Genomic DNA, 56,226 nt, shown 5'->3' with positions numbered 1-56,226 from the left:
CTCGGCGACGGCCGTGCCCAGCGGGTCCCAGCCGGGGTCCTGCCCCTGCGTTCCGGTGAGGACGGCGGACCACGGCTCGTACTCGGACGGCCACAGGGCGTCGGCGGTCGGCCGGATCTGGAAGATCACGGCGTTGAGCCGGCGGCGGACGGCCGTGTCCAGGTGCGCGATCAGCTCGGCGCGCTGCTCGGCGGCGCTCAGCCCCGCCCGCGAGGGCCAGTCCCGGTTCGCCACCGTGGCCAGCCACATGCCCCGCAGCTCCCGCCGCACCGGCACCGAGGCGACGGCGTCCGACGCCGCCAGGGTGGTCAGCGCGAGGGCCGCCCCGAGCGTGAAACCGCGCCGCGAAATACGTGAAATACGTCCCATAGGTTCCCCCCAACCTCCTGTGACACCGTGGAGCCCGCATGAACAGCCGTTAACCCGGGCTCCACCCCACTCATGTCTACGGGGTAACGTGCGGATCCGGAAGCCCCCGGAGAGACACTGTGCCTCTGGCGGTCATGGTCTCCGGAAGAAGAGCGAAAGGCACGAGGTGACGGACCCCTTGAGTGACATCCAACGCGTCGGCGTGGTGGGCTGCGGCCAGATGGGCGCCGGAATCGCGGAGGTCTGCGCCCGTGCGGGACTCGACGTGAAGGTGGCGGAGACCACCGGCGAGGCCCTGGAGTACGGGCGCACGCGGCTGCTCAGCTCCCTCTCCAAGGCAGCCTCGCGCGGCAAGATCACCGAGGAGGAGCTGGCCGAGACGCAGGAGCGCCTCACCTTCACCACGGACCTCGGCGAGTTCTCCGACCGCGACCTCGTCATCGAGGCGGTCGTCGAGAACGAGCAGGTGAAGACGGAGATCTTCCAGGTCCTCGACCAGGTCGTGACCCGGTCCGACGCGATCCTCGCGTCGAACACCTCCTCCATCCCGCTGGTGAAGCTGGCCGTGGCGACGTCCCGCCCGGACCACGTGGTCGGCATCCACTTCTTCAACCCGGCGCCGGTGCAGAAGCTCGTCGAGCTGATCCCGGCGCTCACCACGTCCGAGGGCACGATCAGCCGCGCCCAGGCCATGGTGGAGAAGATCCTCGGCAAGCACGCGATCCGCGCCCAGGACCGCTCGGGCTTCGTGGTGAACGCGCTGCTCGTGCCGTACCTGCTCTCCTCGATCCGGATGTTCGAGTCGGGCATCGCGAGCCGCGAGGACATCGACAACGGCATGGAGCTGGGCTGCGCCCACCCGATGGGCCCGCTGAAGCTCTCCGACCTGATCGGCCTCGACACCATCGTCTCCATCGCGGACTCGATGTACGACGAGTACAAGGAGCCGCTGTACGCCGCTCCCCCGCTGCTGCAGCGGATGGTCGACGCGGGCCGGCTCGGCCGCAAGAGCGGCTCGGGGTTCTACACCTACGCCTGACCACGCTGCGTAGCGCCCGAGTGGGCCCGGTGTTCTTCGGAGCACCGGGCCCACTGCGTTCGCACGGGGAGTGCGCGACTGACCCGCATATGCCGTTCGCACACGCTCCCGCCGCGTCCACCAGGCGAGTTGACTTCCGGTGCGTACATCAGTGACGACACGACTGATGTCACGATCGAGAAAGGAGCCAACTCGTGACGACCGACCCGGATAATCCCGTGGTCCCCGAAGAACTCGCAGAGTTACGACGGGTCTTCGAGGTCCAACTGGCCCGCATCGACGGTCAACTGGCCCTGCACACACACCGCGACGACCAGACCGCCAAGGATCAGGACGATCTCAGCACCCGGCTCAGCGCGCTCGAGAACACCCGCTGGCCGCTGCCCACGGTGGCCGCGCTGACCTCGGTCGGCGCATTGGCCATCGCGGTGTGGCAGGCCCTCGGTCATTAGCCCCCGAAGGGCGCTAGCCGAGGCTTTGGTGGTGCAGGAGAAGTAGTGCGGCCGCCATGTTGGCGGCCGGGACCTCTCCGCGAGCGATCATGTCGGGGACGAGTTTGAGCGGGACCCATTCCCTGCGGTCCGACTCGAAGTCGTCCTGGGGGTGGCCGATGTACGTTCCCTCGTCGGTCCAGTAGATGTGGTGCCGGGCGTCCGTGAGGCCGTTGGACGGTTCGACGCTCATCAGGTGCCGCAGCGGTCCCGGCCGCCAGCCGGTCTCCTCCTCCAATTCCCTTGCCGCCGCGTACGCGATGTCCTCCCCGTCCTCGACGACACCCGCGGCGAGTTCCCAGCCCCAGCTGTCGGTGATGAAGCGGTGCCGCCACAGCAGGAGCACTTCGTGCGCCTCGTTGACGATCGTGGCGACGGCCACGGGCCGCAGCCGTATCACGAAGTGGTCGAGGTGCCGGCCGTCCGGCAGAGCGACGTCTGCCAGGTTGACGCTGAACCATCGGTTTGCATACACAGTTTGTTCGTTCTGTTTCGTCCACTGCACGGTTCTGCCACCTTCCGCCGAGTTGATGGCAATATCGCAGCAGTGGCGTTCGCGGGCTCCCCGCGTAAAGGCTCACAGCGGCACGCGCAGCGCTCCGTCGATGAGTTCGGCGGCCTCGGCCGTACCTGCGCAGCCGCTGCGCACGAGATGTTCGCGGACGGCCCGGAGTCTGTCGCGCAGGCGCTGCGACTCCATGCCCCGAGCGGTCTCGGCCATTTCCACGGCGGTGGCCACGGCCTGTTCCGCGTTCCCCTGTCTGAGCTGGATCTGGCTCAGCACGGCGAGTCGGTGCACACGCCCCCGATCGTGCGCCGGAGTGTGCACCGCCTCCTGCGCGTGCTCCTTGGCGGCGGCGTAGTCCCCGAGGCTCAACAGGGCCTCCGCCACCTGTACGTTGACGAATCCGGGCTGCACGTAACCCGTCTCGTCCGGCTCGTGCCCGCGCCGGATGCGATCGGCGGCGGACTCGGCACGGCGGATGCACTCCAGGGCGCTCGTCCCGTCGCCGAGGTGCGCGTACGCCTTCGCCTGCATCGCGTACAGATCGGAGGCGAGCGCGGGCGAGATGTGCCGGCCCGCGGCCCGCAGCGCGGCCTCCGCGAAGGCAACGGCCTGCCGGTGGTCGCGCATGTGCAGCGACTGGTTGACGAGCAGCGCGATGACGTACGCCCCGAGCCCCCTGTCGCCGCTGGCCTTCGCGAGCCGCAGCGCCTGGTGGAAATAGCGCTGCGCGAGCCCGTGCGCGTCCGAGTCGTACGCGCAGATGCCCGCGATGGCCACCAACCCGCCCGTGGCCCGGTGCAGTTGACGCCCGGTGTCGTCGGTGTAGCTGCCGCGAAGCAGCGGCGCCGCCTCGGTGTTGAGGAAGCCGACGATGCGGCTGCGCGTCGCGATGCCGCCCGCCTTGCGGTACATCTGCTCGTAGTGCGCGCGCGCCGAGCGCATCATCTCCAGGTCGGCGACGCTGACCGGATGCCGGCCGCCGCGCGAGACGTCGTTGTCCTCCGGCGGGTTCTCCCACTCCCACACCGGCATCACGGCCGGGGTGCCGGTGACGGCGGGCGCGTCCAGGATGTGCCGGCGCTGCTGCTGGTCGGAGCGCCACAGGGCGGTGGCCCGCTCCACGAATCCGGAGAGCGTGGTCGCGTGCGCGGCGGCGGGCTCGCAGGAGACGCCCAGGCCGATGTCGTCGAGGGTGACGTGCCGCTGCAGCCGCGCCGCGAGGACCTCGCAGATCAGGTCGGGCACCTGGCCGCGCGGCCGCTGGCCCTTCAGCCAGCGGGCGACCGCGGTGTGTTCGTAGCGGAGGGCGAGGCCACGGGCCTTGCCCTCCTGGTTCACATGGGCCGCGAGTCCCGCGTGGGAGATCCCGGCCTCGTCGAGAATCGCGTCGAGCAGAGTGTTGGGCTGCATCGGGAGCCTCCATTGGCTCGGTGCCGCCAGCCTAGTCGAGCGGCGTTCACACGGGGTGTGATCGGAATGCCCAACTCCGTGGCGTGTGCGCTCTGTTGTGGCTGTTTGGGACCCGGTTGACTGAACTGCCTCGCAAGAGGCCGGCCGGGCCGTCGGCTCCCCCTCGTACAGCGCGGCGGCCCGAACCCGCGTCGTCCGCCCGCTCGCCTGCCCGACACACTCCGCGACGGGCGGACGACGCGGTCCCCGGCCTCGTAGGTCGTGAACGGCCGGGAGTTCAACGCACCTTGTGGGCGGTGCGCACGACGGGACCGGTGTGCTGGGCGGGCACCCTGCTCCGGTCGTTGCGCAGCACGAGCAGCGCCGCGTCGTCACCGAGCCGGCCGCCGACGTGGCACAGGAGCCGGCTGTAGACGGCGTGGATGACGGCCTGCGGAATGACGGGCCCGCGGCAGACGGCCGCGTCGAGCGCGGACCGCAGCGGGAAGAACCGGCCGCGCGGATCGCGGGCGTCCTCCAGGCCGTCGGTGTGCAGCAGGAGCCCCTCACCGGGCCTGATCCGCCCGCAGCGCACGGGCGGCAGCTCGGCGGGCAGCGGGAAGGGCCCGAGCGGCGGCATCGGGTCGCCTCCGCTCATCGGCTCCACACTGCGCACGGCGCCGGGGCGCAGCAGATACGGCCACGGGTGTCCGCAGTTGAGCGCGTGCACCGCGCCGTCCCGCCGGATCTCCAGGAGCAGCACCGTCACGAACTCCTCGGCGAGCGGGTTCTCCGGCTCCCCTCCGCCCGCGGAGGGATGCTCGTCGGGGGCGCGCTGGCGCAGATAGCGGGCGTGCGCGCGCTCCAGCCGCCGCAGCAGCGCCCCGAGTTCGTCCTCGTCGTGCGCGGCCTCGCGAAAGCTGCCGAGGACGGCTCCGACGGTGCCGAGCGCCGCGATCCCGTGCCCTCGTACGTCGCCCATGACCACGCGGACGCCGTGGTCGGTGGCGACGACGTCGTACAGGTCGCCGCCGATGCTGGCGCCGCGGTCGGCGGAGAGCTGTCCCGCGGCGAGCGCGAGCCCGTCGAGCCGGGACGGCAGCGGGCGCAGCAGCGCGGACTGCGCGGCGTCGGCGACGGCCCGCGCCTCGCTCAACTCGCGCAGCAGGCTGTGGCGTACGCGCAATATGAGCCCGGTGCCGACGGCGAAGAAGACCGCGCTGGTCGCGATCCGCGCACCCACACCGTCCAGCTGGGCGAGCGGGCAGACGAACTTGTACGTCATGGCGACCGCGCCCCACACGGTCGGCAGGCCCAGCATCAACGTGCGCCGGGCGCGCCGTGGTTCGAGTCCGGTGGGCGCCTTGGTCTTGATACGGATCATGCCGACGGCTCCCTAAGGCCCACTGCAGCGCGCTCGCCGGTCGGCCCGGCGGCCGCAATGATTCTGTCGACCGCCTGCCCGTTCGGGGCAGGGGCATCGAGAATCCTCACCCGAATGAGTGAGGGGTGCACCCGGTCTCCCGGATGCACCCCTCAACTGCGGCTGCGCGCGCTGTCGCGCGCCGGCGTGCTACGCGCCGCGCAGCACCGCGCCCGTGCGCTCGGCGGCCAGCGCCACCGCGGCGTCGCGTGCGGCCGAGGCCTCGTCGGCCTTCAGCGTGCGGTCGCCGGCCCGGAAGCCCAGGGCGTAGGCGAGCGACTTCTTGTCGTCCCCGAGCTGCTCCGCGTTCTCGTACACGTCGAACAGGCGGATGGACTCGAGGAGTTCACCGGCGCCCTCGCGCAGCGCCTGCTCGACCTCGGCGGCCGGGACCGACTTGTCGACGACCAGCGCGACGTCCTGCGTGGCGACGGGGAACGTGGAGATCCGCGGCGCCTCGACGATGCCGCTGCCGGCCTGCTCCAGGAGGTCGAGGTCGAGCTCCATCGCGCAGGTGCGCTCGGGCAGGCTCAGCGCCTTGACGACGCGGGGGTGCAGCTCACCGGCGTGGCCGATCAGCTGGTCGCCCGCGTACAGGGCGGCGCAGCGGCCGGGGTGCCACGGCTCGTGCCGGTCGGCGCGGACCGTGAGCTCCACGTGCGCCTCGCGGGCGAGGGTGCGCGCGGCCTCGACGGCGTCGGCCCAGTCGGCCGGGCGGCCCTTGCCCCACCAGCCGGCCTGCTCGCGGGCGCCCGCGAGGACGACGGCGGCACGGCGCGGCTGCGCGGGCAGCGCGGCGTTCAGACCGGCGATCTCCTCGGCGGTCGGGCGGCGGTCGACGGGGAGGCGGACCGGGGCGGTCTCCTCGCCGGTCGGCCGGAACACCAGGCCGGTCTCGAAGAGCGCCAGGTCGTGGCTGCCGCGGCCGTCGTTGCGGCGCAGGGCGTTCAGCAGGCCCGGCAGCAGCGTCGTGCGGAGCGCGGGCTCCTCGTCGTTGAGCGGGTTGATCAGCTTGACGACCTTGCGGCGGGCGTCGTCCGCCTCCAGGCCGAGCTGGTCGAAGACGCCCTCGCTCAGGAACGGGTAGTTGAGCGCCTCGACGTACCCGGCACCGGCCAGCGCGCGGCCGGCGCGGCGGTGCAGGCGCTGGCGCGCGGTGAGGCCGCGGCCCGCCGGGGGCTTCGGCAGCGTGGAGGGCAGGTTCTCGTAGCCCTCCAGGCGGATGACCTCTTCGGCCAGGTCGTTCGGGTCCGCGAGGTCGGGGCGCCAGGACGGCACGGTGACCGTCAGGGCGTCCTGCCCGTACACGTCGCAGCCGACCTGCTGGAGGCGCCGCACCACGGTCTCGCGGCCGTAGGCCACGCCCGCCACCTTGTCGGGGTGGTCGGCCGGGATCGTGATGGTGTGCGGCCCGGACGGGGCGACGACCTCGGTGACACCGGGCTCGGCGCGGCCGCCCGCGAGCAGCCCGAGGAGGTCGACGGCGCGCTGGGCGGCGGCCGACGCGGCCTGCGGGTCCACGCCGCGCTCGAAGCGCTTGGACGCCTCGGAGGACAGCTTGTGGCGGCGGGCGGTGCGGGCGATGGAGACGGCGTCGAAGTGCGCGGCCTCGATGACGACGTCGGTGGTGCCGGCGTCCTCCGCGTGGTCGGCGATCTCCGTGTTGGCGCCGCCCATCACGCCGGCGAGGCCGATGGGGCCGCGCTCGTCGGTGATGACCAGGTCCTCGGCGTCGAGCTTGCGCTTGGTGCCGTCGAGGGTGGTGAGCTGCTCGCCCTGCTCGGCGCGGCGCACGCCGATCGCGCCCTGCACGAGGGAGCGGTCGTAGGCGTGCAGCGGCTGGCCGAGCTCCATCATCACGTAGTTCGTGACGTCGACGGCGAGCGAGATCGGGCGCATGCCGACCTTCTGCAGGCGGCGCTGCAGCCAGATCGGGGAGCGGGCCTCGGGGGCCAGGCCGCCGACGGTGCGCGCGGTGAAGCGGTCGCAGCCGAGGCGGTCGGTGATCTGCACCGGGTAGCCGTCGGCGTTCGGCGTCGGGACGTCGAGGAGGGCCGGGTCGCGCAGCGGCAGGCCGTAGGCGATGGCGGCCTCGCGGGCGACGCCGCGGATGGACAGGCAGTCGCCGCGGTTGGCGGTGACGGCGATGTCGAGGACCTCGTCGACCAGTTCGAGCAGCTCGATGGCGTCGGTGCCGACCTCGTGCTCGGGCGGCAGCACGATGATGCCGCCGCTGCCGTCGTCGCCCATGCCCAGCTCGTCGCCGGAGCAGATCATGCCGTGCGACGTCTTGCCGTACGTCTTGCGCGCGGCGATCGCGAAGTCGCCGGGCAGCACGGCGCCCGGCAGGACCACGACGACCTTGTCGCCGACGGCGAAGTTCCGGGCGCCGCAGACGATCTCCTGCGGCTCACCGGTGCCGTTGGCCTGACCGACGTCGACCGTGCAGAAGCGGATCGGCTTCTTGAAGCCCTCCAGCTCCTCGATGGTCTTGACCTGACCGACGACGAGGGGGCCCTTGAGGCCTGCGCCGAGCTGCTCGACCGTCTCGACCTCGAGGCCGGCGGACACGAGCTTGGCCTGCACGTCGCGGCCGGTCTCGGAGGCGGGGAGGTCGACGTACTCCCGCAGCCAGGAAAGCGGGATACGCATCAGATCTCCATCCCGAACGGTCGGGTGAAGCGCACGTCACCCTCGACCATGTCTCGCATGTCTTCGACGTTGTGGCGGAACATCAGCATCCGTTCGATGCCGAACCCGAAGGCGAATCCGCTGTACTTCTCGGGGTCCACACCGCAGGCGACGAGCACCTTCGGGTTGACCATGCCGCAGCCGCCCAGCTCGATCCAGCCCTCGGAGGAGCAGGTGCGGCAGGGGCGGTCCGGGTTGCCGACGGACTCGCCGCGGCACACGTAGCAGACCATGTCCATCTCGGCGGACGGCTCGGTGAACGGGAAGAAGTTCGGGCGCAGCCGCGTCTTCATGCCCTGGCCGAAGAGCGCCTGGACCATGTGGTCGAGGGTGCCCTTGAGGTCCGCCATCGTCAGGCCCTCGTCGATGGCGAGCAGCTCGACCTGGTTGAAGACGGGGGTGTGCGTGGCGTCCAGCTCGTCGGAGCGGTACACGCGGCCGGGGCAGATCACGTAGACCGGCGGCTCGCGGTCCAGCATCGAGCGGATCTGCACGGGAGAGGTGTGCGTGCGCAGCACGAGACCGGCCTCGTCCTCACCCCGTGCCTCCTCGGCGCCCTGGACGAAGAAGGTGTCCTGGGTGCCGCGGGCGGGGTGGTCCGGGCCGATGTTCAGCGCGTCGAAGTTGAACCACTCGGCCTCGATCTCCGGGCCCTCGGCGACCTCGTAGCCCATGGCCACGAAGACGTCCTCGATGCGCTCGGAGAGCGTGGTCAGCGGGTGCCGGGCGCCGGCCTGCGCGCGGTCGTAGGGCAGCGTGACGTCCACGGCCTCCTCGACCAGGACGCGCGCATCGCGCTCGGCCTCCAGCTCGGCCTGGCGGGCGGCGAGGCCCCGGCCGACGGCGGCGCGGGCCTGGCCCACGAGCTTGCCCGCGGTGGCCTTGGCCTGCGGCGGCAGCGCGCCGATCTCGCGGTTGGCGAGCGCCAGCGGCGACGTGCCGCCGGTGTGCGCGACCTTGGCCTCCTGAAGCGCCTCGAGCGAGTCCGCGGCGGCGAAGGCGGCGAGCGCCTCCCCCTGCACGCGCTCGATCTCTTCCGGTTTCAGTGCCTCGACCTCGACAGGGTCGTACGACTTGTTCGGTGCCGACATCTCTTCCCGTGCTTCCGATTGGCGTGGCTGATGGTCCCGCAGACGCGTTCGACGGCCGTCGAGTGGCGGGGACGCAAACGTGCCAAAGGACGAGTCTAACGGGGGTGGGGTGGGTGTTCCGCCCGTGGTGCCTGCGCTCGTCCGCTGGGGATCAGCTGGTGAGATACGCCGGCGTCGCCACGGGCAACGTAAATCGAAACTCGGCGCCGCCGCCGGGCGCCCGGCCGACGGTGATCGTCCCGCCGTGGGCCTCCACGATGCCCTTGACGATGTAGAGCCCGAGGCCCGTCCCGCCGCGCTTGCTGCCCCGCCAGAAGCGGGTGAAGACGCGGTTCATGGACTCCTCCGGGATGCCGGGGCCCTCGTCGGACACGGTGACCGATGTGCCGGTGGGCGTGGTGGGCTCTACGTCAATGGTGACGGTTCCCTCACCGTGGCGCACGGCGTTTTCCAGCAAGTTGCTCAGCACCTGGTCGACCTTGTCCGGATCGGCCCACGGGTCGGGCAGCGGATGCTTGACGCGCAGCAGGAACCGGTCGGCCGCCCGGCCCGAGGCGACGTGCGCCTGGATGTGCCGGGAGACGGCGGCCGCGATGTCGACGGGCTGGCGCCGCAGTTCGAGCCGGCCGGAGTCGATGCGCGAGATGTCGAGCAGCTCCGCGATCAGCCGGGTCACCCGGTTCGCGTCGGCGTCGACCGTCTCCAGCATCAGCCGCTTCTGCTCGTCCGTGAACCGCTCCCACTTGGCGAGCAGCGTCGCGGTGAAGCCCTTGACCGAGGTCAGCGGGGAGCGCAGCTCGTGGGCGACGGTGGCGATCAGCTCCGCGTGGCTGCGCTCGGTGCGCCGCCGGGCCTCGGTGTCCCGCAGCGACACGACGACGCGGCGCACGGGCCCGGTCGGCCGGACGCGCACGTAACGCGCGGTGACCAGGACCTCCCGGCCGCCCGGCAGCAGCAGGTTCCGCTCCGGCTGCCCGACCCGGGTCGCGAGCCCGCCGTACGGGTCGGTGAGCTGCCACCAGCGGCGCCCCTCGAGGTCCTCTAACGGCAGGACGCGCTCCAGCGGTGCGTCCAGGGCGGTGTCCGCGCGAACCGCGGTGATGCGCTGCGCGGCGGCGTTGAAGCAGATGACGCGGCCGTGCTCGTCCGCGACGACGAGGCCGTCGGGCAGGTCGTCGGGGTGCACGCCGAGCGCCGCGAGCCCGTCCGGACCGGACACGTCGGATCCGGTCAGGCCGCGCGAGCCGCTGCCATTGACGACGCCCATCTGCCGCGCTCCCCCTCCCGGCGGTCGATCCGGAAGAGTCACCCTACTAGCCGGGAGTGACGGAGCGGCACCCTCCGGGGGCACGCTGCGCACGCGCGGAGGCGTACAGGCACACGGCGGCCGCCGTCGCGAGGTTGAGGCTCTCGGCCTTGCCGTGGATGGGCACGCGCACGACGGCGTCGGCGAGCGCGCGGGTCTCCTCCGGCAGCCCCCACGCCTCGTTGCCGAACACCCACGCGGTGGCGGCGCCCATGGTCCCCTGGTCCAGCTCGGCGTCGAGGTCGTCGTCCCCCGCCCCGTCGGCGGCGACGATCCGGACCCCCGCCTCCTTGAGCCCGGCGACGGCCTCCTCGACGGGTACGCCGACGGCGACGGGCAGGTGGAACAGCGAACCGACGGAGGCCCGTACGGCCTTCGGGTTGTACAGATCCACGGAGGCGTCGGTCAGCACGACGGCCTCGGCGCCCGCGGCGTCGGCGCACCGCAGCACGGTCCCGGCGTTCCCGGGGTCGCGCACGTGCGCGAGGACGGCGACGAGCTTGGGCCGCGCGGCGAGGATCTCCTCGAACGGGGTGTCCAGGAACCGGCACACACCGACGAGCCCCTGCGGGGTGACGGTGGTCGAGATCTCCCCGATGACGCCCTCCTCGGCGAGGTGCACCCGGGCGCCCGCGTCCCTGGCCTCACCGACGATGTCGGCGTAGCGCTCCGCTGCGTCGACGGTCGCGAACATCTCGACGAGCCCCCCGTGCGCGGCGGCCTCCCGCACGGCCTGCGGCCCCTCGGCGAGGAACAGCCGCTCCTTCCCCCGGAAGTTCCGCTTGGCCAGCCGCCGCGCGGCGACCACGCGGGGCGACTTGGGGGAGATCAACTCGGGCGTTGCGACCATGCGCCTAACTTTCGGAAAGGGTGGGCAGTTCAAGCCCCGCCGGCGATTGAGGCGCGGGGTCCGGGGCGGAGCCCCGTGCGGTGCGGCATGCGGTGACGGGGCCCGAACAACGTGGGACCCGCAAGCCAACCGGCTTGCGGGTCCCACGTCACATGCGGCTCAGCGGAGCGTTCACGCAGCCTTGGGCGCGTTCACGTCGGCCGGAAGCGCCTTCTGCGCAACCTCGACGAGGGCGGCGAACGCGTTGATGTCGTTCACGGCCAGCTCGGCCAGCATCTTGCGGTCCACCTCGATGTTGGCGGCCTTCAGACCCTGGATGAGGCGGTTGTACGTCATGCCGTTCTGGCGGGCAGCGGCGTTGATGCGCTGGATCCACAGCTGACGGAAGTCGCCCTTGCGCTTCTTGCGGTCGTTGTAGTTGTAGACGAGGGAGTGGGTGACCTGCTCCTTCGCCTTGCGGTACAGGCGCGAACGCTGACCGCGGTAGCCGCTGGCCTGCTCGAGGATCGCCCGACGCTTCTTGTGCGCGTTCACCGCGCGCTTGACGCGTGCCACTGTTAACTCCTTGTAGCGGGGCCGGGGTTGTCTTCACCCGACCCGAATTCGATTGGGTCCCGGTCTAGCCGACGTACAGGGCGCTGCTGCGCCCGTACATCACTTGCCGAGAAGCTTCTTGATCTTCGCGGCGTCGCCCGGGGCCATCTCGGCGTTGCCGGTGAGGCGACGCGTCACGCGGGACGACTTGTGCTCGAGCAGGTGGCGCTTGCCGGCGCGCTCACGGAGCACCTTGCCGGAGCCGGTGACCTTGAAGCGCTTGCTGGCACCGCTGTGCGACTTGTTCTTCGGCATGGCGCCGTTCTCTCCTCGTCAGTGGCGTTCCCGGGCCGGTCCGTGCGTGGCTCGAACCGGCCGTGATGGAACGTCAGTTGTGTCAGTTGGTATCCGTGGCGCACGGGCTGTGCGCCGCACGGATCATGCCTCGGCCGGAGCCTCGGCGGGGGTCTCGGCGACGTCCTCGTCGGCCTGGTCCTCGGCAACGTTCTGCGACTTGCCGGGGTTGGCCTTCGCGTCGGCCTTGCGAGCGGCCTGAGCCTCGCGGGCCTCCGCCATCGCCTCGGTCTTCTTCTTGTGCGGACCGAGGACCATGATCATGTTTCGGCCGTCCTGCTTCGGGTTCGACTCGATGAACCCGAGGTCCTGGACGTCGTTCGCGAGACGCTGCAGCAGTCGGAAGCCGAGCTCCGGCCGGGACTGCTCGCGACCACGGAACATGATCGTGATCTTGACCTTGTCGCCCTGCTTGAGGAACCGGACGACGTGACCCTTCTTGGTGTCATAGTCGTGCGGGTCGATCTTCGGCCGGAGCTTCATCTCCTTGATGACCGTGTGCGCCTGGTTCTTGCGCGCCTCACGGGCCTTCATGGCCGACTCGTACTTGAACTTCCCGTAGTCCATGAGCTTGCATACGGGCGGACGGGCGTTCGCCGCCACCTCGACCAGGTCGAGGTCGTACTCCTGAGCAAGCTCAAGGGCCTTGGCAAGCGGAACAATCCCGACCTGCTCGCCGCTGGGACCGACAAGTCGCACTTCGGGAACGCGAATCCGGTCGTTGATGCGGGGCTCGGCGCTGATGGATCCTCCTCGGTAGCACCACACGACGGCCTGGCGGACCGCCGCGTACGTTTGTGACGTATGTACCAACCGCGCCGACACACAAAAAATGCCCCGGACGGTACACAGGCAGGGCTCCAAGAATTACCGGAGCACCGCCACGGTGAACCGCGGGGCGCAATCTCGGACGGTTCCGTCGTCCGTACGGAACGACGGGGACCGTCTGACCGGTGACCCACCGCCCTGGTCGGGCGGTCAGGTGGGAGATCGGAGCCTCCACTTGTGGGCCGGTCACCTGTCCAAGAGGACGTGCGTCCGGCCGGTCGTTACACAAGGTTAGCAGGGTTTGGGGGGTGCGCCCAATCGAGTGCGCGCGACATATCGTGGGGCCCATGAGTGACGCGACCCCCGCAACCGACAACCCCGACTACGACGCGCTGACCCGCGACATCGCCGAGGTGCCCGCCGTAGAAGTCATCGTGACGGTCGCGGTGAACCTGATGAGCGCCGCCGCGGTGAAGCTCGGCCTCACCGAGGAGGGCGACGCCCACAAGGACCTCGACGAGGCGCGCAAGCTGATCCACGCCCTGGCGGGCCTGCTCGACGGCAGCGCGACGGAGATCAGCTCCTTCCACGCCGCTCCCCTGAAGGACGGCCTGAAGTCGCTGCAGCTCGCGTTCCGCGAGGCGTCCGTCGTGCCGGACGAGCCGGGCAAGGGCCCCGGCGAGAAGTACACGGGGCCCGTGTACGGCTGAGCAGCACACCGCTACGTACTACGTACGTAGCCGACATCACTGACGTACGTAGAGGGGCTCGCCCGGCGGCGTCGCCTCGACCGGCAGGAGTGCCAGGTCGAGGCCGCGCACCAGGCGGGCCCTCAGTGTTTCGTCGGCGGCGATGCGGGTGGCGACGGCCCGGGCCGTGGTCTGGACGTCGGCGCCGGTGTCGACGACCAGGGCGAGCGTGCCGTCCGACTCGCCGGGGCCCAGGTAGGCGCGGGCCACGGACGGCTCGGCGGCGACCGCGGCGCGCGCGGCCTCCTGGACGGCCGGGTCGGCGAGCGGGTCCGCCTCGGTGCGGCCCTCCGCGACGGCGTACAGGGCCGGACCCGACAGCTCGTACGGGACGGGGCCCGCGACGTCGAGGACGACGGTGTCGGCCTTCTCGTGGGCGGCGGCCTGGAGCGCCTGGTGCAGCGGGACGGCGACCGGGCGGGCCTCCGGGTCCCACAGGGCGAGCGACGCGATCGAGGTGAAGGCGGGGAGCGCCTTGCGGCCCGCGGCCTTCAGGGTCGGGACCGCCATGTCGCTGGTCTTCTCGCGGCGCAGTCCGTTCTCGTCCTCCTCGACCTCGCCGAGCACGGCGACCACCGGGACGAGCAGCCGGGTGCCCTTGAGCGCGGCCAGGACCGGGCCGTGCGCCGTGCGGTCCCGCGACCACGCGGCCAGGGCCTCGGTCAGGCGCGGGTCCGCCGTACCGTCGTCGTCGGAGAAGCCGGAGTCGGGAATGTTCTTGTTCGCCACGTTCACCGAGCCTACCGAGCGGGTGCGCCCCCATTCTCAGCGGACCCTGAGACGCGGCTCAGGGTCCGCACAGCGGGGCGGCCGAGCATCGCGGCATGCCCCGCCGAACCAAGAGACGCCGTGCCGCCGCGACCGCCGCCGTCCTCGTCACCGCTGCCGCCGGCACTACGGTCTGGGCGCAGGCGCGCCCGCACGACGTGACCGCCCTGGTCTCGCACGCCGCGGCCACCGAGAGGAGCTCCACGACCGTGGACAAGGACGCAGAGCTGGCCGAGGCCGTGAAGGCGGCGGTGCAGGGGCACGACGGCGAGGTGTCCGTGGCCGTGTACGACGAGACGGGCGGGACCGGCGCCTCGTACGCGTCGGGTGACGGGACCTACGACACCGCGAGCATCGTGAAGGTCGACGTGCTCGCCGCGCTGCTGCTTCGGGCACAGGACGAGGGGCGGACGCCGACCGCCCAGGAGCGGACGTACGCCGCCGCGATGATCGAGAGCAGCGACAACGCCGCGACGACCGCGCTCTGGAACGAGCTGGGCGGGGCCGACGGGCTCGACGCCGCGAACAAGCGGCTCGGGCTGACCGGGACCAGCGGTGGCGACGACGGTCTTTGGGGGCTGACGCAGACCACCGCGGCTGATCAACTGACGCTGCTCAAGCAGGTGTTCGGGGTCGGCGACGGCCTCGTGCTGAGCGAGGACTCGCGGGCGTACGTCCAGAAGCTCATGGGCAAGGTGGAGAGCGACCAGGCGTGGGGCGTGTCCGCGGCCGGGGACAGCGGCACCGCGCTGAAGAACGGCTGGCTGCCGCGCAGCACCACCGGGCTGTGGGACATCAACAGCGTCGGGCAGGTCACCGTCGACGGAAAGCGGTACCTGGTGGCCGTCGTCTCCCACGGCAGCGCCACCAAGGAAGCGGGCATCAGCCTCGTCGAGAACGTGGCGCGGGCGGCCGTCCAGGTGGTCAGCGGCGGCGGATGAGGCGGTGGCCGCGCCACAGGTAGCCGGCCGCGCCGAGCAGCAGCACCCCGACGGCGCCCGCGAGCGTCCCCGCCCAGGTGGCGAGGGAACCGTCGGAGTCGTCGTCGGGGCCGGGGCCGAAGTACTTCTCGCCGTACGCGGCCGGGGTCAGGCGCTGCGGTTTCAGCTTCGCGCCCGCGGTGATCGCGGCGGCCGGGTCGACGAGGCCGAAGCCGCGGGAGTCGTCGCGGCCGCCCGTGGGCGGATCCTCGGCCGTGTCCTCCATGAGCTTCTTGACCTGCGCGGGGCTCAGCCCGGGGTGGGCGGAGCGGACCAGGGCGACGGCGCCGGACACGAACGCGGAGGCGGCGCTCGTCCCCCACGCCGAGTAGTACTTGCGGTCGGGGTCGGCCGTGACGATGCCCCGGCCCGGCGCGGCGACGGAGGCGTACCAGCGGCGGGTGGAGAACGAGGCGCGGGCGCCGGTCGAGTCGACGGCCGTGGCGGTGATGACGCCGGGGTACGCGGCCGGGTAGGAGGCGCGGTCGCCCTGCTCGCCGCCGTTGCCCGCGGAGGCGACGACGGAGACGCCCTTCTTCAGCGCGTACTGGACGGCGGCGTCCTCGCTGGCCTCGGGGTGCGCGGTGTTCGAGTCGTCGCCGAGGGAGAGGTTGATGACGTCGGCGCCGTGGTCGGCGGCCCAGCGGATGCCCTCCGCCAGGGCGTTGCCCCGGGACTCGCGGGCCTTCGAGCGGGACGGGTCGCCGTCCTCCAGGATCACCCGGACCGGCAGGATCCTCGCCTGCGGGGCGACGCCCATGACGCCGTCACCGTCGTCCTTGCCGTGCCCGTGGCCCGCGATGATGCCCGCGATGGCGGTGCCGTGCCGGGCCCAGGGGCGGTCGCCGCGCTCGGCACCGAAGCCGATGAGGTCCTTGCCGGGCAGCACGCTGCCCTCGAGGTCCGGGTGCTCGTCGTCGACGCCGGTGTCCAGGACGGCGACCGTGACGCCCTTGCCGCGCGTCGTCTTCCAGGCCTCGTCGGTGTGCAGCGCGGTGAGGCCCCACTGCTGGGCGCGGACCGAGTCGGCGTGCGCCGCGGTCGAGGGGAGCAGCGCGAGGACGGCCGCGGTGCCGATCGCGGCGATCGTGTGCTGACGCTTCATGACGGCTACTGCTCCGTGTCCCGGTCCGCGGTCTTCTTGACCGTCTTGCGCAGGTCGCGTTCGATCCGGTCGGCGACGCCCTGCGCGTCGTGGCCGAGGCCCGCCTGGGCGGGGGCGCTGGTGGCGCCGGGCTTCATGGCGTCGGCGGCGGGTTGCGGCTCGCTGACGGTGCGGCCGTCGGCGAAGCCGGAGACCGCGTAGACGACGACGGGGGCGTCGGTGAGGATGTTGATCGCCCAGGACGCGCGCTGGCGGTCGCCGAAGCCGGCGGCGAGGGTGCCCTTGGCGGCGTAGGGCCGGGGCATCAGGTCGTCGCGCCGGTCCAGGCCCTGTTCCATGAAGCGGGAGCGCAGCGCCTGGGTGGCCTCCGCGTCGGCCTTGGTGAACATCAGGCCGACCGTGGTGACGCTGCTCTGTGTGGCGTCGGCGTACGTGGCGCGCAGCAGGCGCAGACAGCCGGCCGAGCGCAGTGCCTTGTGCAGCAGCGGGTCGAAGGCGTCCGCGCAGGTCGCGTCGGGGGCGACGGCTATCCGGGTCCAGGTGCGGTCGGCTCTGCCGGGGCCCGCGCCCCCGCCCTTGAGCGTGCGCGGGAACAGCTCGTCGACGGGTACGCCGTGCCAGAGCTGGCCCGCCTCGCGGTACGCGGTCTGTACGGACGGGGGGCCGCTGTCGTCGCCGGTGAGCAGGGAGCCCGTGGTGGCGCCGCCGATGAGGCCGAGGCCGAGCACGAGGCAGGCCGCGATGGCGGCGGTGCGGGGCTTCAGGCGGGCGCCGATGGGGCGCAGCAGGGTGGTGCGGTCGTCGTAGTGCTGCGGGGGCGCGAACCTCACGAAGGGCCTGCCGGCGGATTCCGGGCGCGGGGTCAGGTCGACCGTGCCTATGGGGCGGCGTGGCGGTGGCGGTGGCGTGGGCGGCATCGGGGGTACGGTCGCGGGGCTCTGACCCGGACCCCGCTGCTCAAACGCCGCAGGGGCTGGATCTTGCCCATCCGGAACAGGCCGCAACCTCGTCGTGGACTCGGTCGGCGCCTCCGGCGGGAGTGGCGTGCCCGTCGACGCGGGCGGTGCCGCGTCCGGGAGGCGGGTCGACGGGGACGGTGGTGGGGGTGTGGGAGGCAACGGTGGGGCCGTGGGGGGAAGTTCGGTGGGCCGGGGCGGGGTCGAGGGGCGCGGTGGGACGCGTCGGGCTTCCGTACTCATGCCTCCCCCGTCTTCTCAAGCCAACGTGCGCGTCACTCTAACGGGCCCGGCCAGGTCAACGCGTACCGCGCACACGGGATCGACCGATCCATCACCATCCGTCCCCCTACCCTGCGGTAATCCTGTCTGGCAGGCTTCGGCCATGACACCGCGCGCCGCCGATCGGGCCCGGTACGACCGGGCCACCGCTCATCTCGACGCCCCCCTGGCGATCGTCGACCTGGACGCGTTCGACGCCAACGCCGACGACCTGGTGCGCCGGGCCGCCGGCAAGCCGATTCGCGTCGCCAGCAAGTCCGTGCGCTCCCGCGCCCTGTTGGAACGGGTGCTGGCGAGGCCGGGCTTCGCCGGGATCATGTCGTTCACCCTCGCCGAGTCGCTGTGGCTCGCGCGCTCCGGGTTCGACGACGTGCTCCTCGCCTACCCCTCGGCCGACCGCTCCGGCTTCGCGGAGCTGGCGCACGACCCGAAGCTCGCGGCGGCCGTGACCGTGATGGTCGACGACCCGGCGCAGCTCAGGCTCATCGAGGGCGCGCGGGACGGCGGTCAGGAGGAGATCCGGGTCTGTATCGAGCTGGACACCTCGTGGCGGACGCTCGGCGGCCGCGTCCGGGTCGGCGCGCTCAGGTCACCGCTGCGTACGCCCTCCCAACTCGCCGACCTGGCCCGCGTCGTGACCCGCCGCCCCGGCTTCCGGCTCGCCGGGATCATGGCGTACGAGGGTCATGTCGCGGGCGTCGGGGACTCGCTGGCCGGGCGGCCGGTGCGGTCGCGGGCGATCCGGCTGATGCAGGCGGCGGCGCGCAAGGAGCTGGCAGTGCGGCGGGCCGAAGTGGTGCGCGCCGTGCGGGCCGTGGCGCCCGACCTGGAGTTCGTGAACGGGGGCGGCACGGGGAGCGTGCAGCACACGGCGGCGGAGGCGGCCGTGACCGAGATCGCGGCGGGGTCGGGGCTCTACGTCCCGCGGCTCTTCGACAACTACACGTCGTTCACGGGGCGTCCGGCGGCGCTGTTCGCGCAGCCCGTGGTGCGCAGGCCGGGCGTCGGTGTCGTCACCGTGCTCGGCGGCGGTTATCCGGCCTCGGGCGCGGCGGGCGGCGACCGGCTTCCGGTGCCGTATCTGCCCGAGGGGCTGCGCTACGACCCGCAGGAGGGCCCCGGCGAGGTGCAGACGCCGCTGCTCGGCTCGGCCGCGGACGACCTGCTCATCGGGGACAAGGTGTGGTTCCGGCACGCGAAGGCCGGGGAGCTGTGCGAGCGGTTCGAGACGCTGCGGCTGGTGTCGGGCGACCGTGTCGTGGAGACGGTGCCGACGTACCGGGGCGAGGGCTACACGTTCCTGTAGCCCCCGCCCGCGGCGGACCTATCCGTGGATGGCGTCGACCTGGTCGGGGACGACCGAACCGTCGTCCCTGAGCAGCGGGCCGAAGCCGCCCTCCGGCTTGTTGTAGCCGGCCGTGGAGCACGGGTACGTGCCCGACTTCTGCGGCAGCGGCTCGATGAACATCGGGTTGGCGACCCAGCGTCCGTCGGCGTTGTCGTAGGCCCGGCACATGATCTCGGGCTTGTTGCGGTTGAGGACGAGGTGGGCGCCGGTGGCGTCGCCGACGAAGGTCACGTCGGTGTCGGCGTCACCGCCGCCGAGCGCGATGCGCTTGTGCCAGCGCTGCTTCTCCCAGGCCGCCTTCCCCTTGACGTGGAAGATGTCCTGGTTGATCCAGCAGCGCTTGCCGTCGATGTACGGGATGGCCTCGCCCTTGTTCACACCGACGCCGCCGCAGCCCTCGTTGTACGTGGTGATGCGGCCCTTGTCGTCGAGGATCGAGCGGATGGCGATGGTGTGCTTGCGGTCGATGCCGACACCCTTCGACCACACTTCGGTCACCGGCTCGGACCCGGCGGAGACGATGTAGACGTCGAAGCCGGCCCGCTGCAGCGTACGGATCAGGTCGCGCTGCTGCTCGTAATAGCGCACGTAGCCGGGGATGGTGTGCGTGCCGAGCTTCTGCGTGGAGCCGACGGGCGCGGCGAGCGCCTCGGCGCGGGCGGCGGCCGCGTACGACTCCAGTTCGGGGACGGTGTGGCCCGCGAACAGCTGGGGCACCCAGGCGTACTGGGGCACGGTGCGGCGGTGGTTCCACTCGCCGGCGAAGGCGGCGGCGCCGCTCATCGTCTTGCCGGACTCACGGATGTTGAAGATCTCGTCCGTGCAGTCGGTGTCGGTGGAGGTGGGCAGCGGGGCGCCCACCGGGACGTCCGTGCCGCAGGCGGCGGTGAGCGCCTTGTCGGCGTCGTCGGTCATCCACTTGCTGGTCTTCTTCCAGCTAGCGGGCCGCAGGATCTTGTCGTGCTTGAGCGACCAGGCGATGGTCGCGTCGGTGACGTCGTTCTTGCTGACGGTGTTGTCCCAGTCGAACGCGGCGACGGGACGCGGGCCCTTGTGCCCGCCGCAGATACCCCGCTCGTCGATCATGCGCTGGAGCTTGGCCCGGTTCTGGCCGTACCAGGGCAGCTTCGTCGACAGCTGGGGGCACTTGGCGGCGGTGGGCCGTGCGGACGTGGCGGCGGCCGCAGGTGTGGTGAGGCTCGCGGCCGCCATCAGGGCGGCGGCCGCGACCGAGGTCCACGCGGCAACATGTCTGTTACGCATGTGAGTGGACCGTACACGCGTGAGCGCCGTGCTCACAGGGTTCTCACACCGGTGTCACGTACGCGCCTGAAATGCCTCCGTCGACCAGGAAGTCGGTGGCGTTCACGAACGCAGCGTCGTCGCTGGCGAGGAAGGCGACGGCCGCCGCGATCTCGGTCGCCTCGGCGAACCGGCCGACCGGAATGTGCACCAGGCGGCGCGCCGCCCGCTCCGGGTCCTTCGCGAACAGCTCCTGGAGGAGCGGGGTGTTGACCGGCCCGGGGCACAGCGCGTTGACCCGGATGCCCTCCCGCGCGAACTGCACGCCCAGCTCGCGGGACATGGCGAGGACGCCGCCCTTGGACGCGGTGTACGAGATCTGCGAGGTGGCGGCGCCCATCCGGGCCACGAACGACGCCGTGTTGATGATGGAGCCCCTGCCCTGCCGCCTCATGTACGGGATGGCCGCCTTGCAGCACAGGTACACGGACGTCAGATTGACCTCCTGGACCCGCTTCCAGGCCTCCAGGCCGGTGTCGAGGATCGAGTCGTCGTCGGGCGGCGAGATGCCCGCGTTGTTGAAGGCGATGTCGACGCTGCCGTAGGTGTCGTACGCCGTCCTGAACAGCGCCTCTACCTGCTCGGCGTCGGTGACGTCGACCTTCACGAAGGTGCCGCCGACCTCCTTGGCCGCCTTCTTGCCCGCGCTCTCGTCGATGTCGCCGCAGACGACGTGGGCGCCCTCGGAGGCGAGGCGGCGCGCGGTGGCGAGGCCGATGCCGCTGCCGGCGCCGGTGATGACGGCGGTGCGGCCGACGAGGCGACGGCAGATGATGTCTTCGCTCATGAGTGGTTCAGGCCTCCGTGCTGATGAAGACGTTCTTGGTCTCGGTGAAGGCAGCGAGGGCGTCGGGGCCGAGTTCGCGGCCGACGCCCGACTGCTTGTATCCGCCGAACGGGGTCCCGTAGCGCACGCTGGCATGCGAGTTGACGGACAGGTTCCCGGCGCGGACGGCCCCGGACACGCGCAGCGCGCGGCCCACGTCGCGGGTCCAGATCGAGCCGGAGAGCCCGTACTCGGTGGCGTTCGCGAGCCGTACGGCGTCCGCCTCGTCGTCGAAGGGGAGGACGACGGCGACCGGGCCGAAGACCTCCTCGACGGCGGCGCGGGCGTCGGGGGCGGCGCCGGTGAGGACGGTGGGCGGGAACCAGAAGCCGGGGCCCTGTGGGGCGGCGCCCCTGATCGCGGGCTCGCACAGCGGGACGTAGGAGCGCACCCGCTCCAGCTGCGCCTGGGAGATGAGCGGCCCCATCTGCGTCTTCTCGTCGGACGGGTCGCCGACGACGACCGATTCGACGGCCGGGGCGAGCAGCTCCAGGAACCTGTCGTGCACGGACCGCTGGACGAGGATGCGGGTGCGGGCGCAGCAGTCCTGCCCGGAGTTGTCGAGGAACGACATGGGGGTGGCGAGGGCCGCGGCCTCGACGTCCGCGTCGGCGAACACGATGTTCGGGCTCTTGCCGCCGAGTTCGAGGGTCACGCGCTTCACACGGTCGGCGCACTTGGCCATGACCTGCTTGCCGACGCGGGCGGAGCCGGTGAACACGATCTTGGCCACGCCCGGGTGCTCGACGAGGGCGTCGCCCGCGACCGGGCCCTCCCCCGGCAGCACCTGGAAGAGGCCCTCGGGGAGCCCGGCCTCCAGGGCGAGTTCGGCGAGCCGCAGGGCGGTCAGCGGGGTCGTCTCCGCGGGCTTGAGGATGACCGCGTTGCCCGCCGCGAGGGCGGGGGCCGTGCCCCAGGCGACGATCGGCATCGGGAAGTTCCACGGCGCGATGACACCGACGACGCCGAGCGGTTCGAGGAGCGTGACGTCGAGGCCGCCGGCCACCGGGATCTGCCGCCCGGTCAGGCGCTCGACGCCCCCGGCCGCGTACTCCAGGAGATCGCGTACGTTCCCGGCCTCCCAGCGGGCGTTGCCGATGAGGTGGCCCGCCTCGCGGACCTCCAACTGAGCGAGTTCTTCGAGGTGTTGGTCGACGGTGGCGGCGAAGCGGCGCAGCAGGCGCGCCCGGTCGGCGGGGGCGGCCGCCGCCCAGGCGCGCTGTGCGCCGGTGGCGCGGACGACGGCGGAGTCGACGTCGTCACGGGTGGCGGGCGGGACGGTGGCCACGAGCTCTTCCGTGGCCGGGTTCAGTACGTGCAGCAAAGCGCTCCCTTTCACAGCCTCTCGAATCCCCGGCGGAGTTCCCAGTCGGTGACGGCGGCGTCGTACGCGTCGAGCTCGACGCGCGCCATGTTGCGGTAGTGGGCGACGACCTCGTCCCCGAAGGCGGCCTTGGCGAGGGGGCTGTTCTCCCAGAGCTCGGCGGCCTCGCGCAGGGTGGCGGGGACGTGCGCGTAGTCGGCGGTGTAGGCGTTCCCGGCGCAGGCCTCGGGGAGCGGCAGCTTGTTCTCGACGCCGTGCAGGCCCGCCGCGACGAGCCCGGCGACGGCGAGGTACGGGTTCACGTCCCCGCCGGGGAGCCGGTTCTCGAAGCGGGTCGAGCGGCCGTGGCCGACGACGCGCAGCGCGCAGGTGCGGTTGTCGTGCCCCCAGGCGACGGCGGTCGGCGCGAAGGAACCCGGCTGGAACCGCTTGTAGGAGTTGATGTTCGGCGCGTACAGGAGGGAGAAGTCGCGCAGCGCGGCGAGCTGCCCTGCGAGGAAGTGCCGCATGACCTCGGACATGCCGTGCCCGCCGGGACCGGCCATGACGTTCACACCATCGGTGTCGGCGAGCGACAGATGGATGTGGCAGGAGTTGCCTTCTCGCTCGTTGTACTTCGCCATGAAGGTGAGCGAGCAGCCCTCCTGCGCGGCGATCTCCTTGGCGCCGGTCTTGTAGATGGCGTGCTGGTCGCAGGTGGCGAGGGCCTCGGCGTAGCGGAAGGCGATCTCGTGCTGCCCGGGGTTGCACTCCCCCTTGGCGGACTCGACGGTGAGGCCCGCGCCCGCCATCTCGTTCCGGATGCGGCGCAGCAGCGGCTCGATGCGCCCGGTGCCGAGGACGGAGTAGTCGATGTTGTACTGATTGGCCGGCGTAAGGCCGCGATAGTCGGCGTCCCACGCCTGCTCGTACGTGTCCTTGAAGACGATGAACTCGAGCTCGGTGCCGACCTGGGCGGTGAGCCCGAGCTCGGCGAGGCGCTCCAGCTGGCGGCGCAGGACCTGCCGGGGCGCGGCGACGACCGGGGAGCCGTCGTCCCAGGCGAGGTCGGCGGTGAGCATGGCGGTGCCCGCGTTCCAGGGCACGCGGCGCAGCGTGGTCAGGTCGGGGCGCATGGCGAAGTCGCCGTATCCCCGCTCCCAGGAGGACATCGCGTAGCCGTCGACGGTGTTCATCTCGGTGTCGACGGCGAGCAGATAGTTGCAGCCCTCCGTGCCGTGTTCGAGGACCTCGTCGAGAAAGAAGCGGGCGGCGAAGCGCTTGCCCTGGAGACGGCCCTGCATGTCGGGGAACGCGAGGACCACGGTGTCGATCTCGCCGCTCGCGACGAGGGCGTGCAGCTCCTCCACGGCCATCGGGGGTGTGCGGTCTGCCACGGGAAGATCCTCCTCAGGTCAACCGGAACCACAACGTAATCGCCGGGCCGCCACCAAGGAAGCAGCCACGGGGCACGCCGAGTGGACACTGCCCCGGTGGCGCTGCCCGCATGCTGAACGCCCCGGTGGCGCGCTCCGTGATCTCGTACGCTCGGGTGCTTGGCACGTACGGCTCGGGGAACGGCATCGGGGAGCGCGACACCATGGTGAGCAGGCCGCTGATCGGCATCAGCACCTACCTGGAGAACAAGGCCAGTTGGGGCATCTGGGAGCTGCCCGCGGCACTGCTGCCCGTCGGCTACCCGCGGCTTGTGCAGGAGTCGGGCGGGCTCGCCGCGATGACGCCCCCGGACGACCCGAAGCACGCGCCGTCGGTGGTGGCCCGGCTCGACGGGGTGATCGTGGCGGGCGGCCCCGACGTGGACCCGGGCCGGTACGGCGCCGAGCGCGATCCGCGCACGGGCCCGGCGGCCACGGAGCGGGACGCGTGGGAACTCGCCCTGATCCGGGCCGCGTTGACGTCCGGGACGCCGCTGCTCGGCATCTGCCGCGGCATGCAGCTGCTCAACGTCGCCCTCGGCGGCACGCTCACGCAGCACATCGAGGGCCACGTGAAGGAGACGGGCACCTTCGGCACCCACACCGTCACCCCGGTGCCGGGCACCCGCTACGGCGACCTCGTCCCGGAGCCCGCCGAGGTCCCGACCTACCACCACCAGGCGGTCGACCGCCTCGGCAGGGGCCTGGTCGCCTCGGCCCACGCGGACGACGGCACGGTGGAGGCGGTCGAACTCCCCGGCATGTCCTGGGTGATGGGCGTGCAGTGGCACCCCGAGATGGGCGAGGACGCGCGGGTCACGGAAGGTCTGGTACGGGCAGCGGGTACGCCGCACGGTTTCTGAGCCGGTCCCTCAGCCAGGCCAGGGCGGCGACGCCCTGCGCGCGCTGGAAGGGCCGCAGGGTGGGCAGCCCGGGCGGCGCGGGCCGGGCCGCGTGCTCCAGAAAGAACCCGGCGAGCGCCGCAAGGCTCCGCGTGACGCCCTCCGGCTCAGCCGCACGCCCGAGCGGATGCCCCGCGAAGACCTCCTCGGGCTCCGGCCCGCCCTGCGCCCTGACGCACGGCAGCATGAGCAGCAGATCGAACCAGGCGGCGGCGCGCACGGCGTGCGGCCAGTCGACGAAGACGACGCCGCCCTCGGTGAGCAGCATGTTGTCGGCGCGCAGGTCGGCGTGCGCGAGCGTGTCACCGGAGGCGAACCCGCCCCAGGGCGCGGCGAGTTCGGCCAGCCACTCGACGTTGCGGACGGTCCACGGGTCGAGCCCCGCCTCCGCCACCCGTCCCTCGTCGACCAGCACCCGCCACCCGTTGAACCGCTCACCGAGTTCCTCACCGACGGCACGCGCGGCGAACGGGGCGGGCGTGAGCACCCGGGCCAGCTCCCCCACGCCGTCCAGCACCCGCGCCAACTCCCCCGCTCTCCAAGGCACTTGGGGCTGCCGCCCCGCCACGTCCTCGAAGGCGAGGGCGACCCAGGTCCCGTCGTCGTACACACCGAGCAGCCGGGGAGCGGGCACCTCGTCGGGCAGCGCGGCGGCATTGCGCGCCTCCCGCCGGTGAAAGTTCGGACTGACCGGATTCACCTCGGCACTGACGGCCTTCACGAACGCCCGCCGCCCATCACCGAGCACAACCCGCGCGGCAACCCCGGGCGAAAACCCACCATCCTGCGTCACGGCCTCCACGACAGCAGCCCCGAGCACGCCCTCGACCCCGACACGGACAGCCTCAGGGAGCGCACTCCATGGGGCACGCACACCGGCGGCAGAAGGCACGTAAGTCATCAACCGATCGTGACGTCAACGGCCGCGGGGCCGCCACCGAGTTTCCACCAAGCCGGATCCAAGCACTCTCGGCAGCGAGCGACCACCTCATGCGCGCTCGGCGACGAGCGACCATTTCATGCCCTCTCGGCGGCGAGTAACCAAAAATCAAGCCCCTGCGGCGATTGAGCAGCGGGGCCCGGGGCAGCGCCCCGCGACCGCAACCCCATCGCAGCCTCAGCCAGAACGGGTGAGCGACAGCAGGTCCCGCGCAGGCCCCACCGGCAGGTGCCCCGTCGGCCACACCGCCCGCAGCTCCCGCGCCAACTCCGCCCCCTCCAACGGAATCTCCACCAGCCGCCGCCCCGCAAGCTCCTCCCCCACCGCCAACTCGCTCAGCACGGAGGGCCCCGCCCCGCTCACCGCCGCCGACTTCACCGCGGTCGTCGACGACAACTCGATCAGCGGCCGGGCCAGCCCACCGAGGGCCGCATCCAGGACCTGCCGCGTCCCCGACCCCTCCTCACGAAGAATGAGCGGCGTCGCCGCCAACTCCCCCGCCGCCAACGGCTTCCGCCGCCGCGCCCACGGATGCCCCGGCGCGACCACCACGATCAGCCGGTCGTGCGCGATGACCGCCGAGTCGAGCCCCGCGGGCACCGTGACCCCCTCCACGAACCCGAGATCCGCCTCGCCGCCGAGCAGCCGCTCCGCCACCACCGTCGAGTTCCCCGCGAGCAGCGACACCGCCGTGTCGGGCCGCTCGCCGCGCAGCGCGATCAGCCACCGCGGCAGCAGATACTCGGCGATCGTCATGCTCGCCGCCACCCGCAGCCGCGAATCGCGCCGGTCCCGCAGCGCGGAGGCCCCCGCGTCGAACTGCTCGGCCGCCTCCACGATGGGCCGGGCCCAGTCCGTGACGAGCGCCCCGCTGTCGGTGAGCCGGGAGCCGCGCGGCGAGCGGTCGACGAGGGCGAGCCCGAGCTGCCGCTCCATCGACCGGATCCGGCTGCTCGCGGCAGGCTGCGTGATGCCGAGGGCCCGGGCGGCCGCGCCGAGGCTGCCGAGGCGGGCCACCGCGAGGAGCAGTTGCAGCGCGCCGAGTTCGGGCACGCGGTGCGCGAGCCCCGCGTCCGGCGCCTGCTCCGTGATCCCTGTCTGCTCCTGGCTCATAAGGCCAGGTTATGCGCTCATAGCGAGATCGTCCCTGGTGGGGGCCGATGGCCGGCGGGACCGTAGGACCATGGTCACCGCCGCCCACCCTTCGCCCCGCCCCCTCCCGCTCCCCGTGACCGGCGTCCGCGCCGCCGTCCGGCAGCTCGGCCCGAACTGGTACGCCTCCGTCATGGGCACCGCGATCATCGCCAACGCCGGCGCCACGCTGCCCGTCCACTTCGCGGGCCTGCGCACGGCCCTCACGGTGGTCTGGGCCCTGTCGTTCGTGCTGCTGCTCGTCCTCCTCGGCGCGCGCGCCCTGCACTGGACGCACCACCGCGACCGGGCCAGGGAGCAGCTCCTTGACCCGACGGCGGCGCCGTTCTACGGCTGCCTGTCGATGGCGCTCCTCGCGGTGGGCGCGGGCACGGTGCTCGTGGGCCAGGACTGGATCGGCCTCGAAGCGGCCGTCGCCGTGGACGTCGTGCTGTTCACGGCGGGCACGGCCATCGGGCTGGTCGCGGCGGTCGCCATCCCGTATCTGATGGTCGTCCGGCACCGCATCGCCGCCGAGGATGCCTCGCCGGTGTGGCTGCTGCCGGTCGTCGCGCCGATGGTGTCGGCCGCCGTGGGCCCGCTCCTGGTGCCGCATCTTCCGGCGGGGCAGGCGCAGCAGACCCTGCTGGTCGCCTGTTACGCCATGTTCGGCCTGAGCCTGCTCGCGACCCTGGTCATGCTGCCGGTGATCTTCGCGCGGCTCGTCACGGCGGGCCCGCTGCCCCTGCTGCTGACCCCGACGCTGTTCCTCGTCCTCGGCCCGCTGGGCCAGTCGACGACCGCGGCCAACAAGTTCGCCGATGTCGCGGGCGGCGTGCTCCCCGCCTCGTACGCCGACGGTTTCACCGCCTTCGCCGTGCTGTACGGGGTGCCGGTGCTGGGCTTCGCCCTGCTGTGGATGGCGCTCGCCCTGGCGATGGTGCTGCGGGCGCGCCGCCGGGGCATGGGCTTCGCGATGACGTGGTGGGCGTTCACCTTCCCCGTCGGCACCTGCGTGACCGGCGCGGAGGGGCTCGGCAAGCACACGGGCCTCGCGGTGTTCGACGGCCTCGCGGTCGTCCTCTACGCGGGGTTGGTGGCGGTCTGGCTCGTCGCCGCCGCCCACACGGCGCGCGGCGTGTTCAGCGGACGGCTGCTCGCAGCGCCGCACTGAGCACGCCCGCCGCCTCCGCCAACGACGGCCCGTACCAGGTCAGATGGCGCCCGCTGACCAGCGCGCTCGCCCCGTCGAAGCACTCCGGGCCGTCGTCCCGCGTGAAGCGGTACGGCTCGTCCGGGAGGACCACCACGTCCGGCCGCCGGGCCCGGAGTTCGTCGAGGGAGACCCGCGGGTAGCGCTCGGCGTGCCCCGCGTACACGTTGTCGACGCCGAGCCGGGCGAGCAGATCCCCCGCGAAGGTGTCCCGGCCGAGCACCATCCACGGCCGCCGCCAGATCGGCACGACGGCCGTCAACCGACGCCCAGGGAGCGGGAGTTCACCCCAGGCCGCCTCCGCCGCATCCAGCCACCCCGGCCGCGCCACCGCCCCGCAGGCCCGCAGCATCCGGTCCAACTCCCGTACTGCATCGGGCAGTTCGCGTACCTCGGTGACCAGCACCTCGACGCCCGCCGCGCGCAGCTCGACGAGGTCCGCCGGCCGGTTCTCCTCCTCGTTGGCGACGACGAGATCCGGGCGCAGCGCGACGACGGCCCGCACGTCGGGGCTCTTGGTGCCGCCGATCCGGGCCACGTCGAGATCCGCCGGATGCGTGCACCAGTCGGTCGCCCCGACGAGCACTCCGGGCAGCGTCACGGCGACCGCCTCCGTCAGGGACGGCACGAGCGAGACGACACGCACGACCGCGGGGCCTACTTCGGGCCCGGCTCGTCGACCGCGTCGATGTGCTCGGCGACGGCCACGACGACCACGCGCGCGTCCGGCACGGTCGCCCGCCACCGGTGCCGCACGCCACCGGTCAGATACAGGGTGTCACCGCGGACGAGCCGGTACGCGCGCCCCTCCGCCTCGACCTCGACGGCGCCCTCCGTCACATGCATCAGCACGTCGTTGCGGAGCTGGAACTCGCGGCCCGGATCGTGGTCGCCGACGAACTCCTGGGCGTGCATCTGGTGGTGGCCGCGGACCAGGGACCGTACGACGAACCCGTCCGCGTCCTCCCCGGAACCGCTCTCCACGGACGGGTCGTCCGCGCGCACCAGGTCCACGGTGCGGGCCGGGTCGGCGGCTGCGAGGAGTTCGACGGCGGTGGTGCCGAGCGCGTCGGCGACCTTCTCCAGGGAGCGGCGGCTGGGCCGCGCCCGCTCGTTCTCGACCTGGCTGAGGAAGGGCACCGACAGGCCGCTGCGCTCGGCGACGGCCGACAGGGTCAGCTCGAGGGCGCGCCGACGGCGCCGGACGGCCGCGCCCACGCGAAGTGATTCCTTGTGTTCGTCCACGACTTCCGCTCCCTCCCGCCGGTTGCCCTGTGCGATTCCCTGTTCACGCGCCCGATGCTTCATGAACCCGGTGCTTCGTGCGCCCGGTTCATCATGTGCCCGGTTCGTTTGAATGCACCCTACGCATGTTCACCCCGCGGTTTCATGTGAGCGCGGGAAACGCCGTGAGGGGCGGGCCCCCTCACGGGAACCCGCCCCTCACGGTCGGTCACGCCTCAGCAGGTGTGTGTCAGGAAGCGGTCATCCGCTTCTCGACGTCCTGGTGCGACTCGAGCCACTTGGAGACGGCCGCCTCCTCGTGCCCCTGGCCCTGCGTCTTGATCTCGGACTCCAGGCTCGCCAGCTCGTCCTCACTCAGCTTGAACTTCTTGAACCACTTCGTGAGCTGGGGGTACTTGCTGGGGAATTCCTTGTTGGCGATGGTGCGGATCTTGTCGCCGGGACCCCAGGCCTTCTTCGAGTCCTTGAGCTTGGTGAGCTTGTAGTCGTTGTACGCCCAGTGCGGGGACCAGAGCACGACCGCGATCGGCTCCTTCTTGGCGTACGCGCGCTTCAGCTGCGCCAGCATCGCCGGCGTGGAGCCGTCGACGACCTTGTACTCCTTGTCCAGGCCGTAGGCCGGGAGCACGTCCTTCTTCAGCAGGCTCATCTCGCCGGTACCGGCCTCGATACCGATGATCTTGCCGTCGAAGAGCTTGGACTTGCCCTTCAGGTCCTCGTAGGACTTGACGCCCTTCACGTAGGACGGCACGGACACCTCGAGGGACGTCGGGCTGTACCAGCTGCCCAGGTCCGTGAGGTTGTTCTTGTTCTTGTCCCAGTAGTTGGACTGCGCGTGCGGGAGCCAGGCGTCGAAGTTGACGTCCAGGTCACCGCTGGCGAGACCGGTGTAGACCGGGCCGACGTCCATCTGCTTCAGGTTGAGCTTGTAGCCCTTCTTCTCCAGAACGTGCTTCCAGAGGTGCGTGACCGCGATGTCCTCGTCCCAGGGGAACCAGGCGACGGTCACCGGGCGCTTGGCCTCGGCCGGGGCACCCTGCTTGACCGGGGCGACCTTGTTGACGAACCCGGGGTTCTTCTTCAGCCACGCCTTGACGGCGTCGGGCTGCTTGCCCTTGCCGACCTTGTTGATCTCGGCCTCAAGACTCGTGAGCTGCTTCTCGCTCATCTTGAAGTTCTTGACCCACTTGTTGACCTCGGGGAAGTCCTTGCCGAAGCCCTTGCGGGCCAGCGAGTGCACGCCGTCGCCCTTGCCCCAGGCACCCTTCGGGTCCTTGAGCTTGGTGAGCTTGTAGTCGTTGTACGCCCAGTGCGGCGACCACAGCGTCGTGACGATCGGCTTCTTCGCGGCGTAGGCACGCTTCAGCTGCGCCAGCATGGCCGGCGTCGAGCTGTCGACGACCTTGTACTCCTTGTCGAGGCCGTACTCCTTGAGGACCTTGCTCTTCAGCAGGGCCATCTCGCCGGCGCTGGCCTCGATGCCGGTGATCTTGCCGTCGAACTTGTCGGCCTGACCCTTCAAGTCCTCCATGGACTTGATGTCCTTCATGTACGAAGGCACCGCCAGCTCAAGGGAGGTCGGGCCGTACCAGCTGCCCAGGTCCTCGAGCTTGTCGCCGTACTTCTTCCAGTACTGGGCGTGCGTCGTCGGCAGCCACGAGTCGGTCTGGAAGTCGACACTGCCGTCGGCGAGCGAGGTGTAGAGCGGGCCGGCGTCGAACTGCTTGGTCTCGACGTCGAAGCCGCGCTGCTCGAGGATCTCCTTCCACAGGAACGTCGAGGCGACGCCCTCGTCCCACGGGATGTAGCCGATGGAGATCTTCTTGCCCTGGCCGACGTTGGTCGACGCGGCGGCCGGCGAGGAGGCCGAGTTGTTCTGGCCGAACATGCCCATGCCGCCCGCGACGAGCGCGAGGACGACGACACCGACCACGGCGACGGCCGCGCGGGGGCGGTACGACCAGATCTTCAGGCCGTGCGTGGCCCGCAGCTTGTTGAGCGCGCGGCGGCCCAGCGGGGAGACCTGCTGGCCGAGCGAGCTGGTCATGCGGTCGAGGTAGACCGCGAGGATCACGATGGAGATACCGGCCTCGGCACCCAGGCCGACGTTCAGCTGGCCGATGGCCTCGTTGACCGAGCCACCGAGACCGCCGGTGCCGACCATGCCCGCGATGGCGGCCATCGACAGGCCGAGCATGATGACCTGGTTGACACCCGCCATGATCGTCGGCAGCGCCAGCGGCAGCTGCACGCGCCACAGGGTGTTGCTGGGCTTGGTGCCGAACGCGTCGGCGGCCTCGACCAGCTCCTTGTCGACCTGGCGGATGCCCAGCTCGGTCATGCGCACGCCCGGCGGCACCGCGAAGATCAGCGTCGCTACGATACCGGCCGGGGCGCCCGAGCCGAAGAAGAGGATGGCGGGGATCAGGTAGACCATCGCCGGCAGCGTCTGCATCAGGTCGAGGACCGGACGGAACAGATTGCTGATCCGGTTGGAGCGGGCCGCCCAGATACCGAGCGGCACACCGATGATCAACGCGATGATCGTCGACACGAGGACGAGCGACAGCGTCATCATCGCGTCGTCCCACAGCTCCAGGTTCTGGATGAACCAGAACCCGACAAAGGTCAGTACGCCGCCGAGTGTGCCGCGCAGCCAGAACGCGATGACGGCGAAGATACCCGCAAGGAGCAGCGGCTCGGGGGCCTGGAGGACCTCGGTCAGGCCGTTGTAGACGCCGTTGAAGATGTCCTCGAAGAAGCCGAACAGCCAGTCGAGGTGGGTCAGCATCCACTGGACGATGCTGTTGACCCAGTCACCGAAGGGAATCCTAGGCACCGGCATTCACCTTCTCGGCAGGCTCGTCGCCCTCGCCACGCGGCGACGGGACGGCGTCCTTCTTGTCCTCCGTGAGGCCGGCGGCCTCACCTTTCGTACCGTTCTCGACGGTCTTCATCGGCTCACCGAGCACGGCGAGCAGCCGCTCGCGCGGCACCACGCCCTGGAGCTCGCCGTCGTCGTTGACGACGGCGACGGGTATCTCGCTCGTCGAGCACGGCGTGAACAGGTCGATGATCTGCGCGTCCTGGTGGACCTTCGCCGGGGCGTCGGCCATGTCGTAGCCGTCTTCCGGCTCCGCCATGATCGCGCTCGCGCTCAGCACCCGGGAGCGGTCGACGTCCTGCGTGAAGGAGGCCACGTAGTCGTTGGCCGGCGTGACGAGAATGTCCTCGGCCGAGCCGATCTGGACGATGCGACCGTCGCGCATGACCGCGATGTTGTCGCCCAGCCGCATCGCCTCGTTGAGGTCGTGGGTGATGAAGACGATCGTCTTCTTCAGCGTCTTCTGCAGCTCGAGGAGCTGGTCCTGCATGTCGCGCCGGATCAGCGGGTCGAGCGCGCTGAAGGACTCGTCCATCAGCAGCAGGTCGGCGTCGGTGGCGAGCGCGCGGGCCAGGCCCACACGCTGCTGCATACCGCCGGACAGCTCGTCGGGGAAGGACTTCTCCCACCCTTCGAGGCCCGCGAGGCGCAGCGCCTCGATCGCCCGCTCCTCGCGCTCGGCGCGCGGAACACCCTGCACCTCGAGGCCGTAGGCCGCGTTCTCCATCACCGAGCGGTGCGGGAACAGCGCGAAGTGCTGGAACACCATGCTGATCTTGTGGGAGCGCACCTGGCGCAGCTCCTTGGGAGCCAGCGCCGTCAGGTCCTGTCCGTCGAAGCGGACGTGTCCCGCGGTCGGCTCCAGGAGTCCGTTCAGCATGCGCAGGAGAGTGGACTTTCCGGATCCCGACAGACCCATGACGACGAAGATCTGGCCGGACTCGACCGTGAACGACGCGTCGATCACGGCCGCGGTGGTTCCCTCCGCGCGCAGCTCCTCACGGTCTGCACCGCTGCGGAGCTTCTCCACAGCCTCATCGGGTCGTCTGCCGAACACCTTGTACAGGTCTTCGGCTTCAAGCCTGGACACATACACCTCTCGGGTCGAAACAACACGGCCCGCCTCCCCCGCCGGCGGGCCGTAGAGCGATACGGATCCGTCCGTCTGACCGGTCGTCCCCCAATAGTTGAAGTACGTACCGGCACCGCTCCGTGGCGGCGCCTGCCCCCGTTTATCTGAAACAAACGGGGGAGTTACCCAGTTCACAGCGTGTTCACTCACGCTGATCACGCACTCACGGTCGGTGACTGTCGGTGGCGTCAGGCATGATGCGAACGTGACCCAGACGACATCCACGACAGGAGCGGCGGCGGACCGGCGCCTGATGCTGCTCGACACCGCATCTCTGTACTTCCGGGCCTATTTCGGGGTGCCGGACTCGGTGAAGGCCCCGGACGGCACCCCGGTGAACGCGGTGCGCGGGCTCCTCGAATTCATCACCCGCCTCGTGCACGACCACCGCCCCACCCATCTGGTGGCGTGCATGGACGCGGACTGGCGCCCCCAGTGGCGCGTCGACCTCATCCCCTCGTACAAGGCGCACCGCGTCGCCGAGGAGACGCCGGCCGGATCGCCGGACGAGGAGGAGATCCCGGACACCCTCTCCCCCCAGGTCCCGGTCATCGAGGCCGTGCTCGACGCGGTGGGCATCGCGCGCGTGGGCGTGGAGGGGTACGAGGCGGACGACGTGATCGGCACGTTCACGGGGCGGGCCGACGGCCCGGTCGACATCGTCACCGGCGACCGCGACCTCTTCCAGCTGGTCGACGACAAGCTGGAGCGGCGTGTGCTGTACCCACTGAAGGGCGTCGGCACGCTGCAGGTGACGGACGAGGACCTGCTCCGCGAGAAGTACGGGGTGGACGGCGCCGGATACGCGGACATGGCGCTGCTGCGCGGCGACCCGAGCGACGGACTGCCGGGCGTGCCCGGCGTCGGCGAGAAGACGGCGGCGAAGCTGCTGGCGGCCTACGGGGGCCTGGCCGGGATCATGGCGGCCGTCGACGACCCGAAGTCGAAGCTGACGCCGACGCAGCGCAAGCGGCTCGACGAGGCGCGCCCGTATCTGGCGGTGGCGCCGACGGTGGTGCGCGTCGCGGGCGACGTACCACTGCCGGAGGTGGACACGGCACTGCCGCGTGCTCCGCACGACGCCGCGGCCCTTGAGGAGTTGGCGGCCCGCTGGGGCTTGGGAGGTTCTTTGCAGCGCCTCCTCAGCACCCTCTCAGAATGAGGTGTTAGCTTAGGTATACCTAACTAACCGTGGATCGAGGGAGACCGCCCATGGCCGAGCGCCCCGCACGCCCGCCCCGCAAGGCCCGCTCCGCGCAGGTCGTGCGCGCCGAGAGCCTGACACCTCACATGCGGCGGGTGGTGCTCGGCGGTGAGGGGCTCGCGGACTTCCCGCAGGAGCTCGAACACACCGACCACTACGTGAAGTTGCTCTTCGCCCCGGCCGGGGTGACCTACGAGGAGCCCTTCGACATGGCCAGGATCCGCGAGGAGCTGCCCCGCGACCAGTGGCCCGTGACGCGTACGTACACGGTGCGCACCTGGGACCCGAAGGCGCTCGAGCTCACCCTGGACTTCGTGGTGCACGGCGACCAGGGCCTGGCCGGGCCATGGGCCGCCGGCGTCGAAGGGGGCGAGACCATCCATCTGATGGGCCCCGGCGGCGCCTACCACCCGGACCCGACGGCCGACTGGCACCTGATCGCCGGTGACGAGAGCGCCCTGCCGGCGATCGCCGCCGCCCTCGAGGCGCTGCCGGAGGGCGCGCCGGCACACGCCTTCGTCGAGGTCGAGGGCCCCGAGGAGGAGCAGAAGATCGACTCCCCCGTCGAGGTCACCTGGCTGCACCGCGCGGGCCGCCCGGTCGGCCAGGCGCTCATCGAGGCGGTGACCGGGCTCGACTTCCCCGAGGGCCGCCCGTATGTGTTCGTGCACGGCGAGGCGGGCTTCGTGAAGGAGCTGCGCCGGCATCTGCGGATCGACCGCGCGATCCCCCGCGAGGACCTGTCGATCTCCGGCTACTGGCGCCTCGGGCACAACGAGGACGGCTGGCAGGCCTCGAAGCGCGACTGGAACGCGCAGGTGGAGGCCGAGCAGGAGGCCTGAGCCGCCGTACCCTTTCCCTCTGTGAGAAGACGCAAGCGCCCCGCTCCGCCGCCCTCCCCGCTCCCGCAGCGCGAAGGCATCGACGCCGTCCGCGTACGGATGCCGGAGGGCGGGCAGGGGCGCACCGTCCGGGACCACCTCGTGCACACGCTGCCCGCCGAGGACACGGTGATCGACCGGATGATCGCGCAGGGCGCCTTCGTGACCGCGGACGGGCTTCCGGTCACCGCCGACAGCCCCTACGAGGTGGGCGGCAGCGTGTGGTTCCACCGCGAGCTCGCGCCCGAGGTCCCCGTGCCGTTCCCCGTCGAGGTCGTGTACCGCGACGAGCACATCGTGATCGCCGACAAGCCGCACTTCCTCGCCACGACGCCGCGCGGCAGCCATGTCACCGAGACCGCGCTCGCCCGGCTCCGCCGCGACCTCGGCATCGAGCGGCTGAGCCCGGCCCACCGCCTCGACCGCCTCACGGCCGGGCTCGTCCTGTTCGTGGTGCGGCCCGAGGAGCGCGGCCACTACCAGACCCTGTTCCGCGACCGCCGGGTCACCAAGCGGTACGAGGCCGTGGCCGCGTACGACCCGGGGGTGGAGCTCCCCGTCACCCTGCGCGGCCGGATCGAGAAGGAGCCCGGAAGGCTCCCCGCCTTCGAGGTGCCGGGAGGCGAGCCGAACGCCGAGAGCCACATCGAACTCGCGGAGCACAAGGGGGACCTGGGCCTGTACCGCCTGACCCCGCACACCGGCCGTACGCACCAGCTGCGCGTCCACATGAACCGCGCCGGCCTACCGATCCTCGGCGACCCGTTCTTCCCGGAAGTCGCCGAACGACAGGCGGACGACGACTTCCGGCGCCCCCTTCAACTCCTGTCCAGGACCCTGGAGTTCACGGACCCGGTGAGCGGCCGCGAGCACCGCTTCGTCAGCCGAAGGGAACTCACGGCCTGGACCGCGTACGAGGAGTGGGAGCGGGGGCCGGAGGCGGAACCGGCCTAGGAGGCCGGCTCACTCACCGCGCCACCAGCGCAGGAAGCGCTGCCACACCCCGGGCCTGGCCTGCCCCTGCGGGCTCGGCTGCGTGTACGCGTACGAGGGCTGCGCGGCCGGATCGGGGGCCGCCGGCGCGGCGGGCGCGGTGGGCGGCGCGGCCACGGGCGTGGTCGTCACCGGCGGCGGCATGGGCACGGAGCCCGAGGTGATCTTCCAGTCCGGCCGCTGCGACGGCAGCTGGCCCGGCTGGGACTTCACGTCCTGCGGCGGACGCGGCGAGAAGTCCACCGGCAGCTCCACCAGGTGCCGACCCATGATCGTCGAGGTCCACCGCAACTCGCTCTCGGGGATCTCGAGTTCGGCGTCGGGCAGGCGCATCAGAAACGCGTCGACCCCGATCTCCGCCACCGCGCGCCCGATGTCCTGCCCGGGGCACTCGTGCGGCCCGCCGCCGAACGCGAGGTGCGAGCGGTTGCCCATCATGTGGGCGCCGGGTTCGGGCCGCACCCTCGGGTCCGCGTTGCCCGGCTGGATGCCGAAGATCAGGCCGTCGCCCGCACGGATGCGCTGCCCGCCGAGCTCCGTGTCCGCCTTGGCGAAGTAGCCGACGTTGGCGCTGAACGGCGGCTCGTCCCACAGCGACTGCTCGACCGCCTCCGGCACGGTCATCTGCCCGCCGTTGAGCCGCGCGCGGAACCGGGGGTCGGTGAGCACCACACGCAGCACGTTCGCGATGAGGTTGGCCGAACCCTCGTACGTGGCGATGAGGATGAGCCGCAGCGTCTGCGCGACCTCGTCGTCGGTGAGCGCGGAGGGCGAGGTGATCAGGGTGCTGGTGAAGTCGTCCTCGAGCGGCTCGGCGCGGCGCCGCACGGCGAGGTCCATCAGGATGCCCATCAGGTACTCGTTGCACGCGATCGCCGACTCGCCGCCCTTGAGCAGATCGCGGGTGGCCTGCACGATGCGTTCGCTGTACGCCTCGGGAGCGCCGAGCATCTCCAGCATCACCATCATCGGGAGGTGCTCGGCGAACTCGCTGACGACCTCGCAGCGGCCGCGCTCGGAGAACCTGTTGATGATCTCCTGCGTGGCCCTGTTGATGGAGCGGCGCAGCTCACGGTGCTCGACGGTCTCGACGGCGGCGGTGACCGGGCTGCGCAGCCGCAGGTGCTCGGCGCCCTCCTCCATCGCGCACATGGGCTGCCAGGTGAAGACGGGGGCGAGCGGGTGCGTGGGCCCCGCGGAGCCGTCCCTGACGGCGGTCCAGTTCCGGGAGTCCCGGTTGAACAGGGAGGTGGTGCTCACCATCTGGAGGTTCTCGCTGTGTCCGAGCACCGCCCACATGGGGACGTCCTCGTGGATGAGCGCCGGGGCGACCGGGCCGTACTCGGCGCGGAGTTTCTCGTAGACACCGGCGAGGTCCGCGTCTGCCTCGGGGCCGTAGAGCCGGCGAAGGCCGTCGGGGCCGAGGGCGTGGGCGGGGCAGCCGGGCGGTGCGAGCGGGGAGTCTCCGAGTGCGTCGAATGCGGTGGGCGACTGTGGAGGCTGGGAGGGTGACGTCACGGGAATGCTCCGGTCGGTGTGGTTCGACGGAAGAAGTATTCGACGGGATGAGTAGCGGACTTCGGGCGGCGACAGGGACGTTGACGGTGCGTCAGGCCCGGTGCAGCGCCATCTCGTGCAGGAAACGCATCAGCGTGAGCAGCACCTCGCGGCTCGACGCCCTGCGACGCACGTCGCACTCGACGATGGGGACGTGCGGGTCCAGGTCGAGCGCCTTGCGCAGCTCATCGGTGGGGTAGCGCGGCCCGTCGGGGAAGGCGTTGTTGGCGATGACGAACGGCACTCCGCGCTCCTCGAGCCGCCCGATCACGTCGAAGCTGACCTCGAGGCGGCGGGTGTCGACGAGCACGACGGCGCCGAGCGCGCCCTCGAACAGGCCGTTCCACAGGAACCAGAACCGCTCCTGCCCCGGCGTGCCGAAGAGGTACAGGACGAGTTCCTCGGTGATGCCGATCCGGCCGAAGTCCATGGCCACGGTGGTGGCGGTCTTGGTCTCCGAGCCGTAGTTGTCGTCGACGCCGATGCCCGCCTGCGTCATGGTCTCTTCGGTGGTGAGCGGGCGGATCTCGCTGACGGAGCCGACCATGGTGGTCTTTCCGACACCGAAGCCGCCCACGATGACGATCTTCACGGCCGACGTGACGGTGTCGGGCAGTCGTTCCTCGGCCCGGGGCCCCGGGATGTGCACGCTCATCGCGGTGTCGCCCCCGGCCGTGCTGTCAGAGCTTCTGTAGTCCATGCATCACCGCTTCGAGAAGGGAACGGTCCGCGACCGCGCCTCGGATCACCGGCGCGCGCGCCTGGACCAGCTCGGCCGCGAGGAGTTCGCCGAGCAGCACGGTGACCACGCTGAACGGCAGGGCGAGGTAGGCCGAGATCTCGGCCGTCGACAGGGGCGTCTTGCACAGGCGGATGACGGCGGCCTGCTCGGGCGGCGAGGCCGGCGGCGGATCGCCGCGCGCCACGATCAGGGTCACCAGGTCGAGCGGCGCGCGGTCGCTTCCGTCGGTGCCGCCCGTGATGACGTACAGACGCTCGGGATCGGGTTTTCCGTCGCCCTGGTGCGCCCGGCGCTCCCGCTTGGGCGGCGGTTCCCTGAACGGGGGTTCGGGGGGACGGTGGGTCATACGGTCTGGCCGTTGCGCCGGGGCGGGCTCGTCAGATGGGCGCCGATGCGGATGACGAGATCGCGCATCTGGTGGCTGACGAGGCCCGCGTCGACGAACTGGTCGGCGAGCACGGCGAGATACGCGCCCTTGCCCGCGGCCATCAGATAGAAGAAGCCGCCGTCGACCTCGATGATGACCATGTTCATCTTGCCGCTGCTCTCCGGGATCTCCGTGGCGACGGCGGAGGCCAGGGACTGAAGTCCCGCGCAGGCGGCGGCGATCCGGTCCGCGGCATCGGGGTCACCGCCGTAGCGGGCGATGCGCAGCCCGTCCGAGGAGAGCACGACCACCTGCTTCACATTGGGCACGCACTCGGCGAGCTCCTTGAGCATCCAGTCGAAATTGGCCCGTTGCTGGATCACTGACGGTCTCCCTCGTCGACCTGCTGGTTGTACGCGTCGTCATGCGGCTTGGCCGAGCCCTCCGGCTCCTGCGCGGGGTGCCCCGCCCCGTCGGCCGCCTCGGCCCGGCCCCCCTCGGGCTTCAGTCCGTTCATGAACGCCTCGACCCACAGGCCGGGTTCGGGCTGTTCGGCCCCGCCGTGGTCCTGTTCCCCGGGCTGGGCGGAGGCCGGCGCCCCGTACCCCGCCGGTGCGGGCTCCGCCGCGGGCGGCGGCGTCGAGAGGTCCGGGTTGCGGGGCGTCACGATGATCTGGTCCTCGATGACCTTCGTGTCGTACTTCCTGCGCCGCTGCGGCAGCCCGTTGGCCCGCCATTCCGTGACCACGGGTACGTCGTCCTCCATCGCGGCGACGAGCGGGGCGGAGGGGCGCGGGCCCGTGACGGGGCGGGGTCCCGTGGTGGGGCGGCGCGTCTTCTTCAGCCGCGGCTCCTCCTTGACCGGTACGCCCTTGTGGTCGACGCGCGGCACGGCGGAGGCGCCGATGCCGTGGGCGAGGCCCGGGGCGTGCTGGGTGCTCATCATGTCGCGCGGCACGACGAGCACCGCGCGCACGCCGCCGTACGCGGACTGCCGCAGTGAGATCTGCATGTCGTACATCGCGCAGAGCCGGCCCACGATCGCGAGGCCGAGACGCGGGCTCTCGCCGAGGTCGTTGAGGTCGTAGCCGGCCTTGGCCTTCTCCAGCATGCCCTCGGTCTTGCGGCGCTGCTCCTCGCTGAGGCTGACGCCGCCGTCCTCGATCTCGATGGCGACGCCGGTCTGCACCTCGACCGCGGTGACGTGCACGCGGGTGGTCGGCGGCGAGTAGCGGGTCGCGTTGTCGAGGAGTTCGGCGCAGGCGTGGATGACGGGCTCGACGGAGACGCCCTTGATGGCCACGTCGCAGATCGCGTGCAGATCGATGCGCGGGTACTCGAGGATGCGCGACATGGCGCCGCGCAGCACGCTGTAGAGCTTGACCGGCTTGGGCCACTGCCGTCCGGGGCGGGCACCGCCGAGGACGGTGACGGAGTCGGCGAGGCGGCCGATCAGGGCCGTGCCGTGGTCGACGCGCAGGAGGTCGTCGAAGACCTCCGGGTTGCGGCCGTGGTCCTCCTCCATCTCGCGGAGTTCCTCGGCCTGCTTGTGCACGATGGCCTGGACGCGACGGGCGACGGAGACGAAGGCGCGCTGCGCCGCGTCCCGCATCGTGATCTCCCGGTCGATGTGCTTGAGGGCCACGCTCATCAACTCGCGCTCGCCGGGCGTGACATCACGGAAGGCGGGCTCGGCGTCGCAGGTGTTGCGGACGGCGTCGTAGGGCCGGTCGCCGGCGGACATCCGGTACAGGGCGTGCGGGAAGACCTCCTTGGCCACCCGCATCGTGCGGTCCTCCTGGGCGGCTATCCGGGCTTCCAACTCGGCTACGTGCCGGGCGTATTGGGCGCGCTGTGCCCGGTTGACGCGGCCGCGGCGGACCGCCTCGGCCGAGACGGCGAGCACGAGGAGCACGCCGAGCGCGCCGCACAGGGCGACGGCCGGCCGGGCGGGCTCCGTGACCAGGGCGGCGGCTGCTCCGGTGGCGGCCGCCAAGACCATGGCGGGCAGCAACAGCACGCGCAGATAGGGGACTTCTCGGCCACCGGGAGGCGATTGAACACTCACCATGTATGCCCTCTGAACGGTCGGGTCTGGGAACGTCGGAGTTTCAGGATGCTTCGGCACACTTGACGTACGCCGCATCACGGAACTTCGGCGCATAAGAGAACAAGCGGCCGAATTCATCCCAACTCGGTGCGCTGTGAGCGAGCTTAGTCCCGCCGGATCATCGCCGTGTCATATTCAGCAAGGGCCTGAAATCGGCCCCACGACAGGAATACACTCGCTGCATTTACACGCTCGGTCGCGATTCGCACACATGGAGCAATGGCGTCCGCGCGCACGAACGCGCCCGAACACAGCGGCGGGCCCACCTGGCATCCAGGTGGGCCCGCCGACGTACGTCCCGCTGTTGCTTCGGTGCCGCTACCCCACCGAGGAGTAGGCGACGACTCCCCTGCGCACGGCGTCCACGGCCTTGCGCGCGTTGCGCCCCACCGTGGAGCCCTCCGTGGGCGCGGCCGCCGCGATCTGCCCCAGCACGTCGATGACCTGCTTGCACCAGCGCACGAAGTCGCCGGCCGGCATCTCCGCCTCCCGCAGCACCTCGTCGAGCCCCTTGCCGGAGGCCCACTCGTACGCGATCCAGGCGAAGCCGAGGTCGGGCTCGCGCTGGCCGACGCCCTCCGCCTGGTTGATCCGGAACTCCTCCTCCAGGGCGTCGAGCCGACCCCAGATCCGGACCATCTCGCCGAGAGCCGCCTTCGCCCTGCCCGCGGGCAGCTTGGGCGCCATCGCGTCGTCCGCGACGCGCGCCTCGAACACCAACGCTGAGACGCACGCGGCGAGTTCGGCCGGGTTCAGGTCCTCCCAGACGCCGTCCCGCAGGCACTCGCTGGCGAGCAGGTCCAGCTCGCCGTAGAGCCGGGCGAGCCGCTTGCCGTGCTCGGTCACCTCGTCGCCGCGCAGATAGTCCATCTCCGTGAGCAGCTTGACGATGCGGTCGAAGGTCCGCGCGATCGTATTGGTGCGCCCCTCGATCCGGCGCTCCAGCTGTCCGGTGTCCCGCCTGAGCCGGTAGTAGCGCTCGGCCCAGCGCGCGTGGTCCTCGCGGTCGGAGCAGCCGTGGCAGGGATGCGCCCGCAGCTCGGTCCGCAGCCGCGTGATCTCCCGGTCGTCGGCGGCCGGCGAGCGGCCCTTCTTCTTGTGCCGGTCCGGCACGATGTGGCCGGCCTTGGTGCGCAGCGCGGAGGCGAGGTCGCGCCGGGACTGCGGCGAGCGCGGGTTGAACGACTTCGGGATCCGCATCCGCTCCAGCGCCTCGACGGGCACCGGGAAGTCGATCGAGGCGAGCCGCTTGACCTGACGCTCGGCGGTCAGCACCAGTGGTCTCGGCCCGTCGTGGTGCTCGAAACCGCGATGCCCGTTGGACCGGCCGGCCGGGATGCCCGGGTCGAGGACGAGCGCGAGGCCCGCGAACTTCCCCGTCGGCACATGGATGACGTCGCCGGGCTTCAGCTTCTCCAGCGCGGCCGCCGCCTGCGCGCGCCGCTGCGCCGCGCCCTGCTTGGCCAACTCGGTCTCGCGGTCCTTGAGTTCGCGCCGCAGTCGCGCGTACTCCTCGAAGTCGCCGAGGTGGCAGGTCATGGACTCCTTGTAGCCCTCCAGCCCCTCCTCGTTCTTCTGCACCTGCCGCGAGATGCCCACGACCGAGCGGTCCGCCTGGAACTGGGCGAAGGAGGTCTCCAGGAGCTCCCTGGAGCGGTGCCGGCCGAACTGCTCGACCAGGTTCACCGCCATGTTGTACGACGGCCGGAAGCTGGACTTGAGCGGGTACGTGCGCGTGCCCGCGAGGCCCGCCAGGTACTCGGGGCTGAAGCCGCGCTGCCACAGCACCACGGCGTGGCCCTCGACATCGATGCCGCGTCGGCCGGCGCGGCCCGTGAGCTGCGTGTACTCGCCGGGCGTGATGTCCGCGTGCTGCTCGCCGTTCCACTTGACGAGCTTCTCCAGCACCACCGACCTGGCGGGCATGTTGATGCCGAGCGCCAGCGTCTCCGTCGCGAACACCGCCTTCACCAGGCCGCGTACGAACAGCTCCTCGACGACCTCCTTGAAGGTCGGCAGCATGCCCGCGTGGTGTGCGGCGATGCCGCGCTCCAGGCCTTCGAGCCACTCGAAGTACCCGAGGACGTGCAGGTCCTCGTCGGGAATCGCCGCCGTGCGCTCCTCGACTATCGAGCGGACCTGGGCCCGCGCGTCCTCGTCGTTGAGCCTCAGGCCCGCGTACAGGCACTGCTGGACGGCGGCCTCGCAGGCGGCGCGGCTGAAGATGAAGGTGATGGCGGGCAGCAGGCCCTCGGAGTCGAGCCGCTCGATGACCTCGGGGCGGCCCGGCGTCCAGATCCGGGAGCGCTGTCGGCGCTCCCGCTCCCTGTCGGCCTCGCGCATGTGCCGGCCGCGTCTGCGGTCCTGGTACGAGGGGCGGCTGGCCTCCATGCGCGCCATCCGCGTCAGGTCGGGGTTGACCGCCTTCTTGCTGCCCTCCCCCTCCTCGAAGAGGTCGTACATCCGGCGCCCGGCGAGCACGTGCTGGAACAGCGGGACGGGCCGGTGCTCGGAGACGATCACCTCGGTGTCGCCGCGCACGGTGTCGAGCCAGTCGCCGAACTCCTCCGCGTTCGACACCGTCGCCGACAGGGAGACGAGTGTCACGGACTCCTGGAGGTGGATGATCACCTCTTCCCAGACGGCGCCGCGGAAGCGGTCGGAGAGGTAGTGCACCTCGTCCATCACGACGTAGCCGAGCCCGAGGAGCGACTGCGAGCCCGCGTAGAGCATGTTGCGCAGCACTTCGGTGGTCATGACGACCACCGGCGCGTCGCTGTTCACACTGTTGTCGCCCGTGAGCAGGCCGACCTTGTCCGCGCCGTAGCGCTTCGCGAGGTCCTGGTACTTCTGGTTCGACAGGGCCTTGATGGGGGTCGTGTAGAAACACTTCTTGCCCTGCTGCAGGGCAAGGTGTACGGCGAACTCGCCGACGATCGTCTTGCCGGAGCCGGTGGGCGCCGCGACCAGGACGCCCTTGCCCGCCTCCAGCGCCTGGCACGCCTCGATCTGGAAGGGGTCGAGGCCGAAGTCGTACATCTCGCGGAAGGTCGCGAGCGCGGTGGCCTGCTCGGCGGCCCGCTGACGGGCTGCCGCATACCGCTCGGCCGGGGAGAGGTCCTCTGTCATCGTGCTTTCCAGCCTACCGACGACCACTGACATCGGACGATCATTATCCGGCAAGGGCCCCGGCGGGAGCCCCGGCGAGGATCCGCACCGCCCCCGGCACGCACTGCGCGACCAGCGGCAACGGTCCGACCGGCTCCCCGTCGGCGTAGCCGGTGATGCCCTCGGCGGCCAGCTCGACACGCGCGGCCCGGTACACGCTCACCGCGGGGTGGTCGAGATGGGTCCCCTTGTAGACGCGCGGGAACACCTTCAGCAGGGTGGTGCGGGAGCAGTCCCCGACGACGGTCACGTCGAAGAGGCCGTCGCTCATGTCGGCGTCCGCGCAGATCCGCATACCGCCCCCGTACGAGGTCCCGTTGCCGACGGCGATCAGGGTCGCGGGGACCTCGCGCACGGAGCCGTCGTCGAGGGTCAGCTTGAACGGGACCGCCTTGAAGGTGGCCAGTTCAAGCGCGATCGCCAGGTCGTACTTGAAGCGGCCGAGCGGAAGCCGCATCCGGTTGCCCCGGTCGTTGACGCGGGAGTCGAAGCCGGAGGCGAGCACGGTGCCGAACCAGTGGTCGCCGATCCGGCCGAGGTCGATCTCGCGGGTCCCCGAGCCCTTCAGCGCGTCGGCGACGAGTCTCCCGGCCGCGGCCGGGTCGCGTATCGGAAGCCCGAGCGCGCGGGCGAAGTCGTTGCCGGTGCCGACCGCGACGATCCCGAGCGGCGTGTCGGTCCCGGCGACGGCCTGCAGCGCCAGGTTCACGAGGCCGTCCCCGCCGACGGCCACCAGCGCCCCGGTCCCCTCCCCCACCGCCGCACGCGCGCGTGCGAGGGCGTCGCCGGCGTCCGTGCCGACGACGGTGCGCACCTGGAAGCCCGCGGCCCGCAAAGCAGAAGCGGCCGGCTGCGCAGCGCCTGCGCCCCGGCCGCGTCCCGCGGTGGGATTGACGAAGAGGGTGATGTCACGGCTCACGGGCGGACACTAACAAGTGCGCCGCCCTGAACTGGAGTTACCTCAGGTCACATCGTCGTAACCGTTGACCCGGTCCGTTCGGGTCGCCACGTCCGACGAGCGCTCGGAGGTCGCCTGCTCCGGGAGCGCCCGGCCCGCCGGGACGGACTCGATCTCGCCGATGTCCTCGGGCGTCAGGTCGAGCTCGGAGGCCTCGTCGTCATCGGGGCCGTTGGCCTCGCTGATCCGCCTGCGCCGGTCGTTGAGCAGCGAGAAGAGCACCGCTCCGAAGTAGAGGACCCAGATCGGGCCCGCGAGCGCCAGCATGGTCAGCGGGTCCGTGCTCGGCGTCGCGACGGCCGCGAACACCGTGATGCCCATGATCATCGCGCGCCACCAGCCGAGCATCCGCCTGCCGGTGATCGCCCCGATCAGGTTGAGGAAGATGAGCAGCAGCGGCAGCTCGAAGGCGAGGCCGAAGACGAGCACCATGCGCAGCACGAGATCGAGCAGGTCGTCGAGCGGCAGCAGGTTCTGGGCATTGCCCGGGGTGAACTCGATGAGGACCTTCGCCGTCGTCGGCAGCACCGAGTAGGCGAAGTAGGCGCCGGCCACGAAGAGCGGCGCGCCCGTGCCCACGAACGCGTACGCGTACTTCTTCTCGTGCTTGTGCAGCCCGGGGGCCACGAAGCCCCAGAGCTGGTACAGCCAGACCGGCGAGGCGGCCACGACACCGGCCATCAACGACACCTTCAGCGCCAGCGTGAAGGGGGTCAGCAGACCGTTGAGCGTGATCTGGGCGCAGGGCTTGTCCGACGTGGACTTGGCCAGCTCCGAGAACGACTGCTCGCAGCCGACCGAGTCGAGGATCGGCCGGGTGATCAGGTTGATGATGTCGTTGTAGAAGAACGCGGCGACGACCGTGATCGCGACGATGGCCAGGAGCGCCTTCGCGAGCCGGTTGCGGAGCTCACGCAGGTGCTCCGCGAGCGGCATCCGCCCCTCGGGATCCTTCTCCTGTTTGCGGGCAGACTTGAGCAACCCACGTCCTCATCTCGTGCGTCAGACCGCACCATGACAGCGGTCCGCCATGGCAGGGGCGGCCTTAGATCAGCTCTTGGTCGTCTGGTTCGTCTGCTCGTTCACGGGACGCGAGCTGTCCACGTCACCGGGGGCCGCCTTGATGGTGCGCTGCGCCGGCGTCGCGGCGTCCTGCGGCGGGTCCGAGGGAGCGGCCGACTTGTCGCCGCCCTCGCTCTTCATGGCCTTGGCCTCGCTCTTGAGGATGCGGGCGGACTTGCCCAGCGAACGCGCCATGTCGGGAAGCTTCTTCGCGCCGAACAGCAGAATGACCACTACGAGGATCAGGATGATCTCGGGTGCACCGAGCCTTCCGAACATATCCGTTTACCTTCTCACTGAGGCGGCAGGGGGCGGGGCTGCCGGTTCCGATCGGACCTCGGACTGTTGTCCGACCACCGTGCTGGCAGCGATCGTATCCCGTGGGGGTAAACACGAGGCAATGCCCGTGCGTCCTCCCAATTGCGGACCGCGCCTCACTACCGGACCGCCAAAGGGAGCGTACCCGCCGACCCCGACAACGGGACAGGCCGCGGCGGTAAAGCGCTTTCCACGCTCCCGCCGAGGGTGTCGACGGGCCGTCAGGCCACGTCGCCGCCGGCCTTCGCGACCCCGACGGCGGCCCGCTCGAGATCCTCCGCCGCACGGTTGATCCGCTGCGTGGTGTCGGCCACTTGACGCCCGAGGCGCTGCGCCTCGACGAAGACCCGCACCGCGAGGACCGCCAGCACGGCGAGCCCCACGAAACCCACAGCAACCGCCAGCATCGCCCAGAACATGCGCCGAGCCTAGACGGTCTGGTGGAGGCGCAGCGTGCGCACCCCGCCACCGGTGAGGAGTTCGATGATGCGCTCGCCCGCGGGCTTGCGCACCGAGGTCTCGCACTCGGGGCAGGTGAACGAGTAGAACGTGGTGCGGCTGCTGCCCCCGATCGCCAACCGGATCGCGGAGGCGGCCAGTTCGAAGCGGGCGCGGCAGTCGGGGCAGGCGGCCCTGAAGACGACGGGCGCCACGGTGGACGCCGTGGCGGGCATTTCGGCAATGTCAGTGAAACCGGCCACACCAGTCATGTCACACACCTCGCACCTTTTGTCCGTTGTGCACCGTACGTCGCGCCGCGTCGCCGGGGATCCGGGGGCTCGTCCAACTCCCTCACGCCACCCCGTCGTACGCCGCGAGCGCCTCGCGCGCCGCGTCCCGCGCGCTCGTCGCCAGCTCGGCCGGCGACACGATGTGCCCGTCCCTGCCCAGCCGCAGCGCGAGCCTGCGCAGCGAGGACGGGTCCGGGGTGCGCAGCGTGATCCGCAGCCCGCCGTCCGGCAGCTCCTCCGCGCTGTCGTGCGGGTAGTACTCGGCGACCCAGCGCCCGCCGGGGCCGACCTCGACGACCACCTCGGGATCCTCGGCCGCGGGCTGCACGAGCCCCTCGGACAGGTCCCGCAGCTCGACCTCCGGCGGCGCCGACGGCTCGTCCAGCACCTTGATCTCGGCGACCCGGTCGAGCCGGAACGTCCGCCGCGCCTCGGAACGACGGCACCACGCCTCTACGTAGGTGTGCCCCACGCTCACGAGCCGGATCGGGTCGATCTCCCGCTCGGTCACCTCGTCCCGCGCGGGCGAGTAGTAGCGGATCCACAGCCTGCGCCGCTCCGAGATCGCCCGGTCGACGTCCGCGAAGACGCCGCCCTCCGACTCGAAGGTGACGCTCAGGCGCGCGCTGGCACCGGCCACCTCACCGGCCGCGGCCTCCAGCTTCGCGGTCGCCCGCAGCAGCGCGAGCCGGTCGCTCTCCCGCAGCCCCGGCAGCGTCGCCACGGCCCGCGCGGCGACCAGCAGCGCGGTCGCCTCGTCGGCCGCGATCCGCAGCGGCTCCGCGACGTCGTCCGGGTTGTGCCACCAGATGCGGTCGCCGTCGGTGTCGATGTCCAGCAGATCGCCGCCGCGGAAGCTCGTCCCGCACAGCGGAAGCACGTCCAGGTCGGAGATCAGCTCGTCCTGCGTGATGCCGAAGGCCCGCGCGACGTCCTCCACGCGGGCGCCGGGGCGCTCACGCAGATACGTCACCAGGGACAGCATCCGGCGGGTCTGGTCGATGGCGTTGGCAGCCATGGTTGTACGTACTCCCCCTCAGCCCTTGGCCACCGCGCGCAGCCGGTCCACGACATCGGCCCGCAGCTCGGCGGGCTCGAGCACCACCACGTCCGGGCCGAACTCCACGAGCCAGGCGTCGAGCCCGTGCCCGTACGGGATCTCCACCTCGTCCCAGCCGTCGCCGAGGTCGCGCACGGAGGCGGCCTTGGAGCGCAGCGGATAGCCGGCGCCCGCCCGCAGCCTGATCAGCGCGGACCGGTCGGCGGTCTCCCCCGCCCAGCTCGCGACGGTCTCCCGCACGGTCACGACGTCCGGCACCCGCGCCTTGAACTGCCCCGCGCGCGAGCGCACCTTGCCGGTGATCCGGGACAGCCGGAACACCCGCTCGGCCTGCCGGTCGCGGTCGAAGCCGGCGAGGTACCAGTGACCGCGCCAGCACTCCAGGGCCCACGGCTCCACGTGCCGCTGCTCGGGCCGGGCGGCCGTGGCCTTGCGGTAGTCGAAGATGACGGGACGCCGGTCGCGGCAGGCCAGCATCAGCGGCTCGAAGGACGCCTCGTGCGCCGGGATTCTCGGCTCGAGCGCGCCATGGCTCTCGTACGGGTCCACGTCCTCGGGCATCCCGGCCGCGCGCAGCTTCTGCAGCGCGCCGCTCGCCGCGCCCGCGAGCCGGGCCTGCTGCCAGACCTTCGCGGCGAGACCGAGGGCGGCGGCCTCCTCCGCGTCGAGCGTGACGGGCGGCAGACGGTTGCTGTCGCGTCCGGCCAGATAGCCGACCTCGCCGTCCAGGTTCTCCACGGTCTCGATGACCAGGCCGAGTTCGCGCAGATCGTCCTTGTCGCGCTCGAACATCCGGTTGAAGGAATCGTCGCTGCCCGCCTCGAGGTAGGCCTCGATGGATCCGCGCAGCTCACGCTTGCTCAGCGGGCGCCGCGTCCCGAGCAGACACAGCGCCAGATTCATCAGCCGCTCGGCCTTGGCAATCGCCATCGACGCCCTCTCCTCAGGTGACTCCCGACGGACGACCGTACCGCTCGGGCGTGTCCTGGCAAAAGCCGAAGGCCCATGCCAGGCGGCATGGGCCTTCGGTTGACCGCTCGTGGTCGGTGTGTGACCGGACTCAGACGCCCATCAGGTCACACACGAAGATCAGCGTCTCGCCGGGGGCGATGCGGCCGCCACCGGCGCCACGGTCGCCGTACGCGAGGTGCGCCGGGATGGTCAGCCGACGGCGGCCGCCGACCTTCATGCCCTGCACGCCCTTGTCCCAGCCCGCGATGACCTGACCGGCGCCCAGCTGGAACTCCAGCGGGTTGCCCCGGTTCCAGGAGGCGTCGAACTCCTCGCCGGTGGAGAAGGACACACCCACGTAGTGGACCTTCACGAAGTCGCCGGCCTTCGCCTCGGCCCCGTCGCCCTCCCAGATCTCCTCGATCTGGAGGTCCGTCGGTGCGTCACCGATCGGGAAGTCGACCTCGGGCTTGTCGATGTTCACGTGAAGCGCTCCTGCTTGTTGACTGCTCTGCAACCGGGACAGTCTGCCATCTTCCCTGGCCCGGTGCGTGACGGCTCAGTGCGCGGCGAGGATGTCCACCGTGAAGACCAGCGTCGAATTGGCCGGCAGCGTCTTGCCCTGCGCCTTCTTGCCGTACGCCTGCTCCGGCGGGATCACCAGGAGCACCCGGTCACCGACGTGCTTGCCTGCGAGGCCCTGGTCCCAGCCCTTGATGACGCGGCCGGCGCCGATCGGCGTCGTGAACGGCTGACCGCTCTTCCAGGACGAGTCGAACAGCTCGGCCTTCTTCTTGCCCTCGTTGATCTTCCAGGCGGCACCGCTGTACTGCATGGTGACCGTCTGGCCCTTCTTGACCTCGTCACCCTTGCCCTGGATCAGGACCTTGTCGACGAGGTCCTTCGGCGGGTCGCTCTTCGGGATCGAGATCGTCGCCGGCTCCTCCTTGTCGGCCTGGATCTGCGGCAGGTTCGACGGGATCGAGGCCTGCTTGCCCTCGGCCTTCTTCGGGATGACCTTGCCGACGTCCAGCGCGAAGACGAGCGTGTCCGAGCCCTTGATGCCCACCTGCTGGTTGCCCTGGCTGCCGAAGCCCGCGGCCGGCGGCGCCACGACGAGGACCCGGCTGCCCTCCTTCTGCCCGAGCACGGCCTGCGCGAACGCCGGGAGCTGCCCCTCCGCACCCGCGGTCACCATCTGGTCACCGCCGCCCTGCGCGCCGTACGTGGACCCGAGGTCCTTGCCGCCCTTCCAGACCTTGCCGGTGAAGTTCATCGACACCAGGTCGTTCTTCTTCACCGCCGGCCCGTCGCCCTGGGACACCGTGTGCACGACGAACTTGTCGCTCGGGTCGCCCTTCGGCAGCGAGATCTTCGCCTGCTTGCCGTACGCCCCCGACACCTTCGGCATCGGGTCGGCCTTGTCGACCGCCTTCGGCACCGCGGCCGCCTTCGGCGAGGACGAGTCGGCCTTGTCCGCCGAATCCTTCTTGCCGTCGTCGCTGCCGCAGGCCGTCGCGGTCAGCGCCAGTGCCGGAACGATCAGTAGAGCTGCAAGTCGGCGTCGCACAGTGGTCCTCAAGTCGCTCGAATGGGGTCCGGCCACTCTAGGCCCTCCCCCTGTCAAACCAAGTCATTCCAAGGCACGGCCAGGGGCCTCGTACGAATGATTCGTACGAGGCCCCTGGCCGGATTGCTCAGCGTGTGCGCCCACATACCGGCGATCACATACCGGCGATCAACTTCTCCACCCGATCGTCCACACTGCGGAACGGGTCCTTGCACAGCACCGTGCGCTGCGCCTGATCGTTCAGTTTCAGATGCACCCAGTCGACCGTGAAGTCACGGCGCTGCTCCTGGGCACGGCGAATGAAGTCACCGCGCAACCTCGCGCGCGTGGTCTGCGGCGGCACCGACTTGCCCTCGAAGATCTTCAGGTCGTTGCAGATCCTCTTGGCCTGGCCCTTCTTCTCCAGGAGGTAGTAGAGACCGCGCTGCCGGTGGATGTCGTGATACGCGAGGTCTATCTGCGCGACCCTCGGGTGCGACATCGTCATGTTGTGCTTGGCGCGGTAACGCTCGATGAGCTTGTACTTCATGACCCAGTCGATCTCGTTGCCCACCAGGTCCAGGTTCTCGGTCTCGATGGCGTCGAGCGTGCGGCCCCACAGCTCCAGGACCTGCTCCACGGTGCCGCTGCGAATACCCCTGCGCTCGCAGAAGTCCACGGCCTTCTCGTAGTACTCGCGCTGCACCTCGAGGGCCGATGCCTCGCGGCCGCTGGCGAGCCGGACCTTGCGGCGGCCCGTGATGTCGTGACTCACCTCGCGGATCGCCCGGATCGGGTTCTCCAGGGTGAGGTCCCGCATCACCGTGCCCGCCTCGATCATGCGCAGGACGAGGTCGGTGGCGCCGACCTTCAGCAGCATCGTCGTCTCCGACATGTTCGAGTCGCCGACGATGACGTGCAGGCGGCGGTAGCGCTCGGCGTCCGCGTGCGGTTCGTCCCTGGTGTTGATGATCGGCCGGGAGCGCGTCGTCGCGGAGCTGACGCCCTCCCAGATGTGCTCGGCGCGCTGGCTCACGCAGTACACGGCACCGCGCGGAGTCTGCAGCACCTTGCCCGCACCGCACAGCAACTGCCTTGTGACCAGGAAGGGGATGAGAATGTCCGCGAGCCGCGAGAACTCCCCGTGCCGCGCCACCAAGTAGTTCTCATGGCAGCCGTAGGAGTTACCCGCCGAGTCGGTGTTGTTCTTGAACAGGTATACGTCGCCCGCGATTCCCTCCTCGTGCAGGCGGCGTTCGGCGTCGACGAGCAGGCCTTCCAGAATGCGCTCGCCCGCCTTGTCGTGCGTGACCAACTCGGTCACGTTGTCACATTCGGGAGTTGCGTATTCCGGATGTGACCCGACATCAAGGTAAAGGCGGGCGCCGTTCCGCAGAAAGACATTGCTGCTGCGGCCCCATGACACGACACGGCGGAAGAGGTACCGCGCCACCTCGTCAGGAGACAGGCGGCGCTGTCCCCTGAACGTACACGTGACGCCGTACTCGTTCTCCAGCCCGAAAATGCGGCGGTCCATGACTGAACATTACGCCCGATCCCCCGAGCTGAAACGGGGTTCGACGGCACGGTTTGGATCATTTTCCGACGAGCACGCGACACGCCCGGACGTGCGCGGCTCCGCCAGGACCCGAGCCGTTGAAAGCAGCACGACCAGTGCGAGCGCGCCGGTGACGGCAGGAACGGCGAACCCCCACCGGGTGCCGGCCCATTCGACGACCGGTCCCGCCACGGCCGTTCCCACGCTGGAGCCGACCATGAACGTCGTCACGAGCCACGAGAACGCCTCCGTCACCGTGCCGGGCGGCGCGTGCCGGTCCACGACGATGAACGCGCACGCGATGCACGGCGCCAGGAACACCCCCGCCACCACCATCAGGGCGACCATCGCGACCGGCCCCGGCATCAGGACCAACGGCACGTAGAACAACGCCAGCAGCGCCACCAGCCACCGAAGTCGCGTCTCCGCGGGGCCACTCCACCGGCGCGCCCCGTAGACGCTTCCGCCCACCAGCGCGCCCAGCCCGATCGCCGCCATCAGCCAGCCGTACACCGCGTCGCCGCCGCGCCCCTCCGCGTACGACATCGCCGCCACGGTGATCGAACCGAGCGCCGTCCCGATGAACAGGAAGGCGACGAGCAGGACCAGCAGCCCCGGCGAACGCAACGCGCCCAGCCAGTGCGCCTCGCGCGGCGCCGAACGCCACGCGCGCGAAGGCTTCGACAGCACCACGGAGAGCGCGCCCAGCACGCCGATCACATTGAGCACCACGAGCGCGGCCTGCGCCGACCACAGCGACACGCACAGCGTCACCAGCAACGGCCCGACGGTGAACATGACTTCCTGCGCGATCGCGTCCATCGCGTAGGCGGTGTGCACCTGCTCCTCGCGCGCGAGGACGCTGGGCCACAGCGCGCGCAGGCCGCCCTCGAGCGGCGGCGTGAACAGCCCGGCCAGGGCCATCGCCGCGTACGCCAACGGCAGCGAGTCCGTCCCGACGAACGCGAAGACCGTCATCGCGAGCCCCGACAGGACCGCCGCGGGCAACTGCACCCTCGGCTGGCCCCGCAGATCGACGAGGCGCCCGAGCACCGGCTGCCCGATCGCGTTCGCCACCCCGTACACCGCAGCGAGCGCGCCCGCCAGGCTGTACGTGCCGCCCTCCGCCCGGATGAAGAGCACGACGGCGATCGGGGCGGTGGCGTTGGGCAGCCGCCCCACCAGCGTCCCCGTCAGCAGCCGCATCGCGTGCCGCGCCCTGAGGATCTCCGCATAGCCCGCGGCCATCGCCCGCCCCCGCCCTGAAGTTTTACGTATAACGTCCGGGGGTTATACGTACCACGTGCCCGACCGGCAGAGCCACCCGATAACGTCGAGCACTCTGGAACGACACCCACGGAGGCACCAGTGACCAGCGGCCCGGACGGCACCACGACCGCCCGCCCCACCAGCAGGGACGTCGCCCGCGCCGCCGGCGTCTCCCAGGCCGCCGTCTCCCTCGTCATGGGCGGCAAATGGCGCGGCCGGGTCTCCGAGACCACCGCCGAGCGCGTGCGCGCCGCCGCCGACCACCTCGGCTACCGGCCCAACCTCGCGGCCCGCAACCTCCGCACCGGCCGCACCCGCACCGCCCTCCTCGTCGTCCCCGCGCTCACCAACGAGTTCTTCGCCGGCGTCTACACGGGCGCGGCGCGCGTCGCCGCGCAACACGACTTCGGCGTCGTCCTCTACCCCTCACCCGACGGGATCGGCCCCGCGCGCGACCCCTTCCCCTCCGCCCGCGCCGCCCTCGACGGCATCCTCGCCTCCTCCATGGCCGCCGACGCCCTGACCGGGCTGCGCGGCGACGACACCCCCGCCATCCCCCTCGTCATGCTCGACAGCGACCCCGCCGGCAGCCCCGGCGCCACCACCGTCAACCTCGACCTCGCCGACGGCATCCGGCAGATCACCGACCACCTGCTGGAGTTCGGGCACAGGAACTTCCTCCACCTCGCCTCCGCCGTCGACTCCTGGACCTTCGACGTCCGCGCCCGCGAACTCGCCCAGCGCGCCGCGCAGTCACCGGGCACCACGGTGCGCACCGTCCGCTCCGCCCTCACCGTCGAGGACGCCCTCGCCGCGACCGAAACCGCCCTGCGCACCTCAGGGCTCACCGAACCGACCGCCATCGTCTGCGACGACGACAAACTCGCCGCCGGCGCCTACAAAGCCGCCCGCCGCATGGGCCTGCGGATCCCCGACGACCTCTCCGTCACCGGTTTCGACGACCTCTCCCTCGCCACGGCCATCGAACCCGAACTCACCACCGTGCGCCTGCCCGCCGAGGAGGTCGGCGCCCACGGCATGCGCGCTCTCCTCGCCGTCCTCGACGGCCACGAGGCCGAAACCGCCCCGCTCCCCGTCGAATTGATCGTGCGCGGCTCCACGGGACCCGCCGCACCCCGCCCCTGACGCACGTGTGCCCCGGCCGGTTCGACACCGGCCGGGGCACACGACACGCTACGGGCCGCTACTTGCCCTCGGAAGGACCCTCGTCGTCGGACACCGCCTCCGACTCGGCCTCCGTCGTCGCTGCAGCGCCCTCGGCCGTGAGCAGGTTCGACAGCTGCCGGCCCACGATCCGCTTGAACTTCCGCTGCTGCGGCCGCGTACGGTCCAGGACCGCCACCTCCAGGCGCTCCGCGGGGATCTCCCGCTCGCCCCCATTGGTGTCCCGCGACAGGGCCGTCACCGCCAGCTTCAGCGCCTCCGAGAGCGTCATGCCGTCACGGTGCTGCTGGTCCAGATAGTTGCTGATCTGCTCCGCACTGCCACCGACCGCCACCGAGCCGTGCTCGTCGACGATCGATCCGTCGTGCGGAAGCCGGTAGATCTGATCGCCCTCGGCCGACTGCCCGACCTCGGCGACCACCAACTCCACCTCGTACGGCTTCTCCCCCGCGCTGGAGAAGATCGTGCCCAGCGTCTGCGCGTAGACATTCGCCAGACCACGAGCCGTCACATCGTCACGGTCGTACGTGTATCCCCGCAGATCCGCGTAGCGCACGCCACCGATTCGGAGGTTCTCGTACTCGTTGTACTTGCCGGCGGCCGCGAAGCCGATCCGGTCGTAGATCTCGCTGAACTTGTGCAGAGCACGGGACGGGTTCTCGCCGACGAACACGATGCCATCGGCGTACTGCAGCACGACAAGGCTGCGACCGCGAGCGATGCCCTTGCGCGCGTACTCCGCGCGGTCGGCCATCGCCTGCTGGGGTGAGACATAGAACGGCGTCGACACCGGCTATCCGTCCCTTTCTGTCAGTGGCTCGATGAGTAGGCAACCAAAGGAGAGTCGGCCGGCTAGAGCAGAGCGGCCCGCGGGCCGTCCGGCTCCTCCATGCGCCGCTCCAGGATCGACCGGGCGATCGCGGACGACTCGTCGTCCGAAAGACGCCGGAACCCGTCCTCCGTGATCACCGTGACGATCGGGAAGATCCGCCGCGCCATGTCGGGACCACCCGTCGCCGAGTCGTCGTCCGCCGCGTCGTACAGCGCCTGCACGACCAGCGTCGTCGCCTGCTCCTCCGTCAGATCCTCGCGGTACAGCTTCTTCATCGCCCCACGCGCGAACACCGAACCGGAACCGGTCGCGGCGAAACCGTGCTCCTCGCTGCGGCCGCCCGTGACGTCGTACGAGAAGATGCGGCCCCTCTCACGATCCACGTCGTACCCCGCGAACAGCGGCACCACGGCCAG

The 56,226-nt window shown here is 71.0% G+C and carries 54 protein-coding genes (2 of these 54 running past the window's edge); 11 read left to right on the top strand and 43 right to left on the bottom strand.

Annotated features, from left to right (window positions below; translation table 11 throughout):
- Positions 1-360: the 5' portion of a glycoside hydrolase family 10-like protein gene (locus tag ACZ7L4_RS33685; protein WP_472108824.1), read on the bottom strand. 840 nt of this gene lie to the left of the window's left edge; only the first 360 of its 1,200 coding nucleotides appear in the window; its start codon is at positions 358-360; its stop codon lies beyond the left edge, outside the window.
- A 187-nt stretch (positions 361-547) separates the two neighbouring features.
- On the opposite strand from ACZ7L4_RS33685, the gene ACZ7L4_RS33680 reads away from it, so the two are divergent.
- Both ACZ7L4_RS33680 and ACZ7L4_RS33675 read left to right on the top strand, forming a co-directional pair.
- The gene (locus tag ACZ7L4_RS33680) at positions 548-1,408 is read left to right on the top strand and encodes a 3-hydroxybutyryl-CoA dehydrogenase (protein WP_422478665.1); all 861 of its coding nucleotides are present in this window, start codon (positions 548-550) and stop codon (positions 1,406-1,408) included.
- 194 nt (positions 1,409-1,602) lie between these two features.
- The gene (locus tag ACZ7L4_RS33675) at positions 1,603-1,860 is read left to right on the top strand and encodes a hypothetical protein (RefSeq protein ID WP_422478663.1); all 258 of its coding nucleotides are present in this window, start codon (positions 1,603-1,605) and stop codon (positions 1,858-1,860) included.
- A 13-nt stretch (positions 1,861-1,873) separates the two neighbouring features.
- Here the strand turns inward: ACZ7L4_RS33675 and ACZ7L4_RS33670 are convergent, their stop codons facing one another.
- The 10 genes from ACZ7L4_RS33670 to infC all read right to left on the bottom strand — a co-directional run bounded on the left by ACZ7L4_RS33670 (position 1,874) and on the right by infC (position 12,813).
- Complete coding sequence (locus ACZ7L4_RS33670; protein WP_472108550.1) at positions 1,874-2,404, bottom strand: NUDIX hydrolase; 531 nt, start codon at positions 2,402-2,404, stop codon at positions 1,874-1,876.
- Between the two features lie 72 nt (positions 2,405-2,476).
- On the bottom strand, positions 2,477-3,817 hold the full coding sequence (locus ACZ7L4_RS33665) for a transcriptional regulator (protein ID WP_472108549.1): 1,341 nt from the start codon (positions 3,815-3,817) through the stop codon (positions 2,477-2,479).
- A 277-nt stretch (positions 3,818-4,094) separates the two neighbouring features.
- Entirely contained in the window at positions 4,095-5,180 is a 1,086-nt protein-coding gene (locus ACZ7L4_RS33660; protein WP_472108548.1) for a PP2C family protein-serine/threonine phosphatase, read from the bottom strand.
- 189 nt (positions 5,181-5,369) lie between these two features.
- Complete coding sequence (gene pheT, locus ACZ7L4_RS33655; protein WP_472108546.1) at positions 5,370-7,871, bottom strand: phenylalanine--tRNA ligase subunit beta; 2,502 nt, start codon at positions 7,869-7,871, stop codon at positions 5,370-5,372.
- Positions 7,871-9,001 (bottom strand): phenylalanine--tRNA ligase subunit alpha, encoded by a 1,131-nt coding sequence (pheS, locus tag ACZ7L4_RS33650; RefSeq protein ID WP_472108545.1) that lies wholly within the window; start codon positions 8,999-9,001, stop codon positions 7,871-7,873. The genes pheT and pheS overlap by 1 nt, the downstream gene beginning before the upstream one ends.
- 151 nt (positions 9,002-9,152) lie before the next feature.
- Positions 9,153-10,268: a sensor histidine kinase gene (locus tag ACZ7L4_RS33645; protein ID WP_472108544.1), complete on the bottom strand. Its 1,116-nt coding sequence runs from the start codon at positions 10,266-10,268 to the stop codon at positions 9,153-9,155.
- A 46-nt stretch (positions 10,269-10,314) separates the two neighbouring features.
- Positions 10,315-11,157: a TrmH family RNA methyltransferase gene (locus ACZ7L4_RS33640; RefSeq protein ID WP_472108542.1), complete on the bottom strand. Its 843-nt coding sequence runs from the start codon at positions 11,155-11,157 to the stop codon at positions 10,315-10,317.
- 171 nt (positions 11,158-11,328) lie between these two features.
- Positions 11,329-11,712 (bottom strand): 50S ribosomal protein L20, encoded by a 384-nt coding sequence (gene rplT, locus ACZ7L4_RS33635; RefSeq protein WP_266721589.1) that lies wholly within the window; start codon positions 11,710-11,712, stop codon positions 11,329-11,331.
- Between the two features lie 99 nt (positions 11,713-11,811).
- Entirely contained in the window at positions 11,812-12,006 is a 195-nt protein-coding gene (gene rpmI / locus ACZ7L4_RS33630; RefSeq protein ID WP_004933563.1) for a 50S ribosomal protein L35, read from the bottom strand.
- Between the two features lie 123 nt (positions 12,007-12,129).
- Positions 12,130-12,813 (bottom strand): translation initiation factor IF-3, encoded by a 684-nt coding sequence (infC, locus tag ACZ7L4_RS33625; RefSeq protein WP_450816079.1) that lies wholly within the window; start codon positions 12,811-12,813, stop codon positions 12,130-12,132.
- Between the two features lie 347 nt (positions 12,814-13,160).
- Between infC and ACZ7L4_RS33620 the strand changes: the two genes are divergently transcribed.
- Entirely contained in the window at positions 13,161-13,523 is a 363-nt protein-coding gene (locus ACZ7L4_RS33620; RefSeq protein ID WP_385759727.1) for a DUF1844 domain-containing protein, read from the top strand.
- A 36-nt stretch (positions 13,524-13,559) separates the two neighbouring features.
- On the opposite strand, the gene ACZ7L4_RS33615 is transcribed toward ACZ7L4_RS33620, so the two are convergent.
- Positions 13,560-14,291, bottom strand: coding sequence for an SseB family protein (locus ACZ7L4_RS33615; protein WP_472108540.1), 732 nt, complete (start codon positions 14,289-14,291; stop codon positions 13,560-13,562).
- A 95-nt stretch (positions 14,292-14,386) separates the two neighbouring features.
- Here ACZ7L4_RS33615 and ACZ7L4_RS33610 point away from each other — a divergent pair, with 95 nt between their 5' ends.
- Positions 14,387-15,271, top strand: a complete 885-nt coding sequence (locus ACZ7L4_RS33610; RefSeq protein WP_472108538.1) for a serine hydrolase — start codon at positions 14,387-14,389, stop codon at positions 15,269-15,271.
- On the opposite strand, the gene mycP is transcribed toward ACZ7L4_RS33610, so the two are convergent.
- On the bottom strand, positions 15,255-16,415 hold the full coding sequence (mycP, locus tag ACZ7L4_RS33605) for a type VII secretion-associated serine protease mycosin (RefSeq protein ID WP_472108536.1): 1,161 nt from the start codon (positions 16,413-16,415) through the stop codon (positions 15,255-15,257). The two genes, ACZ7L4_RS33610 and mycP, sit on opposite strands and share 17 nt — an antisense overlap.
- A gap of 5 nt (positions 16,416-16,420) precedes the next feature.
- Entirely contained in the window at positions 16,421-17,332 is a 912-nt protein-coding gene (locus ACZ7L4_RS33600; RefSeq protein WP_472108534.1) for a hypothetical protein, read from the bottom strand.
- A gap of 424 nt (positions 17,333-17,756) precedes the next feature.
- Here ACZ7L4_RS33600 and ACZ7L4_RS33595 point away from each other — a divergent pair, with 424 nt between their 5' ends.
- Positions 17,757-18,959 carry an amino acid deaminase/aldolase gene (locus tag ACZ7L4_RS33595; protein WP_472108532.1) on the top strand — a complete coding sequence of 401 codons (1,203 nt, stop codon included), beginning with the start codon at positions 17,757-17,759 and terminating at the stop codon, positions 18,957-18,959.
- Between the two features lie 18 nt (positions 18,960-18,977).
- Here the strand turns inward: ACZ7L4_RS33595 and ACZ7L4_RS33590 are convergent, their stop codons facing one another.
- The 4 genes from ACZ7L4_RS33590 to ACZ7L4_RS33575 are packed head-to-tail and all read right to left on the bottom strand — an operon-like array spanning position 18,978 to position 23,829.
- Positions 18,978-20,264 carry an HAD family hydrolase gene (locus tag ACZ7L4_RS33590; RefSeq protein ID WP_472108530.1) on the bottom strand — a complete coding sequence of 429 codons (1,287 nt, stop codon included), beginning with the start codon at positions 20,262-20,264 and terminating at the stop codon, positions 18,978-18,980.
- Between the two features lie 43 nt (positions 20,265-20,307).
- The gene (locus ACZ7L4_RS33585; protein WP_472108528.1) at positions 20,308-21,090 is read right to left on the bottom strand and encodes a 3-oxoacyl-ACP reductase; all 783 of its coding nucleotides are present in this window, start codon (positions 21,088-21,090) and stop codon (positions 20,308-20,310) included.
- A gap of 7 nt (positions 21,091-21,097) precedes the next feature.
- Entirely contained in the window at positions 21,098-22,453 is a 1,356-nt protein-coding gene (locus ACZ7L4_RS33580; protein ID WP_472108526.1) for an aldehyde dehydrogenase family protein, read from the bottom strand.
- An 11-nt stretch (positions 22,454-22,464) separates the two neighbouring features.
- Entirely contained in the window at positions 22,465-23,829 is a 1,365-nt protein-coding gene (locus ACZ7L4_RS33575) for a glutamine synthetase family protein (RefSeq protein ID WP_472108524.1), read from the bottom strand.
- A gap of 203 nt (positions 23,830-24,032) precedes the next feature.
- On the opposite strand from ACZ7L4_RS33575, the gene ACZ7L4_RS33570 reads away from it, so the two are divergent.
- Positions 24,033-24,731 (top strand): gamma-glutamyl-gamma-aminobutyrate hydrolase family protein, encoded by a 699-nt coding sequence (locus tag ACZ7L4_RS33570; RefSeq protein ID WP_472108822.1) that lies wholly within the window; start codon positions 24,033-24,035, stop codon positions 24,729-24,731.
- Here ACZ7L4_RS33570 and ACZ7L4_RS33565 read toward each other — a convergent pair.
- Entirely contained in the window at positions 24,685-25,671 is a 987-nt protein-coding gene (locus ACZ7L4_RS33565; RefSeq protein ID WP_472108522.1) for a protein kinase family protein, read from the bottom strand. The genes ACZ7L4_RS33570 and ACZ7L4_RS33565 overlap by 47 nt on opposite strands.
- 216 nt (positions 25,672-25,887) lie before the next feature.
- Positions 25,888-26,823 (bottom strand): LysR family transcriptional regulator, encoded by a 936-nt coding sequence (locus tag ACZ7L4_RS33560; RefSeq protein ID WP_472108520.1) that lies wholly within the window; start codon positions 26,821-26,823, stop codon positions 25,888-25,890.
- 70 nt (positions 26,824-26,893) lie between these two features.
- Here ACZ7L4_RS33560 and ACZ7L4_RS33555 point away from each other — a divergent pair, with 70 nt between their 5' ends.
- Positions 26,894-28,015 (top strand): TDT family transporter, encoded by a 1,122-nt coding sequence (locus ACZ7L4_RS33555; RefSeq protein ID WP_472108518.1) that lies wholly within the window; start codon positions 26,894-26,896, stop codon positions 28,013-28,015.
- Here the strand turns inward: ACZ7L4_RS33555 and ACZ7L4_RS33550 are convergent.
- From ACZ7L4_RS33550 to ACZ7L4_RS33535, 4 genes are all read right to left on the bottom strand, one after another.
- Positions 27,984-28,700: a helical backbone metal receptor gene (locus ACZ7L4_RS33550; protein WP_472108516.1), complete on the bottom strand. Its 717-nt coding sequence runs from the start codon at positions 28,698-28,700 to the stop codon at positions 27,984-27,986. The two genes, ACZ7L4_RS33555 and ACZ7L4_RS33550, sit on opposite strands and share 32 nt — an antisense overlap.
- 11 nt (positions 28,701-28,711) lie before the next feature.
- On the bottom strand, positions 28,712-29,299 hold the full coding sequence (locus tag ACZ7L4_RS33545) for a helix-turn-helix domain-containing protein (protein WP_472108515.1): 588 nt from the start codon (positions 29,297-29,299) through the stop codon (positions 28,712-28,714).
- Positions 29,300-29,528: 229 nt separating this feature from the next.
- A complete protein-coding gene (locus ACZ7L4_RS33540; protein ID WP_472108513.1) occupies positions 29,529-32,138 on the bottom strand; it encodes an ABC transporter permease/substrate binding protein in 2,610 nt (869 codons plus the stop codon).
- Positions 32,131-33,273: a quaternary amine ABC transporter ATP-binding protein gene (locus tag ACZ7L4_RS33535; protein WP_472108511.1), complete on the bottom strand. Its 1,143-nt coding sequence runs from the start codon at positions 33,271-33,273 to the stop codon at positions 32,131-32,133. Before ACZ7L4_RS33535 ends, ACZ7L4_RS33540 begins: the two co-directional genes overlap by 8 nt.
- 295 nt (positions 33,274-33,568) lie before the next feature.
- Between ACZ7L4_RS33535 and ACZ7L4_RS33530 the strand changes: the two genes are divergently transcribed.
- Genes ACZ7L4_RS33530 through ACZ7L4_RS33520 form a run of 3 tightly spaced genes read left to right on the top strand, consistent with a single transcriptional unit; the run spans position 33,569 to position 36,354 of the window.
- Positions 33,569-34,477: a 5'-3' exonuclease gene (locus tag ACZ7L4_RS33530; protein ID WP_472108821.1), complete on the top strand. Its 909-nt coding sequence runs from the start codon at positions 33,569-33,571 to the stop codon at positions 34,475-34,477.
- Positions 34,478-34,527: 50 nt separating this feature from the next.
- Positions 34,528-35,361: a siderophore-interacting protein gene (locus ACZ7L4_RS33525; protein ID WP_472108509.1), complete on the top strand. Its 834-nt coding sequence runs from the start codon at positions 34,528-34,530 to the stop codon at positions 35,359-35,361.
- A 21-nt stretch (positions 35,362-35,382) separates the two neighbouring features.
- Complete coding sequence (locus ACZ7L4_RS33520; protein WP_472108507.1) at positions 35,383-36,354, top strand: pseudouridine synthase; 972 nt, start codon at positions 35,383-35,385, stop codon at positions 36,352-36,354.
- Between the two features lie 9 nt (positions 36,355-36,363).
- On the opposite strand, the gene ACZ7L4_RS33515 is transcribed toward ACZ7L4_RS33520, so the two are convergent.
- The 17 genes from ACZ7L4_RS33515 to ACZ7L4_RS33435 form a co-directional block, all read right to left on the bottom strand.
- Complete coding sequence (locus ACZ7L4_RS33515; RefSeq protein ID WP_472108505.1) at positions 36,364-37,911, bottom strand: cytochrome P450; 1,548 nt, start codon at positions 37,909-37,911, stop codon at positions 36,364-36,366.
- Positions 37,912-38,002: 91 nt separating this feature from the next.
- Positions 38,003-38,650 carry a GTP-binding protein gene (locus ACZ7L4_RS33510; protein ID WP_450817359.1) on the bottom strand — a complete coding sequence of 216 codons (648 nt, stop codon included), beginning with the start codon at positions 38,648-38,650 and terminating at the stop codon, positions 38,003-38,005.
- Entirely contained in the window at positions 38,631-39,038 is a 408-nt protein-coding gene (locus tag ACZ7L4_RS33505) for a DUF742 domain-containing protein (RefSeq protein WP_450817360.1), read from the bottom strand. Before ACZ7L4_RS33505 ends, ACZ7L4_RS33510 begins: the two co-directional genes overlap by 20 nt.
- Positions 39,035-39,442, bottom strand: a complete 408-nt coding sequence (locus ACZ7L4_RS33500) for a roadblock/LC7 domain-containing protein (RefSeq protein ID WP_266721521.1) — start codon at positions 39,440-39,442, stop codon at positions 39,035-39,037. Before ACZ7L4_RS33500 ends, ACZ7L4_RS33505 begins: the two co-directional genes overlap by 4 nt.
- Positions 39,439-41,130, bottom strand: a complete 1,692-nt coding sequence (locus ACZ7L4_RS33495; protein ID WP_472108502.1) for an ATP-binding protein — start codon at positions 41,128-41,130, stop codon at positions 39,439-39,441. Before ACZ7L4_RS33495 ends, ACZ7L4_RS33500 begins: the two co-directional genes overlap by 4 nt.
- Before the next feature lie 357 nt (positions 41,131-41,487).
- Positions 41,488-44,298: a DEAD/DEAH box helicase gene (locus ACZ7L4_RS33490; RefSeq protein WP_472108500.1), complete on the bottom strand. Its 2,811-nt coding sequence runs from the start codon at positions 44,296-44,298 to the stop codon at positions 41,488-41,490.
- A gap of 43 nt (positions 44,299-44,341) precedes the next feature.
- Complete coding sequence (locus ACZ7L4_RS33485; RefSeq protein ID WP_472108498.1) at positions 44,342-45,256, bottom strand: diacylglycerol kinase; 915 nt, start codon at positions 45,254-45,256, stop codon at positions 44,342-44,344.
- A gap of 42 nt (positions 45,257-45,298) precedes the next feature.
- Positions 45,299-46,276 (bottom strand): twin-arginine translocase subunit TatC, encoded by a 978-nt coding sequence (gene tatC, locus ACZ7L4_RS33480; protein ID WP_472108496.1) that lies wholly within the window; start codon positions 46,274-46,276, stop codon positions 45,299-45,301.
- A 69-nt stretch (positions 46,277-46,345) separates the two neighbouring features.
- The gene (gene tatA / locus ACZ7L4_RS33475) at positions 46,346-46,636 is read right to left on the bottom strand and encodes a Sec-independent protein translocase subunit TatA (RefSeq protein ID WP_422406231.1); all 291 of its coding nucleotides are present in this window, start codon (positions 46,634-46,636) and stop codon (positions 46,346-46,348) included.
- A gap of 260 nt (positions 46,637-46,896) precedes the next feature.
- On the bottom strand, positions 46,897-47,094 hold the full coding sequence (locus tag ACZ7L4_RS33470) for a G protein-coupled receptor family protein (protein WP_385759650.1): 198 nt from the start codon (positions 47,092-47,094) through the stop codon (positions 46,897-46,899).
- A gap of 9 nt (positions 47,095-47,103) precedes the next feature.
- Positions 47,104-47,349 carry a hypothetical protein gene (locus ACZ7L4_RS33465; protein ID WP_385759647.1) on the bottom strand — a complete coding sequence of 82 codons (246 nt, stop codon included), beginning with the start codon at positions 47,347-47,349 and terminating at the stop codon, positions 47,104-47,106.
- A 118-nt stretch (positions 47,350-47,467) separates the two neighbouring features.
- The gene (locus ACZ7L4_RS33460; RefSeq protein WP_472108493.1) at positions 47,468-48,424 is read right to left on the bottom strand and encodes a helix-turn-helix transcriptional regulator; all 957 of its coding nucleotides are present in this window, start codon (positions 48,422-48,424) and stop codon (positions 47,468-47,470) included.
- 18 nt (positions 48,425-48,442) lie between these two features.
- Entirely contained in the window at positions 48,443-49,396 is a 954-nt protein-coding gene (locus ACZ7L4_RS33455; RefSeq protein ID WP_472108491.1) for a helix-turn-helix transcriptional regulator, read from the bottom strand.
- Positions 49,397-49,526: 130 nt separating this feature from the next.
- Positions 49,527-49,901, bottom strand: coding sequence for an FKBP-type peptidyl-prolyl cis-trans isomerase (locus ACZ7L4_RS33450; protein WP_422478600.1), 375 nt, complete (start codon positions 49,899-49,901; stop codon positions 49,527-49,529).
- 75 nt (positions 49,902-49,976) lie between these two features.
- Entirely contained in the window at positions 49,977-50,987 is a 1,011-nt protein-coding gene (locus ACZ7L4_RS33445) for an FKBP-type peptidyl-prolyl cis-trans isomerase (RefSeq protein WP_472108489.1), read from the bottom strand.
- A gap of 154 nt (positions 50,988-51,141) precedes the next feature.
- Positions 51,142-52,503, bottom strand: coding sequence for a Pup--protein ligase (gene pafA, locus ACZ7L4_RS33440; RefSeq protein ID WP_399231261.1), 1,362 nt, complete (start codon positions 52,501-52,503; stop codon positions 51,142-51,144).
- Positions 52,504-52,512: 9 nt separating this feature from the next.
- Entirely contained in the window at positions 52,513-53,772 is a 1,260-nt protein-coding gene (locus ACZ7L4_RS33435; protein ID WP_472108487.1) for an MFS transporter, read from the bottom strand.
- 120 nt (positions 53,773-53,892) lie between these two features.
- Here ACZ7L4_RS33435 and ACZ7L4_RS33430 point away from each other — a divergent pair, with 120 nt between their 5' ends.
- Positions 53,893-54,939 (top strand): LacI family DNA-binding transcriptional regulator, encoded by a 1,047-nt coding sequence (locus ACZ7L4_RS33430; protein ID WP_472108485.1) that lies wholly within the window; start codon positions 53,893-53,895, stop codon positions 54,937-54,939.
- A gap of 58 nt (positions 54,940-54,997) precedes the next feature.
- On the opposite strand, the gene prcA is transcribed toward ACZ7L4_RS33430, so the two are convergent.
- Complete coding sequence (gene prcA, locus ACZ7L4_RS33425) at positions 54,998-55,768, bottom strand: proteasome subunit alpha (RefSeq protein ID WP_472108484.1); 771 nt, start codon at positions 55,766-55,768, stop codon at positions 54,998-55,000.
- Positions 55,769-55,830: 62 nt separating this feature from the next.
- Positions 55,831-56,226, bottom strand: partial view of a proteasome subunit beta gene (gene prcB, locus ACZ7L4_RS33420; RefSeq protein WP_472108483.1) — the end only. 450 nt of this gene lie beyond the right edge of the window; 396 of the gene's 846 nt are visible here — the last part of the coding sequence; the start codon falls outside the window, past its right edge; the stop codon is at positions 55,831-55,833.

Source organism: Streptomyces sp. NPDC107575 (assembly GCF_055657265.1).
Note: the sequence above shows the minus strand (reverse complement) of the source record. Positions and strands in the feature narration are given on the sequence as shown.

Bases quoted from the DNA above. Each gene is read 5' to 3' on its own strand.
- ACZ7L4_RS33665 (WP_472108549.1), bottom strand. From the start codon at position 3,817: ATGCAGCCCAACACTCTGCTCGACGCGATTCTCGACGAGGCCGGGATC.
- ACZ7L4_RS33660 (WP_472108548.1), bottom strand. From the start codon at position 5,180: ATGATCCGTATCAAGACCAAGGCGCCCACCGGACTCGAACCACGGCGC.
- pheT (WP_472108546.1), bottom strand. From the start codon at position 7,871: ATGCGTATCCCGCTTTCCTGGCTGCGGGAGTACGTCGACCTCCCCGCC.
- pheS (WP_472108545.1), bottom strand. From the start codon at position 9,001: ATGTCGGCACCGAACAAGTCGTACGACCCTGTCGAGGTCGAGGCACTG.
- ACZ7L4_RS33645 (WP_472108544.1), bottom strand. From the start codon at position 10,268: ATGGGCGTCGTCAATGGCAGCGGCTCGCGCGGCCTGACCGGATCCGAC.
- ACZ7L4_RS33640 (WP_472108542.1), bottom strand. From the start codon at position 11,157: ATGGTCGCAACGCCCGAGTTGATCTCCCCCAAGTCGCCCCGCGTGGTC.
- rpmI (WP_004933563.1), bottom strand. From the start codon at position 12,006: ATGCCGAAGAACAAGTCGCACAGCGGTGCCAGCAAGCGCTTCAAGGTC.
- ACZ7L4_RS33620 (WP_385759727.1), top strand. From the start codon at position 13,161: ATGAGTGACGCGACCCCCGCAACCGACAACCCCGACTACGACGCGCTG.
- ACZ7L4_RS33610 (WP_472108538.1), top strand. From the start codon at position 14,387: ATGCCCCGCCGAACCAAGAGACGCCGTGCCGCCGCGACCGCCGCCGTC.
- mycP (WP_472108536.1), bottom strand. From the start codon at position 16,415: ATGAAGCGTCAGCACACGATCGCCGCGATCGGCACCGCGGCCGTCCTC.
- ACZ7L4_RS33600 (WP_472108534.1), bottom strand. From the start codon at position 17,332: ATGCCGCCCACGCCACCGCCACCGCCACGCCGCCCCATAGGCACGGTC.
- ACZ7L4_RS33595 (WP_472108532.1), top strand. From the start codon at position 17,757: ATGACACCGCGCGCCGCCGATCGGGCCCGGTACGACCGGGCCACCGCT.
- ACZ7L4_RS33590 (WP_472108530.1), bottom strand. From the start codon at position 20,264: ATGCGTAACAGACATGTTGCCGCGTGGACCTCGGTCGCGGCCGCCGCC.
- ACZ7L4_RS33585 (WP_472108528.1), bottom strand. From the start codon at position 21,090: ATGAGCGAAGACATCATCTGCCGTCGCCTCGTCGGCCGCACCGCCGTC.
- ACZ7L4_RS33570 (WP_472108822.1), top strand. From the start codon at position 24,033: ATGGTGAGCAGGCCGCTGATCGGCATCAGCACCTACCTGGAGAACAAG.
- ACZ7L4_RS33565 (WP_472108522.1), bottom strand. From the start codon at position 25,671: ATGACTTACGTGCCTTCTGCCGCCGGTGTGCGTGCCCCATGGAGTGCG.
- ACZ7L4_RS33560 (WP_472108520.1), bottom strand. From the start codon at position 26,823: ATGAGCCAGGAGCAGACAGGGATCACGGAGCAGGCGCCGGACGCGGGG.
- ACZ7L4_RS33555 (WP_472108518.1), top strand. From the start codon at position 26,894: ATGGTCACCGCCGCCCACCCTTCGCCCCGCCCCCTCCCGCTCCCCGTG.
- ACZ7L4_RS33530 (WP_472108821.1), top strand. From the start codon at position 33,569: ATGCTGCTCGACACCGCATCTCTGTACTTCCGGGCCTATTTCGGGGTG.
- ACZ7L4_RS33525 (WP_472108509.1), top strand. From the start codon at position 34,528: ATGGCCGAGCGCCCCGCACGCCCGCCCCGCAAGGCCCGCTCCGCGCAG.
- ACZ7L4_RS33510 (WP_450817359.1), bottom strand. From the start codon at position 38,650: ATGGACTACAGAAGCTCTGACAGCACGGCCGGGGGCGACACCGCGATG.
- ACZ7L4_RS33505 (WP_450817360.1), bottom strand. From the start codon at position 39,038: ATGACCCACCGTCCCCCCGAACCCCCGTTCAGGGAACCGCCGCCCAAG.
- ACZ7L4_RS33495 (WP_472108502.1), bottom strand. From the start codon at position 41,130: ATGGTGAGTGTTCAATCGCCTCCCGGTGGCCGAGAAGTCCCCTATCTG.
- ACZ7L4_RS33490 (WP_472108500.1), bottom strand. From the start codon at position 44,298: ATGACAGAGGACCTCTCCCCGGCCGAGCGGTATGCGGCAGCCCGTCAG.
- tatA (WP_422406231.1), bottom strand. From the start codon at position 46,636: ATGTTCGGAAGGCTCGGTGCACCCGAGATCATCCTGATCCTCGTAGTG.
- ACZ7L4_RS33470 (WP_385759650.1), bottom strand. From the start codon at position 47,094: ATGTTCTGGGCGATGCTGGCGGTTGCTGTGGGTTTCGTGGGGCTCGCC.
- ACZ7L4_RS33465 (WP_385759647.1), bottom strand. From the start codon at position 47,349: ATGCCCGCCACGGCGTCCACCGTGGCGCCCGTCGTCTTCAGGGCCGCC.
- ACZ7L4_RS33460 (WP_472108493.1), bottom strand. From the start codon at position 48,424: ATGGCTGCCAACGCCATCGACCAGACCCGCCGGATGCTGTCCCTGGTG.
- ACZ7L4_RS33455 (WP_472108491.1), bottom strand. From the start codon at position 49,396: ATGGCGATTGCCAAGGCCGAGCGGCTGATGAATCTGGCGCTGTGTCTG.
- pafA (WP_399231261.1), bottom strand. From the start codon at position 52,503: ATGGACCGCCGCATTTTCGGGCTGGAGAACGAGTACGGCGTCACGTGT.
- ACZ7L4_RS33435 (WP_472108487.1), bottom strand. From the start codon at position 53,772: ATGGCCGCGGGCTATGCGGAGATCCTCAGGGCGCGGCACGCGATGCGG.